Here is a 56,088-nt window from a genome sequence, read left to right as displayed (position 1 = left end):
GCGATATAGGGCGCGAAGTCATCCATGCGTGAGGCCAGGACCGCCTGAAGCTCGTCGCGAATGTCGTCGGTCCCGGCTTCCAGATCCCGAAGCCAGGGAAACAGATCGCGAGGATAGAACGGCAGCGCCGGGAGCCGCGGATAGTGCAGCAGCAGCGGCTGCTGCTGGTAGACCTTGCGGCGGCCCGCATAGACGCCGATAGCCTCGTCCAACCGGTTCATCGCCAGTTCGCCGCCAGCGGCGGTGAGCGGCCCGATCTGGCCGCGCAGGAAGTTCTCCAGTTCCTCATCGACGCCGTCCACGACGGCCCGGGCCCGCGCCAGGGGAGTCGCCAGATGTGGCGGCAACTTGTCATCCGGCGGGGCGATCTCGATGGCGTGACGATAGACACGGGCGGCGGCGCGATCTCCCGACAGCTTCTCCAGCACAGCGCCCTTCGAGAGCAGCGCCAGGAAGTTGTACGGATCGATCGCCAGCGCCTGATCCAGAGCCGCGATCGCCTGCGGCAAGGCGCCGGTGATCCGGTAGACCAGCGCCTGCTGCATTTTCAGATTGGGATCGCCGGGCGCGGCGGCTTCGGCCTTCCGGAGCAAGGCCAGGGCGCCTGAAGCATCGCCGCCCCGCGCGGCGACCATGGCTTCAGCGACAAGGGCGTCGATGGCGGCCGGATCCATCCTTACCTGTCCTGCGGATCGATGGCGTCGCGCAGCCCGTCGCCGATGAAGTTGAAGCTCATCAGGGTGACGATCATCACCAGCGACGGGAAGATCAGCAGCCAGGGCGCCAGCTCCATGTCCTGGGCGCCATTAGCGATCAAGCTGCCCAGCGAGGCCATCGGCGGCTGAACGCCCAGGCCCAGGAAGCTGAGGAAGCTCTCGGCCAGGATCACGGCCGGGATCGTCAAGGTCACATAGACCACCACCGGCCCCAGCAGGTTCGGGATGATGTGCTTGGTGATGATGGAGCCCTGGTTGAGGCCAGCCGCGCGGGCCGCCTCGACGAACTCCTTGTGCTTCAGGCCCAGGGTCTGGCCGCGCACGATCCGGCTCATGGTCAGCCACTCGACCGCCCCGATGGCGACGAAGATAAGGATGATGTTCGACCCGAACGTCACCATCATCAGGATGACGAAGAAGATGAACGGCAGCGAATAGAGCACATCGACGACGCGCATCATGAGCTCATCCAGCGCCCCGCCGACATAGCCGGCGATCGCCCCCCAAAGGACGCCGATCACCAACGAGACCACGGTCGCGACCAGACCGATCGCCAGCGACACCCGCAAGCCCATCAGCAGTCTGGCCAGCAAGTCGCGCCCGAGGGAATCGGCGCCGAGCAGGTGCCCGCCCGTCAACGGCGGCGCCCAGACGTCGTTCTTGTTGATCTGGTCATAGCTGAACGGCACCAGATGCGGACCGATCAACGCCACCACGACGAGGACGACCAGCACCACCATGCCGGTGACCGCGGCCCAGTTGCGGAACAGCCGGCGGCGGGCGTCATCCCACAGGCTGCGGCCCTTGACGGCTTTTTCCATGACCTGGGCCCCGGCGCGCGAGCCGGGAGCGAGAATGGGAGCCTTCAAGACAGCCTCACGCGGGGATCGAGCACCGCATAAAGAAGGTCGGCGATCAGGTTCAAGACAAGGATCAGGGCGGCGTAGAAGATCACCATGCCCATGACCACGGTGTAGTCCCGCTGGAGCGCGGAGATGACGAAGAACTTCCCCAGGCCCGGCAGGTTGAAGATCTTTTCCACGACCAGGGAGCCGGTCAGCAGGCCGGCGCAGGCCGGGCCGAGGTAGCTGACCAGCGGAAGTATGGCCGCGCGCAGGGCGTGCTTTGCGACAATGCGATGCTCGGGCAGGCCCTTGGCGCGGGCGGTGCGGACGTAGTTGGAGCGCAGCACCTCGATCATCCCAGCGCGCGTCAGCCGCGAGATGATGGCGATCTGCGGCAGGGCGAGCACGGTCACCGGCAGGATGAGATTCGCCAGCGCGCCGCCGTTCCACCCCCCCGACGGCAAGATCTGAAGCTGGGATCCGAACAGCAGCACCAGCAGCGGCGCGGTGACGAAGGTGGGAATACACACCCCGAGGATCGCCACGCCCATCACCCCATAGTCGATGAGACCGTTCTGCCGAAGCGCGGCCAGGACGCCCAGCGTCACCCCCACGATACTGGCGATCAGGATCGCCGATAGGCCCAGGACCAGGCTGACCTTGTAGTTCTCTTGCAGGATCTCCAGGACGCTCTTGTCCTGATACTTCAACGACGGGCCGAAGTCGCCCTGAACCACCCCTTTGATATAGTTGAAATATTGCTCACCGATCGGCTTATCCATGCCGTATTTCGCCATCACGTTTCGCTCGATCTCGGGCGCGAGCTTGCGATCGCTGTCGAACGGACTGCCGGGCGCCGCGCGCATCATGAAGAACGCGACTGTAACGACCAGGAAAAGCGTCGGTATGGCCACGAGCAGGCGGCGGCCGATGAAACGCAACATTTGAGGGGGCTCAAGGTGGAGGCCATTTGACGGCCGGACGTTGCGAAACTTTCATCGCCCCCCGATGATGTCAACGAAGGGTCCTCTTCCCAGCCTCCGGTAGCTCACATGACTGATTTTCGACGCGTCACCGACCAGCTCTCCGTCGCCCCCCAGATCGGGCTCGACGATCTCGCCACGGCCGCCGGCCTGGGCTTCAAGCTGGTGATCAACAATCGCCCCGACGGCGAAGAGCCCGGCCAACCGACGAGCGCCGAGGTCGAGGCCGCCGCCAAGGCCGCTGGACTTGGCTATGTGCACATTCCGGTACGCGGCGCGCCGACGCCGGACCAGGTCGAAGCCAACTATCGCGCGGTCGAGGCCGCCGAAGGTCCGGTTCTGGCCTTCTGCCGTTCAGGGACCCGGTCCATTGTCACCTGGTCGCTAGGCCAGTTCCAGGCCGACGAGCGCAGCGCCGAGGAGCTTGTCGAGCTAGGATCGCAGGCCGGCTATGATCTGTCCGGCGCATTTCCCCGTTAGGGCTGGTTGAATTCGAGCGGGACGCGGGTCGCCCCCATGGCGACCTGCTCTGGTTCGCAGCTCGCGACCGCCAGCACCAAGTGGGCCGCCACGAGACACAGCAAGGCCGACACCACCCTCTGAAGCCGTTTTGATACAAAAATCGCCGCGTCCGTCGCCATGACCGACCTCATTCATCAAGTCGAGGTCGGGACGAGCAATTAGGGCGCCGCCCAAGGATATTGCCGATGATCCCCTATGTCCGCGAGATCAAGTTCGACTACGGCGCCTGCGACCAGGTCTCGCCGCTGATCCGGCGGGTGGTGGCCAACAATCCGGGCCCGTTCACCTATCTGGGCACCGTCACCTACATCATCGGCAAGGGCGAGGTCGCGGTCATCGACCCGGGCCCCGACCTGCCCGAACACCTCGACGCGCTGATGGCCGCGCTGCAGGGTGAGACGGTGACCCACATCCTGGTCACCCACCATCACTCCGACCATTCCCCCCTTGCGCGCCCGCTGCAGGAGAAAACTGGAGCGAAGATCTATGGCTGCGCCGTCGGCGGCCAGGCGGTCGATTCGGTGGTTATCACCGAGGCTGGCCACGATCTGGACTTCACACCCGACATCGACATCTGCGGCGGCGGTGCGATCTTCAAGGGACCCGGCTGGACCCTGGAGGCGATCGCCACGCCAGGTCACACCTCCAACCACATCTGCTTCGCCCTGCTAGAAGAGAACGCCCTGTTCTCCGGCGACCACATCATGGGCTGGTCGACCACGGTGGTCTCGCCCCCGGACGGCGACATGACCGCCTATATGGAAAGCCTGGACCTGGTGAAGGCGCGCAATTTCACGACTCTATGGCCGACACACGGCCCGCCCGTCCCGGACGTAGATCCCTTCATCGCAGCCTATATCGCCCACCGCCGCGCTCGCGAGGCCCAAGTCCTCAAGGCCGTCACCGACGGGCACGGCCGGATCAAGGACATGGTCCCGGTGCTCTACGCCGACGTCGACAAGCGCCTCTGGCCGGCCGCGGCGCGCTCGGTGCTCGGCCATATCATCGACCTGGAGCGGCGCGGCATACTGACGACCGACGGCCAGCCGGGGCCCGAGAGCGACTACCGGCTAGCCGGCTGACGGGCAGCTCCGCGCCAGCGGCTCACCGCGTAGCCGCATCTCGAGCCACCGGAGAATTCCATCGCGGCTGCGCTCCAGCGCGGCCGTCCAAGCTTGATCGTCGGTGATATCGGCGATCACGCACGGCTCTTTCGAGCCGACGACGCCGATCAAACCCTACGCAAGTTCATGCAATATCGCCGCGCTGGAGTGAGACAACGCCGGCGCCCAGGGCTGGGCCTGACGCTCCCAGACATAGGCGAACAGCGTCAGGGTGGTGATGACGATCACGAGCAAGGCCCGCACCCAAAAGCGCGAAAAGCCGGCCATCAGGGCGACGATGACGCCAAAGATGCCAGCCGCCACGCTGGCCGAGGCGACATGCGGCGCCCACTGATAGGTCATGACCCCCAGGCCGAACTCAGCGCTCAGCAGGCCGAACCTGGCCCCCGTCCAGCCGACCGCGACCATGAGCGCCGGGGCCAGCGCGATGAGCGTGGCCGCGTGCAGATAGAGGTCGGCGAAGCGCCGCGAGACTGCCTCCGGCCGAGCCGCCGCCGAAGACGTCGGCGATGACCGGAGCCGGAGGTCGCCTGCGACTACTTCGCCGGAAAAGGGCCTTGGGCGTCCGCCGGGGCCTCCGCCTGATCGACGGCGGCGGGTTGCGTGGGATGGCTCCGGTCCACAGCCTGGGCGGCGTCCAAAGTCCAGTTCAGCCAGGCGTCGTCCTCGACCACGGCGACCGGAGGCTCCGGCGCGTAGATCTTGGGTTCAGGCGGCGCGGCGAGCGCTGCAGTTCCGCTGGTCGCCGGGCTGGAGGCGGGAAGCACATAGTCCTTCATCCGCTCACGGATCAGCTTCTTGTCGATCTTGCCCGTGGCGCCCAGCGGGATTTCGTCCACAAACACCACGTCGTCAGGCATCCACCACTTCGCGATCTTGCCGTCCAGGAACTGCAGGAACTCGTCCTTGGCCGCGCTCTCGCCCGCCATCAGCTTGACCAGCAGCAGCGGCCGCTCATCCCACTTCGGGTGCGCGACGCCAATCACCGCGGCCAGCTCGGCTTTCGGGTGGCCTGCGGCGATGTTCTCGATCTCGATCGACGAGATCCACTCGCCGCCCGACTTGATCACGTCCTTGGCGCGGTCGGTGATCTGCATCACGCCATGCTCGTCGATGGTCGCCACGTCCCCGGTGTCGAAATAGCCCTCGGCGTCGAGGATATTGCCGCCCTCGGACTTGAAGTACTCGCCGACCACAAACGGGCCGGACACCTTCAGCCGCCCGAACGTCTCGCCGTCGTGCGGCAGGAGCTTGTCCTCATCGTCCACCAGCTTGAGTTGGATGCCGAGCGGGGCGCGGCCCTGCTTCAATTTGAACTGCAGCTGCTGTTCGTCACCCATCTGGGCGATGGCGTGGTTGGGGGTGGCCTGGGTGCCGAGCGGCGAGGTCTCCGTCATGCCCCAGGCATGGGTGACATCGACGCCGTATTCGTCACGGAAGCCTCGGACGATAGCCTCAGGCACGGCCGAGCCGCCGATCACCACGCGCTTCAGGGTGCTGAGCGTGCCCTTGCTGGTGCGCAGGTGGGTGAGCAGCATCTGCCAGACCGTCGGCACGGCGGCCGAGAAGGTGACGCCCTCGGTCTCCAGCAGTTCGTGCACCGAGGCGCCGTCCAGTTTCGGACCGGGCATGACCAGCTTGGCGCCCACCGCCGGCGCTGAAAACGCCAGACCCCAGGCGTTGGCGTGGAACATCGGCACCACCGGCAGCACCGTGTCGGTGGCTTTGATCCCGAGCACGTCGGACCCCATGGTCACCAGGGTGTGCAGGAAGTTCGAGCGGTGGGAGTAGAGCACGCCCTTAGGATTGCCCGTCGTGCCCGACGTGTAGCAAAGGCCCGCGGCGGTGTTTTCGTCGAAGCCGCCCCAGGCGATGTCGGCCGAGGCGTTCGCCACCAGGGTCTCATAGGCCAAGGCGCCCGGCAGGCTGTCGCCCAGATGGGCCTCGTCGGCCAGAACGATGATGTGCTTCACGCCGGGGATCTGATCGCGGATCGAAGCGAGGATCGGCAGGAATGTGAGATCGGTCAGGATGATCCGATCATCGGCGTGGTTGATGATGTAGACGAGCTGCTCGGCGAACAGTCGCGGGTTCAAGGTGTGGCAGATCGCCCCCATCCCCATGATCCCGTACCAGGCCTCGACGTGGCGAGCGGTGTTCCAGGCCAGGGTGGCGACCCGGTCGCCTGGCAAAATCCCCAAGCCCAGCAGGGCGTTGGACACCCGCTTGGCGCGCTCATAAACCTCGGCATAGGTGGTGCGGACGATCGGTCCCTCGACCGAACGGCTGACGATCTCGCGTCCCCCGTGCCAGGCCTTGGCGTGGTCCAGGATCTTGTCGACCGTCAACGGCCAGTCCTGCATCAAGCCTTGCATATTTTTATTCCTCCCGACGTTGCCCTTTTGGGCTGGCCCGCAAGCTAGATTCACCAAGTCGGCAAAGCAACGCGGGTCGGTGAAGCAAGCGACGTAAACTGAACCGCGCCACGGCTCAGGTTGACTTGGAGACCGGCCTCTTATCGAAGGGCGGCATCTTCACTTGGTCGCGAGGCGGCAATTGGACTCTTTTGACGTCGTCGTGATCGGCGCGGGCGCGGCGGGCATGATGTGCGCGATCGAGGCCGGCAAGCGCGGCCGCAAGGTGCTGGTCGTCGACCACGCCGCGGCCCCTGGCGAGAAGATCCGTATCTCCGGCGGCGGCCGCTGCAACTTCACCAACATCCACGCCGGGCCGGCCAACTTCATCTCGGCCAATCCGCACTTCGCCATCTCGGCGCTGCGCCGCTACACGCAGAAGGACTTCGTCGCCTGGGTCGAGCGCGAGGGCATAGCCTATCACGAGAAGACCCTGGGCCAGCTCTTCTGCGACGACTCCGCCAAGCAGATCATCGAGATGCTGACGCGGGCGATGCGGGCGAACGGCGTCGAACTGCGGCTGCGGACAGCGGTCGAGAAGATCGAGAAGACCGAGAGCGGTTTCCGCCTCGCCCTGCCCCATGGCACCGTCACCTGCGCCTCGGTGGTGATCGCCAGCGGCGGCAAGTCCATCCCGAAGATGGGCGCTACCGGTTTCGGCTATGAGATCGCCCAGCAGTTCGGCCTGAACATCATCGAGACCCGGCCGGCGCTGGTTCCCCTGACCTTCGAGATCAAAACCCTAGAGCGCCTGAAGCCGTTGGCGGGGGTCGCGGTCGACGCGGTGGCCGCCTGCGGCAAGACCAAGTTCGCCGAGGCCATGCTGTTCACCCATCGCGGTCTCAGCGGCCCGGCTATCCTGCAGATCTCGTCCTACTGGCGCGAGGGCCAGGCGATCACGGTGACGATGGCCCCCGGCGTCAAGCTGACCGAGGTCCTGAAGGCCGCGCGCGGATCACGGGGCAAACAGGCGGTGATCACGGTGCTGGCCGATCACCTTCCGCGCCGCGTGGCGCAGATGATCCTCGACGAGATCGGCGCGCCGAACAACGTCGGCGACCTGTCGGACAAGCTGATCGCCCGCATCGACGAGGCGGTGAACGCCTGGACCGTCAAGCCGGTCGGCTCCGAGGGCTACCGGACCGCCGAGGTGACGCTCGGCGGCGTCGACACCAGCCAACTGGATTCCAAGACCATGGCCGCCAAGGACGTACCGGGGCTCTATTTCATCGGCGAGGTGGTCGATGTCACCGGCTGGCTGGGCGGTTATAATTTCCAGTGGGCCTGGTCATCGGGTTGGGTCGCGGGGCAAGCTGTCTAGCGAGCCTCACCGGTTGTTCATTTGGCGCAGGCGCTGGAAGCCGAGATAGTTTCGTCGGCTGGCTCCAACCAAGCGGAAACCTTCGACCTGTGAACTTGGCGGCGACAGCCATAGTCCCCGTACTGACGGCCACCGCGGCGACTACCCCGCACGCCGACAAAACCTCGTTCGCGCCGCCGCCCGTGCTGACGATCGAGCGCCCTGCCCCGGCTGACACCCACAGCGCTGAAATCAGCGTCCTCACCTACAATGTCCGCGGCCTGCCCTGGCCCATCGCGACCGGTCGGGCCAAGGCGCTCAAGAAGATCGGAGCCGAGCTGGCCGCGATGCGCGCAGAAGGCCGCCAGCCGGACGTCGTGCTGATCCAGGAAGACTTCCGCAGCGAAGTCAGCGATCTGGTGAAGACCAGCGGCTACCGCTACTGGGCCCAGGGACCGACGCGCGGCGAGCGGGCGTCCGGCACGGCCCCGGAGGACGGCCGCAAATACCGCCGCGTCCGCTATGTGCGTTTCGGAGAGGGCTGGGGAAAGTTCACTAGCGCCGGCCTGCATGTGCTGAGCGACGTGCCCATGGTGGAGGTGCGCAACACCCCCTACCGCTTCTGCGCCGGGTTCGACTGCCTGGCCAACAAGGGGGCCATGCTGGTCCGCCTCGCGCCGCCGGACCTGCCGCAAGACCTCGACATCATCAACACCCACCTGAATTCGCGGGGCGCCTCGCGGGTGCCGGTGAAGCGGTCCCTGCGCGCCCACAACCTGCAGACCGAGGAACTCAACGCCTTTATCAACAACCACTGGAAGGCCGAGACACCGCTGCTGATCGGCGGCGATTTCAACGTCAGGAATGCGCCCGAACGCTACGACTACCAGGCGGCCGAGCGGCCCTATGTCGTGGTCAGCGAATTCTGCAATCACCCGTCCAACCCGTGCGACGGGCAACCCCCCGTCGATGGCGAGCAACCCTGGCTGCGCTCCCAGGACCTCCAGGCGTTCGCCAGCGACGGCGCGGTGAGCGTTCGCCCCGTCAGGGTGGAAAAGGTGTTTGGACCCCAGCCTGGCCGCCGCCGCCTCTCCGATCACGACGGCTATCTGGTCCGCTATCGGTTCAGTTGGAACGCCGAAGTCGCCGCGGCCGCCGCCCCCGCGCCGGCACCCGCTCAGGGCACGCCGACGGAGACGCCGCAGGTCGCGAGCTCCGACGTGAAAATGTCCGGCAAGCCCTGAAAAATCAAGGCAGCGGCGATCCGCCGTGCTTGACCGACCATGCTTCCGCCGCGTCCTGAGCCGGACCCGAGGCGTCCACCCGCACCCAGTCGATCGGCCCGACATCGCGATCAAGCTGCATGCGCAGGGTGGCGACGGTGGCGTCGGAAGCATCGCCCTTCCGGCCCTCGATGCGCTCGGCCAACACCTCTGGCGCGGCCTCCAGCCAAACGCCATGGAATGGCACGCCAGCCTCTACCGCGAGGTTCTCGACCCGCGCGCGCAGGTCTGGCTGGATGAAGGTCGCGTCCACCACCACTGCGCGGCCGGCGGCCAACAAGGTACGAGCCTCGCTCAACAGAGCCTCGTAGACCTCGGCATAGAAGGCCGGCGAATAGACGGTCGACGGCAGCGATGCATCGGGCGCGACGCCAAGCAGCCGTTTGCGGATCTCGTCGGTGCGCAGCACCACCGCGCCCGGCGACGCGCCGAGCCCCGGTGCGATGAGGCGCGCGAAGGTCGACTTGCCGCTGCCCGAGAGCCCTCCAACCGCCGTCAACTTCGGCGGTGGCGGCGACAGATGGCGCAGGCCGGCGTCCAGATAGTCGCTGGCGGCCTGATAGTCGCCGCTGTGAGCCTGGACGTGGGTGCGCACGCCAGCCCGCACGGCCATCATCAGCGGGAGTGCGGCAAGGCCGGCCAGCAGATCTGGCCCGGAGTGCCGCAGTCCCTCATCCATATAGGCCGACAGCACCCGCACCGCGGCGTCACGGCGGCGGCGGAAGTCCAGATCCATCAACAGGAATGCGAGATCGTACTGAATATCGATGTCCGACAGCACGTCGTTGAACTCGATGCAGTCGAAGAGGATCGGCTTGCCGCCCTCCAGCAGGATGTTCCCCAGGTGCAGGTCGGCGTGGCATTGGCGCGCGAACCCCGCGGTCCGGCGCGCGTCCAACAGCGCCTCGCGGCGGTAGTATTCGGCGTCCGTGGCCGTCACCAACGCCTCGACCCGCTCCTCGCCCAGTTGCGGCGTCAACTCCCGGATCAATTTGGCGTTGGAATCGATGGTGTATTTCAGGGCCTTGCCGCCACCGCCTTGCGGCCGGACCGTGGCCCGCGCATGAAGCCCAGCCACCTCGCGCCCCATGGCCTCGGCCAGTTCGCCGTCCACGGCCCAGGGCCGCGCGGCCAGCACGAAGCTCTCATCGAACCGGCGCATTTCCAGCGCGAACTCGACCACCGTTCCCGGGCCGTCCAGCTCCAGGCCGCCATCGGCGGTTCGAGTCAGCCGGCGGACGGCGCGATATATGTCGGAGGTGGCGGCCAGGTTGAACCGAAGCTCACGCTCCAGCGCCCAGTGGCGCAGGTCCAGGGTCGAATAGTCCAGATAGCCGAGCTCGACCCGCCGCTTGACCTTGAAGGCGGTGTCTCCGGCCAGGAATACGCGAGCACAGGCTGTCTCGATCGTCCGCTCGGCGCGCTCGCCGAACCAGGCTGTGACCTCAGCCTCTTCGGCGTCCGTCAAGGATAGAGGCGCTGAGTGGTCCAGCCCTCCCCGACCTTCACGAACACCAGGCGCTCGTGCAGGCGGAACGGCCGGTCGCGCCAGAACTCAATGGTATCTGGCACAACCCGGAAGCCCGACCAGTGAGGCGGACGCGACACCTTCCCGATCCCGAACTTCAGGCCCATCTCGGCGATACGCTTTTCGAGCGCCAGCCGGTCGGGCAAGGGCCGGGACTGCTCCGAGGCCCACGCCCCGATCTGGGCGGGCCGCGCGCGGGTGGCGAAGTAAGCGTCGGCCTCTTCAGGCGTCACCGGAACCACGGTCCCGCGCACCCGCACCTGGCGACGCAGGGACTTCCAGTGGAACAGCAGCGCCGCCTTCGGATTGGCCGCGAGCTGGCGGCCCTTGGCGCTCCCAAGGTTGCTGTAGAAGACGAAGCCGTCCGGGCCGGCGTCCTTCAGCAGCACCATGCGAGAGTCCGGCATACCGGTCTCATCGACCGTGGACAGCGCCATGCCGTTGGCGTCGTTCGGCTCCTTGGCGACAGCCTCCTTCATCCATTCGGCGAACAGCTCGAACGGGTCCTGGGCGGACAGTAGCGGCGGCGGCTCGGCCGCGGACACCTGACGGACGTACTCGTCTTCGCTGGGAGACGGGGGAATGGCGGTCTTGTCGCTCATGGTCGCCGTATAGCGCGAGTTCGCGCGCTTGGCATGTTTAACGGTGCGTTGACCACGATGGTCGCAAAGTCCGGGCGATGGCCGCGCCCCAACCCGAAACGATGCATAGGAAGCAGGCGCGCGAGATCCTTGGGGTCTCGCCGCTCGCCACCGCGGCCGAGCTTCGGCTGGCCTTCCGCGAGGCGGCCAAGCTGGCCCATCCAGATCGTCCAGGCGGGGACGCCGAACGGTTTCGGCTGGCGGTGGAAGCCTATCGCCTGCTCAATGCGCCCAAGATCACCGACAGCATCATCCAGCCCCCGGCGACCGTCGTGCGCCCGGCCACTGTCGACAGCCGCCTGGACATCACCCCGCTGCTGGCGATGAACGGCGGCGTGCTGATGCACCGGCTGGCCAGTGGCCGTCGCCTGAAGATCACTCTGCCCGAAGGCCTGCGCACCGGCGACACCCTGCGCGTTGGCGACATCGAGTTCGAGATCACGGTGCGCGGCGAGGGCGAAATGCTGGTGCGGGGAGACGACCTCTGGCTCACCGTGCCGTTGGACCCGGGCCTGCTGGCCCAGGGCGGACGAGTGGCGCTCGACACGCCGCTGGGCCGTCGCGTGGTCTGGGTGACCCGAAAGGCCGGCGAGCGAGGCTTGGTCCGGCTGGTCGGCCAAGGCCTGCCGGCCCGCGGTCCGCACCGGCAGGGACATCTCTTCCTGCGGCTCGCGGCTCAGGTCCGCACCACAGATTCCGCCGCCAGAACCCTGCGTCGCCGCTTCGCCGCCGCGTGGGCGGCCTAGCGCAGTCGGCGTCCCGCCTTTAAAAGCGCCAGCATGTCGCACAACACCTTCGGCCACCTCTTCCGTGTCACCACCTGGGGCGAGAGCCATGGGCCGGCTCTCGGCTGCGTGGTTGATGGTTGCCCTCCCGGCCTGCCGCTGACCGCCGAAGAGGTCCAGGTCTGGCTCGACCAGCGCCGTCCGGGCCAAGGCAAGTTCGTTACTCAACGCCAGGAACCGGACGCGGTGAAAATCCTGTCCGGCGTGTTCGAAGACGAACGCACCGGTGGCCAGGTCACCACCGGTACCCCGATCTCGATGATGATCGAGAATGTCGACCAGCGCTCACGCGACTACGGCGAGATCGCCACCCAGTTCCGGCCGGGCCATGCCGACTACACCTATTTCGCCAAGTACGGCGTGCGCGACTATCGCGGCGGCGGACGGGCCTCGGCCCGCGAGACCGCCTCGCGGGTGGCCGCCGGCGCCGTGGCCCGCAAGATCCTTGCGGGCGTGACGATCCGCGCTGCGGTGGTCCAGATCGGCCCGCACGCCGTCGACCGCAGCCGCTTCGATTGGGATCAGCGGACCGAGAACCCTTTCTGGTGCCCTGACGCCCAGATGGTTCCTGTTTGGGAAGAGCACCTGGAAAAGGTCCGCAAGGCCGGCTCCTCGACCGGCGCCATCGTCGAGGTGGAGGCGGTGGGCGTTCCGGCCGGCTGGGGCGCGCCTGTCTACGGCAAGCTCGACGCCGAACTTGCGGCCGCCCTGATGTCGATCAACGCCTCCAAGGGCGTCGAGATCGGCGCGGGCTTCGCTTCGGCCGCGTTCTCCGGCGAGGAAAACGCCGACGAGATGCGCATGGGCAATGACGGCCCGATGTTCCTGTCCAACAGCGCCGGCGGCATCCTGGGCGGCATCTCCTCCGGCCAGCCGGTGGTGGCCCGCGTCGCCTTCAAGCCCACCTCCTCGATCCTCACCCTGCGCCGCAGCCTCAATGAGGCGGGCGAGGAGATCGACCTGCGCACCAAGGGTCGCCACGACCCCTGTGTGGGCCTGCGGGCCGTGCCAGTAGTCGAGGCCATGACCGCCTGCGTACTGGCCGACGCCTATCTGCGCCATCGCGGCCAAACCGGCGGCGGGGCCTTGGTCCCCGGCGGCGATGGCCGCGTTTAGAGCCGCCGCGATCCTGACAACGAAAAGCCAGCGACCGTGCGCCTAGACCTCCTGAAGATCCTGATCGTCGACGACATCCGACACACGCGGGTCTTGTTGACCGAGATCCTGCGCGCCATCGGCATCCAGCAAATCTACGAGGCCAGCGACGGGGCCGAGGGCCTACAGGTCATGCGGGCCCACAATATCGACATCGTGCTGACCGACCTGGCGATGGAGCCGCTCGACGGCATCGACTTCGTGCGGCTGCTTCGCAACTCGCCCGACAGCCCCAATCCGATGGTACCGGTCCTGATGATCACCGGCCATTCCACCCTGCGGCGGATTCACGAAGCCCGGGACGTCGGGGTCAATGAGTTCATGGCCAAGCCGATCACCGCGCGCGGTGTGATCGGAAGGCTGCAGCAGATCATCGACCACCCGCGCCCGTTCATCCGAACGGACGATTATTTCGGGCCCGACCGGCGCCGCAAAAACGATCCGGAACATCCTGGCCCCTGGCGGCGCGCCGCCGACGGCCCGACGGTGCGCCCGCTCAAGACGTGATCGCGGCCACCATTTAGCGACGTTTGTCGATTACGGCGGTGGCTCCTCTGGAGTTCGCCATGAACATTCCCCGCCTCGCCCGTCGGCTGTGCCTGCTCGGACTACTGGCTGCGCCCCTGAGCGGCTGCCTTGCAGCGGCGGCGGTCGGCACGGTGGCGGGCGTCGCTGTCGGCGTCACCGGAGCGGCCGTAGGCGTCACCGCCAAGGGCGTCGGCATGGCCGCCGGCGCGGTCATCCCGGACGGGGATGACGAGAAGGACGAAAGGCGCCGCTAGGCGACGTTGAGGGCGCAGCTTTCGCTGATGGTCGGTCGCGACACGACAATTCGCGAAAGGCCTGGGAAGCGTACCTTCAGCCGTTCGGCGAAGTAGAGGCATAGGTGCTCGAGCGTTGGACGCTCCAGTCCCGGCTTTTCATTCAGCAGGCCATGATCGAGTTGCGCGGCGACCGCCTTCAGTTCGGCGTCGAGATCGGCCAGGTCGGCCACCCAGCCGACAGGCTCCTGCTGGACGCCGCGCACAGTCGCTTCGACCTTGAACGAATGGCCATGCAGATTGGCATAGGGCCGGTGCTCCGGCCCATCGGCGAAGTAGTGCGCCGCATCGAACGTGGCGGCCTTGGTAATTTCAAAAACAGGTTGGGTCATTGCGCAGGTCTTGGGGCGTTCGCAGACCGGAAGCGGTCTACGGAATGCCGAGGTACTTGTGAGTTTGGACGCTTAAACGCCACCGAGGGTGCGCGAGGCAATAGGCGATCGCCGCCTGCGTGTTTTCGACACGCGCCGGGCCATCCATCGGCTGCAGCAGGAAGCGCTCGAATTCGAGGTGCTCGAAACTGGCCGGATCGACCCCGACCTGAGGGAAAACCAGCTTCAACTCCTGGCCGCTGGTCTGCACGACCTGGGCCTGGGCTTTGGGGCTGACGCAGATCCAATCGATGCCGGGCGGCGCCTTCAAGGTGCCATTTGTCTCCATGGCGATCCGGAAGCCGCGCGCATGCAGGGCCTCGATCAGCACTGGATCCAGTTGCAGCAAAGGATCGCCGCCGGTGCAGACGACCAATCGGTTGTCCGGCCCGCCGATCCAGGCCGCTTCCACCGCCTGCGCCAAGAGGTCGGCGGTCGCGAAACGCCCGCCGCCCTCGCCGTCCATGCCGACAAAGTCGGTGTCGCAGAATGTGCAGACCGCGGCGGCGCGATCTTCCTCGCGGCCCGACCAGAGGTTGCATCCCGCAAACCGGCAGAAGACCGCCGGCTGGCCCGCCTGGCCGCCCTCGCCCTGAAGCGTCAGGAATATCTCTTTGACGGCGTAGCTCATGCGCCGATCCCCGGCCGGCCGGCCGCCACCCACTCGCGCCACCCCTTGGCCCGCAGGTCGCAGGCGGGGCAATCCCCGCAGCCATGGCCCCAATCGTGGCGATCACCGCGCGCGCCCCGATAACACGTATGGCTGTCTTCCAGGATCAGCTGGACCAGCTCCTCGCCGCCCAGATCTTGGGCCAGACCCCAGGTCTGGGCCTTGGTGAGCCACATCAACGGCGTCTCGACCACGAAATCCTGCGCCATGCCCATGTTCAGCGCCTTTTCAAGCGCCTCAAGCGTGTCGCGGCGGCAGTCCGGATAGCCCGAGAAGTCGGTCTCGCACATCCCGCCCACTAGAAACTGCAATTTGCGTCGATCGGCCAAGGCGGCGGCGTAGGTCAGGAAGACGAGATTTCGGCCTGGCACGAAGGTGTTGGGAAGGCCCTTTTCGGTGACCTCGAACGCCCGCTCTTCGGTCATCGCGGTCTCGCCGACGGCGCCGAAACCACGCAGGTCGAGAACATGATCCTCGCCCAGCCGGTCGGCCCACTGCGGGAAACGCGCGCGGATCGCGCCCAAAACCACAGAACGCTGTTCCATTTCCACAGAGTGTCGCTGGCCATAGTCAAAGCCAACGGTCTCGACATGACCATGTCGGGCCAGGGCCCAGGCGAGGCAGACGCTGGAATCCTGGCCGCCTGAGAACAACACCAAGGCGCGGGTTTGAGGGATGACTTCGCTCATCGGCCCCATATGCGCGCGCCAGCGCCAAACCGAAAGCCCAGTGCGGCGAGACTTCGCGCCCCTCCCCATACCGCATCATCTAACATTTGCGACGCAGCAAGTGTTCGCAGTCGCAGCATTACAAAAGTCATCAGTTGATGAGCTTTCGAACCTTCGTGACCGAGCGCGCTACCAAAAATTGTCAGTTTTCGAAACATTGGTATTTGAGCAACATCCCCATGGAAGTTTAGACGTTATCGTTGATAACTTATCTGCGTCACGTTGACAGACTCCAGAACTGAGCGCGAGCTTTGGCATTGTCGGGGGAATGGTCGCCAGCCCCTTGATTAAACCTTGCGCGGCGATGCGACGTACCGGGCCGATATGTAGAGAGCCTCGGACGTACTGGGAGGAATCTGGAATGTTGAATACTCTGCACTTGCGGAGCCTACTGATCGTGGGCGCGTCTGCGGCGGCAATGAGTACAGTGGCGTCGCCTGCCTTGGCCCAGAACGTTATCCAGGAATTGGTCGTCACCGCGCAAAAGCGAGAAGAGGCGTTGCAAGACGTCCCGATCGCCGTTTCTGCGTTCGACCAGGAAGCCCTTCAGAAGGGCAAGATCGACGGCGGCCCCAACCTGGTCCTCGCCGTCCCCAACGTGAACTTCTCCAAGGGTAACTTCACCGGCTACAACTTCCAGATCCGGGGCATCGGCTCCAAGCTGGTCGCGGGCTCCGGTGACGCCGGCACCGGCATCCACCTGAACAACGCCCCGCTGATTTCGAACAATCTGTTCGAGACCGAGTTCTACGACATGGAGCGGGTCGAAGTGCTGCGCGGCCCTCAGGGCACGCTGTACGGACGCAACGCCACCGGCGGCGTGGTCAACCTGATCACCGCCAAGCCGACGGACGAGTTCGAAGCCTTGATCCGCGGCGAAATCGGCAACTTCAGCACCCGCAAGCTACGCGGGATGGTGAACCTTCCGCTCAACGACACCTTCGCCCTGCGTCTGGCGGGGACCTATCTTAAGCGTGACGGCTTCGGGACCAATCTTGTCACCGGCCACGATGCGGACGACCGGGACCTATACGGTCTGCGCGCGACCCTGAGCTTCCAGCCGACCGAAGAGTTCCACGCCTACTTCCTGATCGATCACTTCAATGAAGAGGACAATCGCTCCCGGATCGGCAAGCAGTTCTGCACCAAGGACACCGGACCGGCCAACATCGGCGGGCTGGGATATTCCACCGCCGCCGGCGGCCTGATCGGACAGATCCAGCGCGGCCTCTTCAGCCAGGGCTGCCAAGCCACCTCGCTCTACTCGCCAAACGTCCTGGGGACGGTCAACTCGCAGGGCACGCTGGGGGGCCTGTTCGGCGCCTTGGGCGGCTTCCAGACCGGCGACGCCTACGCGGGCAAGATGCAGACGCAAGACGTCCGCGACATCGAGTCGACCTTCGATCCGATCTACCGGTCCAAGACCGACATCTACCAGTTCAACGTCGACTGGGACCTGACCGAGAATCTGCGGTTGAACTGGTTGGTGGCCTACACCGACTTCGACCTGTTCACGCGCCAGGACTACAACCGCTACGTCCCCAGCAACGCGTTCAACAGCTCGCCGAACCCTGTGAACGCCTTCGCCGCCGTACCCGGCTATGGCGCGCTCTACGCCAGCCTGTTCCCCGGCGGCGTGATCAACGACCCGCAGAACTCGCCCTACAACCGCTTCACGACCAGCGACATCTCCTCGGCTGAAACGACGCAGTGGAATCATGAACTGCGGTTGCAGTCGGCCTATGACGGGCCGTTCAACTTCAACCTCGGCGCCAACATGCTGCGGTACCAAGCGACCGGCGACTACTACGTGATGTTCAACACGGGGACCGGCTACTACCAGATCAACAACCTGCTCGCGACGGGCAACCCCAACTGCGTCGGCGCTGCGCCTTGCATCACCGTCGACCCGAACAGCGATCCCGATCGCAGCGGCCGCAACTACTATGACTCCTACGGCCCCTACGATCTCGCCTCACACGCCTTCTTCGGCGAGCTTTACTGGCAGATGAACGACACCTTCAAGTGGACCCTCGGGCTCCGCTACACCGACGACAAGAAGGAAGTCGAAAACCACCAGGTTGCGCTCGGCGTGCCCGGCATCGGCCCCGGCGGCCCGCTGCCCGGCACTCCGGACATCCTGAAGGTCCAGTTCAAGGAAACCACTGGCCGCTTCGGCTTCGACTGGAAGCCTGACTTGGGCTTCACCGACGACACCTTGCTCTACGCCTTCTATTCGCGCGGCTATAAGGCCGGGGGTCTGAACTCGCCCTGCAGCGGCGGCGGCGGCGTCATCTGCGGCCCGGCGACCTTCGATCCGGAGTTCGTGAACGCCATCGAGATCGGCGCGAAGAACACCATACTCAACGGCACCATGACCTTGAACGCCACGGCCTTCCACTATGACTACAAGGGCTACCAGGTCTCCAAGATCATCAACCGCGCCTCCACCAACGAAAACATCGACGCCAAGATCAAGGGCGTGGAGTTGGAGTCGGTCTGGCAACCACTGCAAGGCCTGCGCCTGAACGCCGCTATCGGCTGGCTCGACACCGAGATCAGCAGCGGCCAATCCATCGACACCTTCAATCGCACCCAGAGCAATCCGAACCTGGTGGTGATCAAGTCGAGCGCGGCGTCCAACTGCGTGATCGACATGGTCGCGGCCCAGACCGCCCTGAGCATCTCGAACGCGATTGGCAATCCGTTCGCCCTGCTCAGCGCCTGCACCCCGGCCTCGACAGCCGGCGCGGGCACGAATATCGGCGGCGGCGCGCTTGCGGTCGGGACCAACGCCTTCGGCGGCCTCGTCAGCGACGGCGTGCCGGTCAGCCTGGATGGCCGGGAACTGCCGAACGCCCCGCATTGGACGATCTCGCTGGGCGCCCAGTACACGATCGAGTTCGGCAACAACTGGTCGGCCACGCTGCGCGGCGACTACTACAAGCAGACCGACACCTATGCTCGGATCTACAACGCCGAGACCGACAAGATCGATGGCTGGCAGAACGTCAATCTGACGCTCACCATCGCCAATCCGGACTCCGGTTGGGAAATTGGCGCTTTCGTCAAAAATGCAACCGACGAGGAAGCCATCACCGACTTTTACCTGACCGACGACTCTTCCGGACTGTTCCGGAACGCCTTCTACACCGAACCACGGACCTACGGCGTCTCGCTCCAAAAGCGGTTCTGATCACCTCACCATCTCAGCCAAACAACCTTTGCCGCCGCCCCTCGGGGCGGCGGTTTTTCTTTGCGCCGATGACGGCCCCCAAGCCGATTTGTAGGATGGGTACGGGGCGCTTCGCTTAGAGCCCGCACGCAATTCCTGTTTCCGTTTGATTCACCGTTACGTCAAAGAACGACGGTCAGTTTTGTACATGCGATTTGAAAGCGCGGTATTTCCGCCACAGAACGCTGGAAGCTCAACTGAATCATGATCAGTTATCAGCCTTAATATTGACGCCGCCGAGAGTGGGCCCGAGGGTCCGCTCCAGCCGGCGCCTCCCCGCGCCGGACCATCACACTGCATACGCATCACGCGGGCGGATTCAGAGGGTGCTCCAGCCCCGCCGCCCTGGGAGGATACTGATGTCCAATAAAGCTCCGCGCCTGCGGACCCTGCTTGCCTTGAGCGCGTCGGCCCTGACGCTCTCGGCGATCTCGGCCCCGGCCTACGCCCAAGAGACCGAAAGCTTCCAGATCGAAGAACTGGTGGTCACCGCCGAGAAGCGCGAACAGGCGCTGCAGGACGTACCGGTCGCCGTCTCGGCCTACACCTCGCAACAGCGCGACATCCGCGGGATGACCAACATCCAGGATTTCGTGAACTTCACGCCGGGCATGAACTATTCCGGCACCGACCGCGTCTCGCTGCGCGGCGCCGGCCGCAACACCTTCTACATCGGCAACGATCCGGGCGTCGCGACCTACACCGACGGCTTCTACTCGGCCTCCTCGTCGGAACTGTTCAAGAGCTCGCTGTTCGTGGAGCGCACCGAAATTCTGCGCGGCCCGCAAGGCACGCTGTACGGCCGCAACGCCATGGGCGGGGCCGTCAACACCATCTCCAAGCGCCCGTCGCACGACTTCGGCGGTGAGATCCGCGCCGGCTACGGCAACTACGACCGCACTAAGATCGAAGGCACGGTTTCGATCCCAGTCGCCGACAACCTCCGTTTCAAGATCGGCGGTTCTCAAGACTGGCAACGCGAAGGCTTCATCAAAAACCTGGGCGACGGCAACGACGCCGGCACGATCAAGCGCACCTATTTCGAAATCCAGGGCGAAGCCGAGCTTGGCGACAACCTCAACATCTGGGCGCGCTACAGCCGCTCGAACTGGGACGACAGCACCGGCGTCGGCGACCGTCTCGCCAACCTGATCACGCCCTACGACACCACCCGCCCGTTCCAGCCGATCGGCGGCCTGGTTCCCAACGGTCAGTTCGGCGCGGCTATCCCGAACCCCGGCGTCAACGATCCCTACAAGCAGTGGACCAACCGCGACGGCTACGGCCAACTGCGCGGCAACCACCTGTTCACCACCACGATCAGCTACGATCTGGGCTGGGCCGAGCTGAAGTACATCGGCGGCTTCCAGCAGTACAACTACCAGACCGGCGGCGACTATGACGCCACCAACACCACGACATCGTACCTGTCAGGTCCCTTGAACACGCCGGTCTTCAGCGACCAGACGACCGACTTCAACGAGCACAAGAAGTACTACTCGAACGAGATCAACCTGACCTCGAACAGCGACGGCCCGCTGAACTGGATCGTCGGCCTCTACCAATACAAAGAGCAATACCGTCAGCGCATCCAACTGGGCAGCCCGCTCCAAGCCCAACTCGCGACGCCGAGCTTCTACTACGGCTCGATCAACGGTCAGGCTCCTGGCGTTGCTGGGCTCGCAGCAGCCGGTCTCTCCGCCACCAACCCGTCGCGTAACTTCGCCGACAACCAGGCAGAGCTGGAATCCAAGGCTTGGGCCGTGTTCGGTCAAAGCACCTACAAGTTCAACGACCAGTGGGCGATCACTGCCGGCCTGCGCTACACGAAGGATGAGAAGGACGGCTTCGAATCCCAACGCTTGGTGCTGTTCAACCCGACGGGGGCCTTTGGCGCCGCCGCGGTCGACGTCTCCAGCGACATGGACCCGACCAAGCCCGGCGTTCAGAACTATCGCAACCTTTCGGACAGCTGGAGCGCCGTCACCGGAACCTTGAACCTCGACTGGACCCCGGACGACGACACCCTGGTCTATGCGAAGTACAGCCGCGGCTATAAGTCGGGCGGCTTCCTGCTCGGCACCCTGGCCGCTAAGCCGACCGCCGACGAAGAAGCGGTCAACGCCTACGAACTCGGCATGAAGAAGACCATCGGCGGTCGCCTGATCCTGAACGCCGCTGCCTTCTACAACGACTTCGAGGGCCTGCAGCTCAACCTGTCGCAGCTGAACGCGGCCGGCACCGCCGCCTCGAACAACTTCGTGAACGTCGACGCCGAAGCCTACGGCCTGGAATTGGAGGCCACCTGGCAGCCGATCCAACCGCTGCAGATCTCCGCCTCGTACGGCTACCTGCACACCGAAATCACCAAGGGTTGCTGCTTCTACGACCCGGCGGATCCGAGCGCCCTGAAGTCGACGGCTCGTCCCAGCGGCGGCACGGCGGTCAACAATGGCGTTCTGTTCCGCTTCCAGGATCTGGCCGGCTCGAAGATCTATCAGTCACCGGAAAACAAGTTCGCCCTGAACGCCAACTACACCTTCGACTTCACGCCGGGCTCGTTGATCCTCTCGGGGACCTACACCTGGACCGACGAGACGACCTATCAGCCCTTCGATAATCCCGACTTCGCCGTGCCGGCCTATGGCACCGCCGATCTGCGGGTTCTGTGGAAGGACGCCCAAGACCGTTACTCACTGATCGGTTACGTGAAAAACGTCACCGACGAGGAAGGCTTCACCTCGACCTCCTCGACCAACCCGACCGCGGTGTTCGCCGATCCGAACCCGGGCCTCGCGGTTGGCGGCACGACGTACCTGCGTCAGACCAGCACCTCGATCACTCGCGGCCTGATCCAGCCGCGGACCTACGGCGTCGAGCTGCAATACCGCTTCTAAGATCCGGAAAATCCGAGACAAAGAGAGGGCGGTGGGAGCGATCCCGCCGCCCTTTCCCTTTGTCGGGAACCCCACATTTATTTTCGCGCCCGCGTCAAATGACCGCTAACCCCCAGGTGGAATTTAACGTCTCCGCAAGCGCTTAGGCCCATGGTGAGCATAAGTTCCCCCAGGACCCTCGGCGTTCATGTCCCTGCCCGAATTTTTCTTCGAGCGCGTAACCAGCGAGATCCATCAGCAGATGGAAGGCGTTCTCGCGCTGGCCGAACGCTTGGCCCGTCAGCCGGTCGGCGCCGACGCCCAGGCCTGCATCGCGGGGGTCGCCGAGGCCGCACGCGCCGTGCGCCAGATTCTCTCGTCTTCCACCGACCTCAAGACCGCCTCGTCCGAGGGGCTGCACTTCGATCTCCAGCCAAAGCGCGCGGCCGAACTGGCTGACGAAGTCCAAGCCAGGTGGCAGGATCGCGCCACCGATGGCGGCGTCACCCTGCTGGTCTCCTATGATGGCGATCCCGACGCCCTGATCATGGCCGACACGATCCGGATGCATCAGGTCTTCGACGCCTTCATCGCCCAGGCCTTGGCAAGCGTCCGACGCGGCGCGGTCGAAGTCAGCCTGAAGACCACCGCCGACGGCGACATCGCCCATCTGGAAGGCCGCGTGCGGGGCGGCGGCGACCGGGTGATGGGCGACCGCGCCCTCGACATCCGCGAAATCGAGGCCCTGTTCGGCCTGGAGACGGCCCTGGGCGTGGCGCTCGGCCGCAACATCGTCGAGGCCATGAACGGCACAGTCCGTTCGGAAGTGAATGTCGGCGCCGGCGAGACCCTGGTGTTCGAAGTCGCGGTGCCCAGCGCCAAACCCGTCGTCGAGGCCGAAGAGACCCTGCACCAGTCGGAACGCGCCGCCCACATCCTGGTGGTCGACGACAACGCCACCAACCGCAAGGTAGCCGAGACCCTCTGCTAGATGTTCGATTTCACCTCGGAGTCGGCTACGGACGGCGTTGAAGCCCTTGAAGCGGCGCGGACCGGTCGGTTCGACCTGATCCTGATGGATATCAAGATGCCCCGCATGGATGGGGTGACCGCCACACGCGAGATTCGGGCCCTCCCCGGCGCGGCCGGCCGCGTGCCGATCATCGCCCTGACCGCCAACGCCGATCCGGAAGACGCCGCCGGATACCTGAAAGCGGGTATGAACGGCGTCGTCGAAAAGCCGATGAAGCCCGAGAACTTGCTGCGCGCCCTGCAAGAAAACCTCGCCGAAGGCGACGCTGCCGCCGCGTAAGGGCCTAGGCAGCACGCTGGGGCCGGGCCATCGTTCCCAATGGCCTCATTTTACGAACGTCGCATCCTACCCGCGCTGCTGACCCGCGCCTGCTCTTCCCCGCCAATGATGAAGCAGCGCGCCAAGATCGTGCCGCTGGCCACCGGGCGGGTGCTGGAGCTCGGGATCGGCATGGGGCTCAACCTGGGTTTCTACAATCCAGGCGCGGTCGAGAGCGTCACCGGGGTTGATCCGGCCCCAGAACTGCGCGCCCTGGCCGAGGCCGCGCCCCGGGATCCCAGGCTCAAGGTGTCCGTCGCCAACGGAACGGCCGAGGCGCTGCCGTTCGACAACGCCGCCTTCGACACCGTGGTCTGCACCTTCACGCTTTGCTCGGTCCACAACCCCGCTAAGGCGCTGGCCGAAGCACGGCGGGTGCTGAAGCCTGGGGGACGGTTCCTCTTCTGCGAGCACGGTCTCGCGCCGGACGCAGGCGTGGCGAAGTGGCAACGGCGCGTAGAGCCGATCTGGAAGCGGTTGGCTGGCGGATGCTGCCTTACCCGGCCGATCTCGGCGGCCATTCGGGACTCCGGTTTCCACGTCGAACGGGTCCAGACGATGTACGTGCCGGGAACGCCGCGCATCGCCGGCTGGAGCGAGTGGGGCGAAGCGCGCGCGTAAATCGTTTCGCAACGCCAAATCCATACGAGTGGACGTCAACGCCGTTGGGTGTAGGACGTGGATCAGCTGTCGAACACGCCGCCCTAGGTCTCCCTCGGAACGTGCCTATGTTTGAGTCCAACGCTACCGACCGCCAGAACTTCCTGAACGCCGACCAGCGCGGACCGCTTGTCGCCGGCAAGGACAGCTTCACCATCGCAGAGGCGGCCGACCAGCTCATCCGCAGCGCGCCCGGTTGGTCGGCGCTCGGCGCGCCGGCAAGCGTCACTTACGGGTTCCGCTCGAACGCGCCCTCCGCCATGCCCGACGACACGACGGGCTTCTCACGCTTCAACTCCACCCAGATCGCCCAGGCCGAACTGGCGCTAGCGGGGTGGAGCGACGCCGCCAACATCACCTTTACGCGGATCGGCTTCGGCGCGGCCGGGGAAAACGCCTACACCGACCAGGCCACCATCTTGCTGGCCAACTATTCCTCCGGCTCCGACACCGCGACCGCCTTCGCCTACTATCCAGGCTCGACAATGTCGGCTTCGGCCGCCGGCGACGTATGGGTCAACATCACCTCTGGATCGAACGCCACCCCGACCACCGGCAACTACGGCGCCATGGTCCTGGTCCATGAACTTGGCCACGCGATCGGCATCGCCCATCCCGCCGAATACCAGTCTGAGGACTCCCCCACCTACGCGGGCAATGCGGCCTATTACGAGGACTCTCGGCAGTTCACCGTGATGAGCTACTTCAGCGAGAGCAACACCGGCGCGTCCTTCGGCGGCCGCTACTCCGCCGCGCCGCTCCTCGATGACATCGCCGCCGTCCAGCTCGAATACGGCGCCAATATGAGCACCCGGACCGGCGACACGGTCTACGGCTTCAATTCCAATGCGGGCCGACCGTGGTTCGAAGCCTCGGGCACGACGGCCAAGTTGATCTTCGCCGCGTGGGACGCGGGCGGAAACGACACCTTCGATTTTTCCGGCTTTTCCAACAGCCAGACCATCGACCTGCGCGCCGGCCACTTCTCCAACGTCGGCGGGTTGACCGGCAACGTCGCTGTCGCGGCGGGAGCGACGATCGAGAACGCCGTCGGCGGTTCGGGGGCCGATGCAATCACCGGCAATGCCGCGGCCAATGCCCTGAACGGCGCGGCCGGCGATGACGTGATCTATGGCGGCGCCGGAGGCGACACCATTACCGGCGGAGATGGCCGAGATTTCCTGCGCGGCGAGGAAGGCGACGACTATCTGGTCGGCGGCGCGGCGTTCGACGACATGCACGGCAATATGGGCGCCGACACCCTCTATGGCGGCCAGGGTGACGACTGGGTGGTCGGAGGCAAGGACAACGACCTGCTCCATGGCGAGCTGGGCTTGGACCTTGTCTACGGCAACATGGGCAATGACACCCTCTATGCCGGCGAGGGCGCCGATGTACTGCGTGGCGGTCAGGACAACGACATCATGTATGGCGAAGCTGGCGACGACTGGCTGTCAGGGGATCGCGGCGATGACACCATCTGGGGCGGGAGCGGGGCCGACAGCTTCCATAGCTGGGGAGCCGCCGACCTCGACCGGGTCATGGACTTCAATCGCGCGGAGGGCGACCGGGTCCTTGTCAGTGAAGGGGCGACCTACAGCTTCGCCCAGGTCGGCGCCGACGTGGTGATCAACATCGGCGGCGGCGCCCAGATGGTGCTCGTCGGCGTCAATGCGACCTCGCTGACCGACGGCTGGATCGTCTCGATTTAGAAAGCCTAGAGCTGGTTGTATTCGCCGCAGCGGCATTTCACGACGACGTCGCGAATATCGGCCCGCTCATGGCTGGTCAGAACAACCTCTTCGCAAGCGCCGCAGACAAACACCGAACCGGCTTCATCGGCTTGGAAGACGTGCGGCGTCTCGACAGCCTGGATCACTTCGCGGCGGCCGACGAACAGGCTGGGGAAAACGCGCATCGAAGTCATGATCATAGGAACTGCCTCATTCTGACCCGTACCGGGCTTGCGTACTGAGCACTTGCAAAAGTGGGGTAGCGTTATTCTGCTGCAGCGCAATGACGGATTGATGTCTGCGGCGACGAAAGCCGCAAAACGCCCATCATTCGCGCCAGTCCCGCTCGCGGAGGGCGCCAAAGCGTCTTTCGACAACCATTGATCGTTTCAGGTCCAGCCTATGGAACTGCCCTGCCCCGCCTTCGTTTCAAGGGGTCAGCATTCCAGACGGCGCGCCGCCATGCGCCCCATTTTAACGAGGCTTCTCGACATGACGAACGTCTACGGCTCCACCAATGACGACACGATCCGCGCTGCCGCCGATCAGATCGACGACGCCGCGAGCGACCTGAAGACCCAGGCCAAGCGCAGCGCCAAGGACGCTAAGAAAGCGGCGGTCGCAGCGTCCGGGGCCATTGCTGAAGCCGCGACCACTCTGGCGCGAGACACCCGGGTTCTGGTCGAGGACAAGGTCGGCAAGGCGCGGGCGACGGCTGAGGTTCAGTACGATCGGCTGAAGAAGGAGGCCCGCATCCGCGCCAAGGAAGCTGACGTCCTGGTTCATGAGCGTCCCTACGCGGCCCTGACCGCGGCCGCGCTCGCCGGGTTCCTGATCGGACACCTCATCAGCAGCAACAAGGCCAACGTCGTTTATCTTCGCGACGACCGCTGACCCCACCTGGCGCCGATCCTGCGCCTAGCCACTCGAACGCGTCGGGGAAGGATCAATCATGGACAGTCAGAGCAGGGCCACCGAGCAGGCTCCGTACGAAATCGACGTCGCCCCCGACGGAGACCGCTGGCGCTATCGAAAGCGCTGGCGGCAAGGGCTCCGGCGCTTCCTGCCGTCCCTGTGGCACGCCACCGACGAAAATGGCCTGGCCTTGCTCAAGCGTGAAGGCACGTTGCGCGAGGGATCGCCTCGCGCCTAACGGCGGCGTGCAGGACGCCGGCCGGATCAGAAGCGGTAGGCGGCGCGTAGGCCGACGCTATCGGAGCCGTCGTGTGTATCGTTGCCGAGTTGGCCATTGCTCCAATGCTGGCCTTCAATCTCCAGCGCCCAATGTTCATCCAGCCGCAGGCCCACAGCAAAGGTGGCGTGGAAAACCCAGCGCTTGTCGAACTCGATGTAATTGTTCCGCACCTCGCGGCGGCGCTGGTTTTCTTCGTCGGGCAAACCCGGAGTCGGGCGGGGTAGCGTCAGCGCGCCATCGTGAACCGAGATTCCGGCCCCGAGGTCGACATAGGTTCGCTTCTGCTCAAAACGCCAGATCAGTCCTGCTTGGGCATAGTTGGTGTATCCCTCCAAGCTGAGCTGCGTTCCGACATAAGGCCTCGGAGCCCCGATGAAGTCCAAGGCTTGCGATCGTTTGAACAGGTAGTCCACCACGACCGACGAGCCCTTTTCAGGCCCGTGCGGCGCATAGCCGGCGCCCACCCGAAACTCTTGGGCGTGGCTGGAGGTGGCGAAAAGGCTGGCCGCCCCGAGCGCGGCGGCGATGGAAAGATGGCGGGCCAGCGCGACCTTCGGGACCACGCCCACCTTTGGGCCGCTGGCTGAAGCAAAAATGTCGGGCACACGTCCCCCTGTATGTTTGAATCACGCAACCCTGAGTACGTTAGACCTGGCTTTGCCGCTTGGCCTCATAGAATTTGAAGGTCGCGCCGCGTGCTCGAAGGCGTGCGTAATCTGGGGGAAGTTATCGTGAGGCTTATCGCAATCCTCGGCCTCACGGCCGGCGCATTGGCCCCCGCCGTCGCAACCGCCGTCGAATACGCCTATGTCGTGCCGTCAGCCGTCACCTGCCGCGAGGAAGGCTATCAATCGTCTGCGGTCGTCGAACACCTGAAGCGGGGCATGATGGTGACGGTCGTCGAAAAGGTGGATGAGTGGGCCAATATCGAAAGGGGCGAACAGACATGCTGGGTCGAGCGCCGCGATCTCTCGCCGCGATGCCCATTCGCATCGTCGAGCCCGCCGGCCAGATCGAGCTCCGTAGCAGCCACGACGCCCGTGCGTTAGAGCGCCAGGCGAGCGCTGCGGCCTAGTCGGCGGCAGGCGCCCCGCCTTCGACGACGGCTTGATAGACCTGGGAGCGATCAGGGCCTTCGGCGACATGCAGCAGGACCCAGGTGTCGCCCCGCCGCGACACGAGAACGCGAACCTTGTCGTTGAACAGGCCATCGGCGAGGCCGGTCGGCGCGACCTTGCCGGAGTTGAGGATCAAGCTGCCCATGTCGCGGCCGCAAGCCGGCCCCAGGCAGGAATAGACCGGCGCAAAGCCAGCATCGCGCAAGACGCCTTCATAGTAGCGCTCGATCTGTAATGGGGCGGTCGCCGGCTTCACGCGATAGTCGATGTGGGTGACCTGCCCTTCGATCACCTGACGGTTGGCCGCGCCGCTCTCATTCGCGATCGGACCGGTCGGCACGACGATCTCTTCCAGCGATGAGGCCCGATAGCCGACGATGGCGGCGTCCGCATAGCGCGGCAGCAGGGCATGATCCCGGCCATCTGTGTCCTGCGCAGAGGCCGGCGCGGCCAGCGCAACAAGTACCGAAGCGAAGTAAAATGCCCGCATGACGCCTCCAGGATGAGAGGCAGGGCCGATAGCACGCCGTCGCTCAGTCACGCATCACGTTTTAGGTCGAAAGACCAGTCGGAGTTCCTGAACGCTCATCGTCATCAACCGGAGCTCCGGAACAGAATTGGGAAGCGGAAACACGCCACTCAGGTTCCGATAACGACGCATAGCCAAGCGCTAGACCGTCACCTCGAACAGGCGCCGTATCCTTACCTCCTCAATCTTCCGAACTGACTTCCACCAGAGCAGGCCGCGATAGCGACGGCCAGCTATCGGATGCCCACGCATAGTCAGAAGATGCCATCCGCTGAACATGGGGCGGGTGCGGGATGTGAAGGACTTGGGCATGTCCTACGAACGCGTGGCGTCACGCCTCGGTTCTTGGGATGGTAAACCCGTCCGAACGTCAGGCCTTCAGTTTGATCTTCCGCTCGATCTGAACAGACGCCTTCTCAGCCTTCTTTCGCTCTTCAAACACGTTGCGCATGTGGAGCAGGTCGCGTTCGCTTAGCCTGGCTTCCGCCGCCACGAACTGTTCCTGCTCTTCTTCGCGGATGTGATGCAGGTACTCCTCCTTGAGCCCAGCAAACCTTCGCAGCCAGCCTGACGAGGACATGTCACGCGCGGCAAGGTCGGCGAGCATGTCGTCGATCTCTTTGTGCTCAGCAATGGCGTGCCGGGCGAAGTCCGTGGTCGCGGGGTCGCGTAGGACACTCGACCAAAGGGCCTGCTCTTCGGCAGCGGCATGAGCCTTGAGTTCGTGAACGAGCTCATCAAAGAGCTTGCGGCGGTCGGCCGACGCGCCCTGCGTCTCTTCGATCATCGCGAGCAGCGCGCGATGGCGGTCATGATCCTCAACCAGACGGCCAAACACGTCAGGGTCGCCACGGAACTTGGTCTTCGGCGTACTGCCGATGCGCGCCGTCAGGTCGGGGGCGATCGCCTTGGCCTTGGCGATCGCCGCCGCTTTGGCTTGGGCTTCCGAACCGCGTGCGTTCGACTGGGGCATGCTCGCATCCTTTGCGACTTCACCCTGAAAGCTGGGCCCTACGGCTACGTCGGTGGAGGCCAAAAGTTCCTGAGATCTGCATGGCTGGATGGGCCTGGTGAACGGCGCCTAGTCCTGGAAGCTGCGGCGCTCGCGGATCGCCGGCCAATCCAGAGTGTCCACCAACTCGAGAGCATCGCGGACGTCCAGGCCGACTTGGGGCACATGCATGATGATCAGGGGGCGGCTCGTGAGGACATCGAGCACGGTCCAGCCGTGATCGTCCTGTCGGATATCGTAGCGTTCGATCATTCGCCCCAGGTCCATCCCCATTGGGGCTCTAGTTAGGCGGAGCGCCGATTCTGTCCATCGGGCGGAACCCCGACGTTACGGTCTGTGATCGCCTAGTTCGCGAGACTGCGATCAAGCACCCCGCAAGGGAGAGCACCGCCGCTCGGCGCGCATCGCTGGCTTGTCCCACCGCTCAGCGTGGTCGTTTGTAGAAGAAGTCCCAGGCGAACCTCACCACATTCACGCCTACCAAAATCAAGAACAGCGGCCCAAGCCAGCCGTCTGGAATGGGGCGAGGGATGTCAAAGTAAATAGCCGCCCAGAACACACCAAAGAAAGCTAGCGTTCCAATCCACAACAGGATCGAGTTCTTCGCGTCGCGGCTCATCGCACATCCTACTTCAAGCGTAACTTACCGGCAGTTGGAACGTGCGCAATAGCTAGAAAATGGAACTGTCGTTGGCGTACGAAGTGACCATGAGTAATCCGCGTTCAGACTTGATTGGGCGGCGTCAGTTGCCAAAGCCAAGCTCTTCCGACGGGCAGCGGCGATGATCGCTCTTCTGCTGCTCGCACCGGTTCTCACGCCGCTAGGCTTGATTGTAGCGCTCTGGGGCTTCCGCTGGCCCCCATCCGATTGGCGCCCGTACGCCACAATAGTAGCTGCACTGAGCTTGCCACTGCTGGTGCTTCTATCACTACAAGCGCTCTTCGCCCTGCCTGCGGGCAGCTGCGTCGAGCGTCCTATCAACAACGTCCCGCTGCTGATAGCAGCGCTTGCCATCGGTCTAGCGCCCGCCATCGTGTTTCTTGGAAGGGAACGGCGACGGTTTGCGGTTGGCGCTGCTCTGGCCGTCACGCCGCTCACGCTCTTCTCCGCGCCTGTGACGATGATGTCTCTCGCAGGCTGCTGGATTTGACGACCTAGACGGCCGCAACAAGTCGCGAGCACACTTTGCCTTAAATGCGGAAAGCGGACATCGACCGCCTTTTCCGAAGTGGTAGCTGGGGGCGGGATCGAACCGCCGACCTGTGGGTTATGAATCCACCGCTCTAACCATCTGAGCTACCCAGCCGCCGGACCTTTCGGCGAGGCGCGGTTTATAGGGGGGCTTTTTCTGATCTTCAAGCGGCTTGGGTGCGGCGCAAAGCCCGGCTAGGTTCTGACCGGCATGAGCGTCCTCCATCTCCTCGGAACAGCCGGCGAAGGCGGCGCGGAAACCTACTTCCTGGATCTGGTCGCGGCCCTCGCCGACGACGGGGTCGGGCAGGTCGCCGCGATCCGCGCCAACGCCAATCGCGAGGCCGCCCTGGCCCGCATCGACGTGCCGTCGGGGGTCTTCCGATTCGGCGGCCCCATCGACATTCTCACCAAGCCCAAGCTGAAGAACTTCGCGCAGAAGCATGACGTGAAGCTGGCCCTGGCCTGGATGAACCGGGCCGCGCGCCACGCGCCCAGCGGCCCATGGGCGCGCATCGGACGGCTCGGCGGCTACTACAATCTCAAATACTACAAGGGGTTCGACCATCTGGTCGCCAACACCGAGGATATCGCCGACTGGGTGGTGAGCCAGGGTTGGCCGGCCGGCAAGGTACGCCACATTCCCAATTTCGCCGACGCTCCGCCCGACGTCGCGCCAGCCGACCGAGCGTTGCTGAACACCCCCGAGGACGTGCCTTTGCTGCTGGCCATGGGCCGGCTGCATGAGTCGAAAGCCCACGACGTATCTCTGGCGGCCCTGGCCAAAATCCCTGAGGCGCACCTGTGGATCGCGGGCGTCGGCGGTCAGGAAACCAAGCTTCGGGCCATGGCCGAGGCCCTGGGCGTGAGTGAGCGCGTGCGATTCCTGGGCTGGCGAACAGACCCCTCGGCGCTCTATCGCGCCGCCGACATTTGCGTTTTCCCATCGCGATACGAGCCATTGGGCAATGTCGTCATCCAATCCTGGGCCCATGGACTGCCGGTTATCGCCGCCGCCAGCCAAGGTCCGTCGGCGCTGATTCGCGATGGTCAGGACGGATTGCTGGTTCCTATCGACGACGCCGAGGCCCTCGCAGAGGCCGTCAATCGCCTGATCGGCGACCCAATGCTGTGCATCCGCATGGTTCAGAACGCCGCCGAACGCGTCGAGGCCGAGTTCTCGGCCGCCGCCGTGGTCGCCCAATGGCGTGAGCTGTTCGCCGATTTCGGAGCCGAGTAATGTGCGGCATCGCTGGCGTCATCGGACCGGGCGGCTCAGCCCGGCCCATGATCGAGGCCCTCACCCACCGTGGCCCCAACGGCGTCTTCGTCGAGGAGGCGCCGGGTCGTTCACTCGCCCATGCCCGGCTGTCGATCATCGACCTGGAGGGCGGTTGGCAACCGCTGCACGCCGCAGGGTGCACCGTCATCGGCAACGGCGAGATCTACAACTATGTCGAACTGGCGCAGGAATTCGGTCTCGCCGACCAACTCGCGACCGGCTCCGATTTCGAACCGCTGCTGCACATCTACGCCCAAGAGGGACCTGCCGCCTTCAAGCGCCTGCGCGGCATGTACGCATTCTGTCTGATTGGCGCCGATGGGCGAACCTGGCTGGTTCGCGATCCCTTCGGGATCAAGCCGCTCTATGTGTTGGAGTATGAAGGGGCCGTGGCCTTCGCCTCGGAGCCGCGCGCCTTCCTGGCCGCCGGCCTGATCGCACCGGAGTTTTCGGAGGACCGCGCCCGCGAATTGCTGGCGTTCAACTACACTCTGACCGACGAGACGATCTTCAAGGGCCTGCGACGGCTGGAACCGGGCGAGATCGTCGAGGTGGCAGGCGGCAAGCTGGTCCCTAAGGACGTTCGCCCTGCTGTTCCGGCAAGGACCGCGCGTGGCGGCGATGAAGCCGCCCTGCTGTCGCAGCTGGACAAGGTGCTGGAGAACAGCGTCGCGGTCCATCAGCGCTCTGACGTTCCTTATGGCCTGTTTCTCTCGGGCGGCATCGACTCCGCCACCATCGCAACCCTGATGTCGCGGTTGAACGAACGGCCGGTCACCGCCTTCACCTGCGGGTTCGACGCTCCCGGCGCGCGCGACGAGCGCGCCCAGGCCGAGCGGGTCGCCAAGGCGTTGAACCTCGACTGGCGCGAGGCGACCTTCGGCGAGGAGGACTTCTGGCGGGTCCTGCCTCAGATCGCTTGGGCCATGGACGACCCGACCGCCGACTATGCGAGCCTGCCGACCTACAAATTGGCGGAGGCCGCGAAGGGGACCCTGACCGTGGTGCTGACCGGCGAAGGCGGCGACGAACTGTTCGGCGGCTATGGCCGCTACCGCCGCGCCCTGCGTCCTGCCTGGCTCGGCGGCCGGGCCGCCGAACCGCGTGCCGACGCCGCGATCATCGACCGTTGGCGCCGGCAGGCCGCGCCCCCGCAAGGCCTGACCCGCCTGCAACAGGCCCAGTGGTCCGACATCGCCACCTGGCTGCCCAACGATCTGCTGACCAAGCTTGATCGTTGCCTGATGGCGCATGGACTGGAGGGGCGCACCCCGTTCCTGGACGCTCAGGTCGCCGACTTCGCCTTCCCCCTGCCCGACCGTTTCAAGGTGCGCGGGCGCTATGGGAAATGGCTGCTGCGCAAGTGGCTGGAGCAGGCCTGCCCAGCGGCCAAGCCCTGGGCGCGCAAGCAAGGCTTCACCGTGCCGGTAGACGCCTGGATTGAGCCGCGCGCGGGCGAGATCGGCCGACGCATCGGTCAGGTTGCCGCCGTCCGGCAGGTGCTTGGCTCAGACTCTCCGGCGGCGGTTTTCGCGACGCCGGGCGCGGCGCGCTGGCCGCTGTTGTTCTTCGCGGTGTGGTCGCTGATCCACCTGGAAGGCGCGTCTCCCAACGAGGCGCTCGCCGCCGTCGCCGGCTAACCAGCGCAACCCTCGCCGTTCGGGCTGGTTATCGAGACCTGTCCACCCTACCTGCCATTGAAGCTTCACCACTGGAGACACCGATGCGCCGCCTTTTGCTCACCACCGCCCTGGCGACCCTGGTCGCAGCCTGCAGCGGCGGCGACGGCCAAGCCGCGGCCCAAGGCGGCGCGCCGCTGGAAACCAAGCCGGCCAACGCCCCGGATCAAAAACCGGCCTTCGCGGGCCAAACGCGGGCGCCGGCCGTGAACTCCAACGTCGCGTATGAGGTTCAGACCGTCGCTGAGGGTTTGAACAAGCCATGGGGCCTCGCATTCCTGCCGGACGGCCGTCTGCTGATCACCGAGAAGTCGAGCGGCCAGCTCCGCATCCTTGGGACGGATGGCAAACTGTCCGCGCCGGTCGCCGGCCTGCCGCCTGTCGATGGCCGCAACCAGGGCGGCCTGCTCGGCCTCGCCGTCGATCCGAAATTCGCCCAAAACGGCCTGATCTATTGGAGCTATTCCGAGCCGCAGGCCGAAGGCGCCAACAACACAGCCGTTGCGCGCGGCAAGCTGGTGGATGGCAAGGTCGAGAACGTCCAGGTCATCTTCCACCAGACGCCGTCGCTCGCCTCCACCCTGCACTTTGGCGGCCGACTGGTTTTCGCCAAGGACGGAACCCTGTTCGTCACCACCGGTGAGCGCTCGATCTTGCCCGGCCGGGTCCAGGCCCAGCAGCTGGACGGCACACTGGGCAAGGTCGTTCGCATCAACGCCGACGGCTCGATTCCCAAGGACAACCCCTTCGTCGGCAAGCCCGGCGTGAAGCCCGAGATCTGGTCCTACGGTCACCGCAACATTCAGTCTGCCGCCATCGATCCGAAGACCGGCAAGCTCTGGGAAGTCGAGCACGGCGCGCGCGGCGGCGACGAACTGAACCAGCCCGAAAAGGGCAAGAACTACGGCTGGCCGACCATCACTTATGGCGTCGAGTATTCCGGCAAGACGATCGGCGAGGGCCTGACCGCCAAGGACGGGCTGGAGCAGCCGGTCTACTATTGGGATCCGGTGATCGGGCCATCCGGCATGGCCTTCTATGACGCGGGCCTGTTCCCGGCCTGGAAGGACAGCGTGTTCGTAGGCTCGCTGGCCCAGAAGCACTTGGCCCGCCTGGTGATGAAGAACAGCAAGGTGGTCGGCGAGGAGCGCCTGCTGGTCGATCAGAACGAACGTATCCGCGACGTCATCGTCGGCCCTGACGGCGCGCTCTATGTGGCGACCGACAACGAAAAGGGCCGAGTGCTGAAGATCGCTCCGAAGGGGTAGCCGGCCCTTCGTCATCCTCCGGTCGCCTGAAAGGCGATCCGGGGGACCCAAGCTGAGTTGCCGAACTAGCTAGGCTGCTTGGGTCCCCCGGATCAGCCTGCGGCTGCCCGGCGGATGACGATTTTTGAGTCTACAGCCCCAAACGCCCAGCAACCTCTTCGCCAATCGCCAGCGAGGATGTCAGGCCGGGGCTCTCTATGCCGAACAAGGTGACAAGGCCGGCCATCCCGTGCGCTTGCGGTCCGTCGATGCGGAAATCGGGCTGCGGCTCGCCGGGGCCATGCAGCTTGGGCCGGATGCCGGCGTAGTCAGGCGCCAATGCGCCATCGGGCAAACCCGGCCAGAACTTGCGGATGTAACTGTAGAACTCGCCCGCACGGGCCGGATCGACGCTGTAGTCGATCTCATCGACGAACTGCAGATCCGGACCGAACACCGCCTGGCCGCCAAGATCGCGCCGATAGTGGGTGCCCAATGCGCCTGGGATCGGCGGCGGATAGATCAGCCGTGCGAACGGCGCCTTGCCGCTCAGTCGGAAGTAGACGCCCTTGCCGTAGTGGAGCGACGGAATGGTTTCCTTGGGGAACCCTTCGATCTCCGCGGCGACCGCCTGAGCGGAAAGTCCCGGCGCAGTCACTAGAATTCGAGCGGTCAATGTCGTTGGCTCGGCGCCGCCGGCGCGAATTGAGAAACCGCCGCCGTCCAGCGGCGTCGCGCCCTCGAACGGCGTGGAGGTCACCACCGCCCCGCCGGCCGCTTCAATCTCGCCCTGCAGCGCCAGCATGTAGCCGTGACTGTCGAACACCCCGCTCTGCGGCGAGATCAGCGCGCCTTCGCAGGCTAGCTCCGGCTCCATCGCTAAGGCCTGGGCCTTGGTCAGGTGGGCCATGCCCTCGACGTCATTGGTCTGCGCCTGCTCGAGAATGCCGTCGAGGCGGCCGACCTCCTCCAAATTGGTCGCCACCACGAGCTTGCCGCAGCGATCGTAGGCAACCTTGTGACTGTCGAGGAAGGCGTAGAGCGCGCGGCGCCCTGTCACGCACAGCCGGGCCTTCAACGAGCCGGTGGGATAGTAGAGCCCGCCATGGATAACCTCGGAGTTGCGCGCCGAAACGCCCTCTCCGATGATCGGCCCGGCCTCCAGCACCGCCACGACCAGGCCGCGCGTCGATAGCGCATACCCGCAGGCTAGGCCGACAGCCCCCGCCCCCACTACAACCGCGTCGAAATCGAAATCCGCCATGGCTCCTGGCGTAGCTGAACGACGGCGGTATGCAAACCATCGACGCCGGCCTAGCTTGACCGCAATCATAAGAACGACGCGGGGAGACGACCGGATGCTGAGGATGAAACTGGCCATGGCCGCCATGGCGGCGACGCTGCTGCCGGCCACGGCGTTGGCGCAGCAGCCCCCGCCTTCGATGGGCGCCTCGATCCTGATGTGGTCCCCGGACCAGCAGAAGGAAGGCTACAAAACCATGGAAAAGCTGGCCGCGCACAAGGTCGTGCCGCGCGGCCCAAGTGTTTTCCCCCTACCCGCCGGCGCGCCCATCGAGCCTAAGGTGACCATCGACGGCAAGCAGATGAGCGTCGATGACTTCATGGCCGCCTATCGGGTCTCGGGCCTGCTGGTGATCAAAGACGGCAAGGTCATCATGGAACGCTATGGCTTGGAGCGCGGGCCAAGCGACCGCTGGACCTCGTTCTCGGTGGCCAAGTCGCTGACCTCGACCCTGGTCGGCGCCGCGATTCAGGACGGCTACATCAAGAGCCTCAATGATCCGGTGACCACCTATATTCCGGAGCTGAAGGGCGGCGGATATGACGGCGTGACGGTCGGCCAGCTCATCACCATGACCTCCGGCGTGAAGTGGAACGAGGACTATACCGACCTTAATTCCGACGTCGCCAAGGTCGGGCTCTCGATCATCGAACCGGGGGTCAATCCGGTCGTCAGCTACATGCGGCGCCTGCCGCGCGCCGTGACGCCTGGGACCAAGTTCAACTACTCGACGGGCGAGACCGACTTGGTCGGCGTGTTGGTCTCCAACGCTGTCGGAAAACCTCTGTCGCAATACCTGTCCGAGAAGATCTGGGCGCCGTTCGGGATGGAGCAGGACGCGATCTGGGTTGAGGATGTGGCCGGGCACGAACGCGGCGGCTGCTGTATGTCCATGACCCTGCGCGACTATGGCCGGGTCGGCATGTTCATGCTGGGCGGCGGCAAGGCCGGCGGCAAACAGGTCGTGCCGGAGACCTGGACCAAGGAAGCCACATCCTCGCACATCCTTGTAGATCCGGCCCATCCCGAGGCTGGCGGCTACGGATACTTCTGGTGGATCAACCCGAAGGCCAAGGCCTATGAGGCGCTCGGCATTTTCGGCCAGTCGATTACGACCTTTCCGGACGACAAACTGGTGATCGCCATAAACTCCGCCTGGCCGGCGGCCGACACTCAGGAACTCAACGCAGCCCGGGACAGCTTGACCGCCGCAATCAGGACGGCGGCGCGTTAGCGACTTCCCTGCGGCTCAGCTCCAGACCCTGGAGACGACGCATGCGGGTTTCGACTGATAGGAGGAGGTTAGGGACAAGCTCACGATGAGCGAAACCGGCAAGAGGTTTGCCAAGGAGTTTCGCCATGTCCCATCGCCTGATCGCGATCTGCGCCGCCCTTTGTGTCATCGGAACCGCCGCGCCGCCGGCGTTCTCCGCTCCCGCCGCCGCGCCGGCGAGCTGGGATGGCCTGACCAAGGTCCCGTCCAAACGCATGGACGCCGTCTACCTGCTGCCGGGCGCGGATTTTCGCACCTACACCAAGGTGATGCTTGATCCGACCGAGGTCGCATTCCGGAAGAACTGGGTCCGCGACTACAACGCTGACTCCATGGGGCTGGAAAACAGGATCAGCAGCTCCGACGCCCAGAAGATGCTCGACAAGGCGCGGACCGGGTTCGAAGAGATATTCACAAAGGCCTATACCGATGCGGGGTATCAGGTCGTCACGACTCCCGGCCCCGACGTGCTGCGCCTGCGCACCGGCGTCGCCAATCTTTACGTTTCCGCGCCCGATCTGAGAACGGCGCAACGCTCCAGGACCTACAGCCGCGACGCCGGTTCGGCGACCCTCATCCTTGAAGCTCGCGACTCCGAGACCGGCGCCCTGCTTGGTCGCGCCGTCGACAGCCGGATAGCCGGCGATGCCGGCCCCTACATCCGCAACAGCGTGACCAACCGCTCGGACTTCGAGGAAATGTTCCGCAACTGGGCGAAAATCAGCATCAACGGCCTGGCCGAACTGAAGGCGATGTCGCCAATTCCCGGCGGCTCCTAAACCAGCGGTGAGAGGCGCCCCTAACCGGGCGCCTTCTCCCACTTCGCCCACAGCTTGGCTTCATCGGCCTTGGCGACCTTGACCGAGGCCTCCTTAATGTGGCCGAAGCCGCGCACGCCCTGCGGAACTGACGCGAGCTCGACGGCCAGCGGCAGATTTTCCGCAGTCAGCCCCCCAAGCAGCCTATCGAGGCCAGCCTCGTAGTCGGCGATCAGATCGCGCTCCATTTTCCGCTCCTCGCTCGCACCGAAGATGTCGAGCGGGGTGCCACGAAGGCCCTTCATCTTGGCGAGCAGTGGGAAGGCTGCGTCCAGCATCCAGCCGCCGAACTCGATCTTCCTCGGCTTGCCGTCGGCATCCTTGGGCGCAAGCAGCGGAGGAGCCAGCCAGACCTTGGTCTTGCCGCCCTTGAAGGTCCCGTTGCGCTCGGCGGCGAAACGGCCGTCCGTATAGAGTCGAGCGACCTCGTATTCGTCCTTGTAGGCCATCAGCTTGTAGAGATTGGTCGCCACCGCGCGGGTGAGCGTTTCGGTCCCATAGATCGCCTCGGCCGAGGCCACCTTGGCGACCTTGTCAAGATATCGCTTGGCGTAGGCGCCGTTCTGATAGGCGGTGAGTTCGCGGCCGCGATGAGCGATCAGTTCAGCCAGGGGCATGGTTTCCGGCGTCGGCACATCGGCCTCGGCCGGACCACGCAGCGACGGATCGTGCGCCACGCGGCGTCCCAATTCAAAGGCTTGCAGGTTCGCATCGGCCTGCACGCCGTTCAGCCGGATCGCCCGATAGACGGCGCGGCTGGAAAGCGGGACCAACCCCTTCTGCCAGGCGAAGCCGACCATGATCATGTTGGCGTAGATGGCGTCGCCGAAGTTGGTCTCCGCCAAATGATGGGCCGGGCATTCGTCATAGGACTTGCTGGCCGCCTTGATCCGTCGCGCCATCGAGCCGGAGTCGAAACGCACGTCGCGGTCGGTGACGAAGTCGGCTGTCGGGGCGAAGTCTTCGTTGCCCACCGCCACCGTCCGGTCCTTGGCGTAGAGCGCCAGGGCGTCCGCGCCGGCCGCCGACAGAATATCGCAGGCGATCAGCACATGGGCCGAGGCCGCTGGCACGCGTCCGCCGACCACCGTCTCCTCGGTCTCGCCGATGCGGACGTGGGAGAAGACCGCTCCGCCCTTCTGGGCCAGGCCGGTCATGTCGACCACCGAGGAGGCGCGGCCATCGACGTGAGCGGCCATGGCGAGGATCGATGCAACCGTGGTTACGCCCGTCCCGCCAATGCCCGTAAAGACGATGTTGCGTACACCTTCCAGCGGCTCGAAGGTCGGCAGCGGGGTGGAATCGGCGGTCAGGGCCGGCAGCGACTTCGCCTGAGCGTTCTCGCCGCCCTCGATGGTGACGAAGGAAGGGCAGAAGCCTTCGAGGCACGAATAGTCGGTGTTGCAGCTCGACTGGTTGATCTTCCGCTTACGACCAAATTCGGTGTTCAGCGGCTCGATCGACACGCAGTTCGACTTCTTGGAGCAGTCGCCGCAGCCCTCGCAGACCAAGGGGTTGATGAAGACCCGCTTGGTCGCGGTCTCCATCTTGCCGCGCTTGCGGCGGCGGCGCTTCTCTGTAGCGCACACTTGGTCATAGAGCATGACGGTCGTGCCAGGCGTGTCGCGCAGTTCTTTCTGGACGGTGATGAGGTCCGCGCGCGGCCGAACCTCCACGCCGGGCGCCAAGTCGTTGACGCCGTCGTAGCGACTCGGGTCGTCGGCGACGATCACCGTCTTGGCCACGCCTTCGGAGGCGAGCTGGCGGGTGATCTGAGCCGGGGTGAAGCCGCTCTCGGCCGCCTGGCCGCCCGTCATGGCGACCGCGTCGTTGAACAGCAGCTTATAGGTGACGTGGGAATTGGCCGCGACCGACGCGCGGATCGCCAGCGAACCTGAGAGATAATAGGTGCCGTCGCCCAGGTTCACGAACACATGCGGCTCGGTCGTGAAGGGCGCGGCCCCGACCCAACTCAGGCCCTCGCCCCCCATATGGCTGTTCAGGTCGGTCTGCGGATCGGAGAAGCTGGCCATGTAGTGGCAACCGATCCCGGCCAGCGCGCGCGAGCCCTCGGGCAAGCGGGTCGAGGAATTGTGCGGGCAGCCTGAGCAGAAGAACGGCTTGCGCTGCTGTTCGGCCGCCAGGGTGACAGCCGCCATCGAAGCGGCCGAAACCCGGCTGAGATAGTCATGGACCCGCTCCATGTGCGGGCCGGGCGGCAACCGATCGGCTATCGCCAGCGCCACCTCCGCCACCGACAAAGAACCCAGTTCCGACAGCAGCGAATGGCCCTGTTCGTCTGTCTTGCCGATGATGCGGGGCCGCGCATGGGCCGGCAGGTCATAGAGCGCAGCGCGAGCCTGCACCTCGATCAGCGGCCGCTTGTGCTCGATCACCATCATGGTCTCGAGACCCGCCGCGAATGACCGAAGGCCGGTCGGCTCCAGCGGCCAGGGCATGCCGACCTTGTAGATCGCCACGCCAAGGTCGGAGGCCTCCTTCGCCGAGATGCCCATGGCCGCGAAGGCCTCGATCACGTCCTTGTAGGCTTGGCCCTGGCAGACGATGCCCAGGCGCGGGCGCGCCGAACCCAACATCACCCGGTCGATCTTGTTGGCGCGGGCGAACGCCAGGGCGGCGGGGATCTTGAAATTGCGAAGCCGCCGCTCCTTGTCGAGCGGCTGATCCTTCAGGCGAATGCCGAGGCCGCCGGCCGGAATGTTGAAATTGGTCGGGACAACGATCTGGTGGCGGTCGATGGAGACATCGATGGTCACGCCGCTGTCCATGGTATCGGCCAAGGCGATCAGCCCGACCCACAGGCCTGAGAACCGCGACATGGCGATGCCCATCAGGCCGTAGTCGAGCACCTCCTGAACGTCGGCCGGCGACAGCACCGGCATCTCGAAATCCTGGAAGGCGTATTCCGACTGTGACGGAAGGGTCGAGGATTTGCAGTTGTGGTCATCGCCGGCCACCGCCAGGACGCCGCCCTTGGCCCAGGTCCCGGCGAAATTGGCGTGCTTGAAAGCATCGCCCGTGCGGTCGACGCCAGGGGCCTTGCCGTACCACATGCCGGTGACGCCATCGAACTTGGCGCCGGGGAAGAGATTGGCCTGCTGACTGCCCCAGACGGCGGTCGCGGCGAGGTCCTCGTTAAGGCCTTCCTTGAACACCACGCCGGCGTCCTGGAGAAATTTCTCGAATCGATGGGCCTGCTGATCCAAGCCGCCCAGCGGAGAGCCGCGATAACCCGAGACGAAGCCAGCCGTGTTGAGGCCTGCCGCCTTGTCGAGGCGGTGCTGGTCTAGCATCACGCGGAGGAGCGCTTGCACCCCGGTGATGAAGACTCGACCTTCCGTGAGCAGGAATTTGTCGTCGAGCGTCACATCAACGTGCCGCATAGCAATATCTTTCCTTTTTGGCTCCCTAATGGCTATAGAAGATCATATAAGCACGATGGAATTGCTTGCCAAAGACATGCCCCCCACATTGCATTTCGGGGCAAGAATAACGCCGATAACCGCCGTTTGATGGAGGAAAAATTGCCCGAGGCCCTCGACGCGGTCGATGCCAAGATTCTGGACCTTATCCAGCATGACGCTGGATTGTCGGTCGCCGAGATCGCTGAACGGGTCGGTTTGTCCTCCAGCCCCTGCTGGCGGCGTATCAAGAGACTTGAGGATTCCGGCATCATCCAACGCCGGGTGACCATCCTGGACCGCGACCTGCTGGGTCTCGGCTTCGAAGTCTATTGCACCGTCAAGCTCAGCCTGCCGACCAAGGACAATCTCGACGCCTTCGAAACGGCGATCACCAAGCTGCCGGAAGTCGTGCAATGCGCGACCGTCACCGGCTCGGCCGACTACGAGCTGCGGGTCGTTACGCGCGACATGCACGCCTTCGACGATTTCCTGCGCGAAAAGATCCTCTCGCTGGGACTGGTGTCGAATATCGAAAGCCGCATCGTCATCCGTTCGGTGAAGCATACCACCGCCGCACCTCTCGGCCTTGTCAGCCCCTATGTGAGCGCGCAAGGCTAGCCTCCAGATTTGCTCCCTACCGAGCAAACGCGCGGAGGTGAAAAATGATCGAACTTGTCATCGACCAACGGCGCAAAGACCTCGGCGGGTTCGAGGTCGGGCGCGTGCTGCCCTATGCCAAGCGGCGGATGATCGGGCCGTTCATTTTCTTCGACCACATGGGCCCGGCTGACTTTCAGGCCGGGTTCGGGCGCGAGGTCGATGTCCGCCCCCACCCCCACATCGGCCTTTCGACGCTGTCCTACCTTTTCGAAGGTGAGATGACCCACCGCGACTCCGTCGGGGTCACCCAGCCTATTCGTCCCGGCGAGGTGAACTGGATGACCGCAGGGCGCGGAATCACCCACTCGGAGCGCTTCGAAACCCTGCGTGAGCACGGCGGGCGGATGAACGGCATCCAGACCTGGATCGCCCTGCCGGTGGAAGACGAGGAGATGGCGCCCTCGTTCGACCACTACGCTCCGGAAGTCCTCCCGACCCACGAGGAAAACGGCATGTGGGCGCGGCTGATCGCCGGCGAGGCCTTCGGCGCCAAGTCGCCGGTGAAGACCCACTCGCCCATGTTCTATGTTCACTGGCATCTGAATGCCGGCGCCCAGGCGCAGCTCCCGGCCGAGTATCCTGAGCGCGCGGCCTACGTCGCCCAAGGCCTCGTCGAGGTCGACGGGCGCCAGCACCACGAGGGCCAGATGATGGTCTTCCTCCCGGGCGAGCCGGTGCTGTTCACCGCGGTCAGTGACGCCGTCGTCATGCTGCTTGGCGGCGAACCGATTGGTCCTCGCTTCATCGACTGGAACTTCGTGTCCTCGTCCAAGGACCGTCTGGAACAGGCCAAGGCCGATTGGCGGGCCGGACGAATGAAACTGCCCGACGCCGACGACCAGGAATTCATCCCGCTGCCCGAGCCGTCACCGCCCGCCAATCCGATGTCGTAAGCGCGAAACGGACTTGATGGCCGCAGGGTAAAGCAGGCGATATGCCGTCCAAACAGAAGTCCTGGGAGGACGGCATGAGACTCTATTCTTCGATGGGCCCCAATCCGGCGGTCGTGGCCATGTTCCTAGCTGAAAAGGGCGTGGAGATTCCGGTCGAGAAGGTCGACCTGATGGGCGGCGAAAACCGCCAGGCGCCCTACGTGGCCAAAAACCCGGCCGGCCAGCTTCCCTGCCTTGAACTGGATGATGGGTCGCATCTGGCCGAGATCACCGCCATCTGCGAATATCTCGACGAGAAGTATCCAAGCCCGCCGCTGATCGGCACGACGCCGGAAGAGCGCGCCGAGACCCGCATGTGGGTCCGCCGCGTCGATCTCAACATCTGCGAGCCGCTGACCAGCGGATTCCGCTACGCAGAGGGCCTGCCGCTGTTCCAGAGCCGCATGCGGACCATCCCACACGCCGCTGGGGATCTGAAGGAACTGGCGCAGGAAAAGCTGACCTGGCTGGACGGCCTGATGAGCGGCCGCACCTGGCTCGCCGGCGATCGCTTCACCCTGGCGGACATCATGCTGTTCTGCTTCCTGCAGTTCGGCACGCAGGTGGGCCAACCGCTGAACCCCGACAACAAGAATATCGCCGCCTGGTTCGACCGCGTCACGGCCCGCGCGGCCGAGAAAACCCCAGCCTAGGCTTCAGCGACGTGGGGAGGCGATGCGTAGCTACGCGCCGCCCCCTCACCTAACCTCTCCGAGGGAGAGGAATTTTAGACGCCCTGCGCCTGCAGCGCCTTGCGGGTCTGTTCCCAATACTGGGCGCCGGTGATCAGTGTCACCACCGTGGCCAGCCACATCAGGGTGTGGGCGATATAGGTCGCGGGCACCTGGACGGCGGGATCTGTCGGCAGGTTGAACGCTCCCCACGAGGCTACCAGCAATTCGGCCGACAGCGCCGTGAGTTGCAGCGTCGTCTTCCACTTGGCCAGCATGGTGACGGGTAGCTTCACGCCCCGGCCGGCCCCAACTTCGCGCAGGGCGCTGACCGTGAACTCGCGGAACAGCATCAGCCCGGCCGGCAGCACCACCATCGGCTGGCCCCCGATCGACATCAGGCCGAGGATGGCGCCGCACACCAGAACCTTGTCGCCGATAGGGTCGAGGATCGCGCCCCAGACAGTCACTGCGTCCAGCTTGCGCGCCAGCCAACCGTCGACGAAGTCGGTCACGGCCGCGATCACGAACGACCAGAAAGCCCAGCGTTGCAGGGCGAACTGCGCCTCGACGGTCAGCCGCTCGCTGACATAGGGCACCGCGCCCGACGCGGCGGCGAGCGCCACGAACACAAAGAGCGTCAGGACCAGCCGCAGCGAGGTCACGATATTCGGTAGAGCTTTCATGGCGGTCCTAACGCGCGGAACGGATTCAGGTGGCCGGCGTCAGCTCCACCTTTTTCGATTGCTTGCCATAGACGCAGATTCGCTTGTCGGCGCCTTCACGAAGCACTGCGATTCCGTAGGCTTCGGTTCCAACGGGATGGACGATTACCTCCGGCGACTTCATGCCCTGGGCCTGGGCCGCGGTGAGGCACTTGGCGCGGACATCGGTCGTGAACTCAACCCAGGCGGCCGGCGAACTGGCGTGGCCGACAGCGGGCGTCAGGGCGGCGAGCGCCGATAGAGTGAGAACGAGGCGGTGCATCGGTGTCTCCTGGCGAAGCGTCAGGCTGAACTCTAGCTCGACCTCAGCTTTTGCGGAAGAAATCGAAAATCCGCTGAGCCAGCGCCTCGCTGACACCGTCGACCTTGGCCAGATCATCGACCGAGGCCCGGGAGACGCCTCGCGCCGAGCCATAGGCGTGCAGCAAGGCGCGCTTGCGCCCCGGGCCGACGCCCTCGATCTCGTCCAGCGGGTTCTTCTTGATGTCCATCGAACGCCGGGTCCGGTGGCTGCCATTGGCGAAGCGGTGGGCCTCGTCGCGCAGGCGCTGCAAGTAATAGAGAACCGGCGATTTCGGCTCGAGCATGAAGGGCGGCTTGCCCTCGATAAAGAACCGTTCGAGGCCGGCGTCGCGATCAGGCCCCTTGGCGACGCCCACCACGGCGATGTCATCGACACCCAGGTCGGCCAATATCTCCAGCGTCGCCGCCAGTTGCCCGACGCCGCCGTCCACCAGCACCAGGTCGGGACGCACGGCCACCTCCCCGGCTTCCTCTTCCTTCACCAAGCGACCGAAGCGGCGGCGCATGACCTCCTTCATCATCCCGTAGTCGTCACCGGGGGTGAGGTCTGTCCCCTTGATGTTGAACTTGCGGTACTGGCTCTTCTGGAAGCCTTCTGGCCCGGCGACGATCATGCCGCCAACCGCATTGGTCCCCATGATGTGCGCGTTGTCATAGACCTCGATCCGCTCGGGCGGGGCGTCCAGGCCGAAGGCCTCGCAAACCCCGGCCAGAAGTTTGGTCTGGGCTGAGCTTTCCGACATCTTCCGACCGAGCGCCTCGCGGGCGTTGGTCAGGGCGTGATCGACCAGCTGCGCCTTCTCGCCACGCTTGGGCTGGTTGATCTCGACCTTGCGGCCGGCCTTCAGAGCGAAGGCCTCCGACAACAATTCGCACTCGGAGGGCTCGATATTGGCGAGGATCAGCTTCGGGATCGGCTTGTCGTCATAGAACTGGCCCAGGAACGCGCTCATCACCTCGGCGTCCTCATCGCTCTTGTCGACACGCGGGAAGTAGGCGCGGTTGCCCCAGTTCTGGCCTGCGCGGAAGAAGAACACCTGCACGCACGCCTGGCCGCCCTCGGCGTGCAGGGCGAAGACGTCGGCTTCTTCCAGAGTTTCTGGATTGATCTGCTGTTCCTGCGCGACCGAGGCCAGCGCCCGGATCCGGTCGCGGATGCGCGCGGCCTGCTCGAACTCCATGTCGTCGGAGGCCGCCTGCATCTCCGTGGACATCTTCGCCATCACCGCCCGGCTCTTGCCGCGCAGGAAGTCCTCGGCCTGCTCGACCAGCCCCGCATAGTCTTCGATGCTGATCAGTCCGGTGCAGGGCGCGGCGCAGCGCTTGATCTGGTGCAGCATGCAGGGCCGGGTGCGGCTTTCGTAGACACTGTCCGAGCACGACCGCAACAGGAACGCCTTCTGAAGCGTATTCAGCGTCTTATTGACCGAATGAGCCGAGGCGAACGGGCCGAAATAGTCGCCCTTGATCGTATGCGCCCCGCGATGTTTACGAAGCTGCGCAGCCGGATGTTCGCGCCGAATGACGATCTCGGGGAAACTCTTGTCGTCGCGCAGCAGCACGTTGAAGCGCGGCTTGAGCTGCTTGATCAGGTTGATCTCAAGCAGCAAAGCATCGGTCTCGGTGCGGACCGTGACGAACTCCATGGACCGCGTCAGGTCCACCATCAGGGCGATGCGCTGGGTGTGGAACCGGCCCTGCGCATATTGCAGCACGCGCTTCTTGAGGCTGCGCGCCTTGCCGACATAGAGGACCTCGCCGTCCTCGCCCATCATCCGATAGACGCCGGGCGCATCGGGCAGGCGTCGGACTTCGTCCTTGATCAGGGCCGCGCCCTGCAAGGGCGCCTCAAGTGTCGCGTCGGTCGGCATGGGGCGAATATAGGTGAGTCCGGAGCCCCGCGCAGGCCTCCTGAACAAGCGGAACCGCAATACGACCGCGACGTTTGGTCCGCTTGAGCTGAAGGGGGGGACGACCGCAGTTATGTGGATCGTTGAAGTTCGATTTGCCGGCGCGCCCGTAACGACGCCAGGCCGGGGACCGCGCCTGTGCGAAATGTAGATTTTCACGCCCTCTTTGGGGCGCTTCCTAGCCCCTACATGATCCTCGACCGCGAACTGAGGTTCGTCGAAGTGAACGCCGCCTATGAAGCGGCGGTCGAGCGCCCGCGCGAGGAGCTGCTCGGTCATGCACTATTCGAGATATTTCCTGATGCGGGCGATGGCGGACGCCTTTTGCGGGCGTCCTTTGAACGGGTGATCTCGACAGGCAAATCCGATTCAATCGCCCTAATCCCCTACGCGATCGCACGGCCCGAGAATCGAGGAGGCGAGCTGGAGCTTCGCTACTGGTCGGCGGTTCACACCCCCTTGCTGGATGGGGACGGCGAGGTGGCCTTCATCGTCCAGAATACCGTGGACGTCACCGAGCTGCATCGTCTGAAGCAGATGGCCTATGGCGGCGGCCTGCCCGAGCCGGCCGAGGCGACGCTCATTCAGCGCGCCGAGGAATTGCAGCGCGCCAACAACTTCCTGCTGCAGGATAGCTCGCAGCTGCGAGATCTGTTCATGCAGGCGCCCGGCTTCATGGCCGTGTTGATGGGCGACGAGCTGACCTTCACCTTGGCCAATCACGCCTATCAGCAACTGATCGGTCACCGGCCGGTCATCGGTCTTCCGGTCCGCGATGCGCTGCCGGAGGTGGGCAACCAAGGCTTTGTCTCGCTCTTGAAGACCGTCATGTCCGAGCGCGAGCCCTTCATCGGCCGCTCAATCGGGGTCCGATTGCAGCGCACGCCCGATGCTGCGCTCGAGCAACGGTATCTCGACTTCATCTATCAGCCCATCTTGGGGGCCGACGGGACATGCATCGGCGTATTCGTCGAAGGCGCGGACGTCACCGACCGGATCCTAGCCGAGCGCCAGCAGAAGCTGTTGCTGGATGAGCTGAACCATCGGGTGAAGAACACCCTCGCCAATGTGCAATCGATCGCCGCCCAGACTTTGCGAAGCAATCCCGACCCCGAAGCATTCCGCCAGACGTTCGAGGCGCGGATCCTCGCGCTCTCGGCGACGCACGACATCCTGACAGCGTCCAATTGGCGGGGCGCGCAGCTTCGAGACGTGCTGGCCATCGAGTTTGGCCCCTACGGCCCAGAGCGCTATGAGTTCGAAGGTCCCGACGTAGCGCTATCGGCCAACGAAGCCCTCACCCTTGGACTGCTATTCCACGAACTCACCACCAATGCGGCCAAATATGGCGCGCTATCCTGTTCGGAAGGTTGCGTCAGCGTTCGCTGGACCACCGAGCAGGGACGGCTCGACTTGACCTGGAGCGAACGCGGCGGGCCTGTCGTCCAGACGCCGGCGCGTCGTGGTTTCGGCTCGCGGTTGATCGAGCGCAGCCTCAGAGGGGAAATTGGCGGCGTCGCGGCCCTTGAGTTCCATCCCAAGGGCCTAGTCTGCCGCATCAGCCTTCCACTCCGTGGTCAGAGCGGCGAACCCCTCGCCTTGCCGGGTTAGAGCTTCACTCCGCCCGCCATGATCTTGGCGAAGCCCGGCTTGGTGAGCTTCACATAGCCCTTGGCGCCTTCCTTGTAATACACCGCGCCCTTGATGGCCGCCGGGTCGAAGCCGTCGGCGACCAGGTCGATCTTGCGGTACTTGAAGGTGCCGGTCGTCTCGATGGCCGGCAGGATGCGGACGAACACCGGCTGGGCGTAGGCCGGCAGATCGCGGCCCACCGCCTCGCCAAACGCCTTGATGTCGAACGCGTCATCCACCACGACGCCAGCCATGCCGGCCCGGCCGTCAGTCCCCTCGACCTCGACGCCGTAGACATTGGCCTCGACCACGCCGGGAATAGCCTGCAGTCGTTCGGCCACCTCGCCGGTGGAGACGTTCTCACCCTTCCAGCGGAAGGTGTCGCCGATCCGATCGACGAAATAGAAATACCCGTCGGAGTCGGTACGCATGAGATCGCCGGAGCGGAACCAGGCGTCGCCCTTTTCGAAAACGTCGCGCAGGATCTTCTTGTCCGACGCGGCCTTGTCCACATAGCCGGTATATTCGCTGCGCGCGTCGTTGCCGATCTTGCCGATGCACTCGCCGATCTGGCCGGGACCGCATTCGATGCACAGCCCGTTCAGGCCGCGGATCGGCTCTTCCTTTTCGACGTCGAACTGCACCAGGCGGTAGTTCACCTTTTCCCGCAGCCACTTGGGCGAACGTCCGATGGCGCCTGTCCGGCCATCGAAGTTGAACATCGAAATGTTGCCCTCGGTCGAGCCGTAGAACTCCAGGATTTCGGGGATCCGGAAACGGGTCTTCATCTCGGCCCAGACATCGGCCCGCAGGCCGTTGCCGAAGGCCAGGCGAATCTTGTGGCGGCCTTCGTCCTCGCTCGGCTCGTGATTGACGAGGTAGCGGCAGAGCTCGCCGATATAAACGAACATCGTGCAGTTCTCGGCGACCACGTCTTCCCAGAAGTGGCTGGCGGAGAACTTCTTCTTCACCACCACCGAGCCGCCGTTCAGCAAGGCCGCGCCCAGGGCGCAAAGCCCACCGGTCGCGTGATAGAGCGGCAGGGCGACATAGATGCGATCGTTCTCGCTCGCGCCGGTCGCCCCGGCGAAGCCGCGCATATAGAGCTGGGCGCGCACATGGGTGACCCGCGCGGCCTTGGGCAGGCCGGTCGTCCCGCTGGTGAAGATCAACAGCGCCGTGTCCTTGGCCACCATGCCGTCGCGCACGCTCTTGTCGGGCGGCAACTGGCTGCAGCTTTTCAGCGCCTGGGTCAGGTCGCGCTGGTCGCCATGCGCCTGGCCCAGCACCCACTGCTTCATCGGTTGCTCAAGCTGCCCCTTGGCCTGCTCGAACACCGGCGAAGTCTCAGCATCGACGATGACATGAGCCGCGCCCGAGATGTTCAGGCAGTGGGCGAGTGGCGAGCCAGCGAGCTGATTGTTGATCAGGGCGGTGACCACCCCGATCTTGGAAAGGCCATACCAGACCGGGAAATATTCCAGGCGGTTGGGCATAAACAAGGCCACTGTCTGGCCGCGGCGCAGGCCGATCCCCTTGGCCCAATGGGCGAAGCGGTTGGCCAGGGCGTCCATCTCGCCATAGGTCAGCGTCTTGTATTCGAAGGTCAGGGCCGGCCGGTCGCGCCATTCCTCGACCGCGTCCTGGATGTCGTCGCACACCAGATGATCCGAAGCGGGCGCGATCGACTTCACGCGCTTCAAAGTGCGATTCAGGCCGCGTATGAAACGCCAATCACGCTCTAGTTGGGCCCTGATACGCATACATTCCCTCCGACGCAGGGCCACCTTGGCGGCGGCCGCCCGGACGGGTCAAGCTGGGCCATGAACACAGCCGGTCACAGCCGCGTCAGGCACGACAACCGTGGCGCCAAGGACTCAGTGCGACCCGCCAAACCCGGGACTAGGATAACGTCATGCTGCCAACCGCGATTCTGTTCGACCTCGACGAGACCATCATCTCGTTCGGTTCCCGCCGCCTGATTCTGCAGACAGTGGCCGAGGAATTCCCCGATCGCTTTGGCCCGGTTACCTCCGAGAAGGCCGGTGAGGCGCTGGAAGCGACTTTCCGCGCCTTCTGGGCCGACGAGGTCCGCGCCGCCCACTGGCGCCAGAACCTAGTGGAGGGGCGCAAGCTGGCCGTCGCCGCAGCGTTCGAGACTCTAGCGGGGCATGCGCCGGGGCTGACGCCGGACTTCGCCGCAATCTTTGGCGCGCGTTTCCACGCCTATCGCGAGGAGCAGGCCAAGTTCTTCCCCGGCGCGTTGGAAACGGTCGAGGAACTCAAGCGCCTGGGCGTCAAGCTGGCCCTGGTCACCAATGGCGCGGCCGAACCGCAGCGCGCCAAGGTCGAGCGCTTCGATCTGGCGCGTCTTTTCGATCATGTGCAGATCGAGGGGGAGGCAGGCTTCGGCAAGCCCGAAGAGAAGGCCTATCTGCACGCCATGCAGGCGCTGGGAGTGACGCCGGACGAAACCTGGATGGTCGGCGACAATCTGGAATGGGAAGTCGTCGCGCCCCAGCGGTTGGGCATCTACGCCATCTGGCACGATCATCTTGGCGAAGGCCTGCCGCCCGGCAGCGACGCCAAGCCCGACAGGATTGTCCGCTCCATCGCGGAACTCCTCGACTGACCGTCGCCGATTGCGGCCAGCATATGGCGGAATTTAGAGCATTAAGTCCACCATCCGGAAAATTTGTTCAGAATAGGTCAGCCAGTTTCGCGTTTTCGAGGGACTCGTCGACACACCATTCACTTATCTACAAACGAAAAATCGGCCCTTACACAATGGCCGTTTGAAAAGTCTGGAACATGTAGGCGATCACCTCGTTCATCCTCCGACCAATAATTTGGGAGGTGTAAGATGAGTACCGAATACCGACCCCTTTCTAGATCTTCATTTACGGCGGAAGACTTCGCGCGGAATGAGGAGGAATTCGATACCACCCGCGAGCAATCGCTGCGCGCCGACACGGCGCAGGCGACCGCTGAGGAACAGCCGATGTTTGTCGGCACCCCGATCTATGCCCGAACTGCGAAGAAGAAGACCGCTGGCCGCTCTCTCACCCCGATGCTGATGGTCGGCGTGCCCGCCGTCGCCCTGCTGGCTGGCGTCGCCTACTTCGCCATGCAGCCTCGTCAATCGATCATGACCGACCCGGTTCCCGCCACCGCCGCGATCGAAGCGCCGGCGACGAATACGGCCGCACCGGTTGAAGTCGCCGCGGCTCAAACCCCGCCGCCCGTCATGGCCCCTGAGCCCGTCGCGGTCGCGGCCAAATCGGCTGCGCGCACCGCCACACCGACTCGCGTCGCAGCCGCACGACCGGCTCCCCAGGCGGAGGCTGCCCCTAGCTTCGCCAGTGACGCCAGCGCGACGTCGCCGGCTGCGCCAATCCCTTACTCGGCGCTGAGCCAGACTCCAGCGCTCGCTCCGTCGGCGATCGTTGTGCCGCCGATGGTGGCGACGCCTTCCGAGGCCACGGCGACGACGACCGAACCGGCCCCCGTGATTGAGGAGCCGGCGACGACGACGCCCACGGAACCCCCTGCGACGGCTACGCCGTAGGTCAAATGAACAGCATGAAGGCGGTCGCGGCGACGCGGCCGCCTTTTTGTTGGGCGAAGCTCGACCACACTGTCCCTTAACCACCTTGGATCAGGGTCCGCTTAGGAACGTAGCGGTCGGGACCGAAGGCATGCAGCGGGAGTCTGAGTTTAGATTGCTCGCGCCGCTCATCGGGCTCGCGCTGGGCGCCATGGCCGTGTTTGTGGCGAGCCTGCTGATCTGGGCCAGCCACGTCGATCGCGACGTCCGCAAGCAGGAAGAAGACCTCGTCCGGCGGGGCCTAGCCGCCAGCATCCAGGAGATCGAACGCTCGATCTTGCCCGAGACTAATTGGGACGAGGCCGTCGCCAATCTCGACAACCGTTTCGATCCGGCCTGGGCCGACGCCAATCTCAACGACTACTTCGCCCAGAACATGGACTTCGAGCAGCTCTTCGTGCTCGACGGCGACAACCGCCCCATCTACGGCCGCTTCCACAAGGACGCCGCACCGGCCGCGAACTATCGCCACTTCACCGGCGCCGCCCCCCTGATCGCCGCCGTACGCCATGCCGAGGCCGAGCGCGGCCAGATCGGCCAGCGGCCGGCCGGCGCACCCCGACAATTGGTCTCCAGCGCGATCCAAGCCAGCGACTTCATCATGCATGACGGCAAGGTCTATCTGGTCTCGGCGACCCTGGTGCAGCCGGACTTCGGCCTCGTCACGCCTAAGGGCGACTTCGCGCCGATCATCGTCATGGCCCTGCGGATGGACGCCGCTGCGCTCTCAAAACTGCAAGAGCGCTTCCAGCTCAACGGCCTGAAAGCAGTGATCGCCGCCCCGCCGACTGGTGGAAACGGCGCCCACATTTCCTTGCCGGTCAGCGGCGGCGCCCAGCCGCTGGTGCTGAGTTGGTCGCCCAAGACGCCCGGCGCCGATCTCGCCCGGGCCGCGGCCCTACCTGTCGCACTGGTGTTGTTGGCGTTTGGCCTGGTCGGGTTCGTGATGATCGTCAGGATTCGCCGGGCCGCCAACCAGTTCGTGGCCAGCCACCGCACCCAGAGCCAGTTCCTGGCCAATATGAGCCACGAGATTCGCACGCCGTTGAACGGCGTCAACGCCATCGCCGCGGCCCTTGGGCGCACATCGCTCTCCCCGGCCCAAGCCGAAATGGTCGGCATCATCCAGGGTTCAGGCGAGACCCTGGAGCGCGTGCTCTCCGACGTGTTGGACGTCTCCCACATGGAGACGGGCGTCGTGAAGGTCGATCGCCAACCGTTCCACCTGGGCGACACAATCCGTTCAGTCGGCGCCCTGGCCGCGGCCCGGGCGCACGACAAGGGCCTGGACCTCATCATCGATATCGATCCGGCCGCCGAGGCCGCAGTCGCCGGCGACGCCGTGCGAGTGAAGCAGATCCTGACCAACCTCGCCTCCAACGCGCTGAAGTTCACCAGCGAAGGCTATGTCGCCATCGCCGTACGCGCGGAAGGCCAGGGCCGCTGGCGGATCGACGTCCAGGACACCGGCGTCGGCTTCGATCCTGCGGAAAAGCACCGGCTGTTCGGCCGTTTCCAACAAGGTGACGGCTCGGCGACGCGTTCGTATGGCGGGGCAGGCCTGGGCCTGACCATCTGCAAGCAACTGGTCGATCTGATGGACGGAGAGATCGACGCCAATGGCGCCCTGGGCGAAGGGGCGACCTTCAGCGTCCGGCTGCCCCTGGCTCTCACCGCCGCTACGCCCCTGGCCCGGTCGGAGGTTAATTCCGACACTGTTCCCGACCGACCGCTGCGGGTGCTTCTCGCTGACGACCACCCCACCAACCGTAAGGTGGTGCAGGTGCTGTTCTCCCAGTTCGACGTGGATCTGGTTTGCACCGAGAACGGCCAGGAAGCTTGCGACGCCTTCGCGACCCGGCGGTTCGACCTGGTGCTCATGGACATGCAGATGCCGGTCATGGACGGCTTGGACGCCGTGCGCGCCATCCGCGCGCGGGAGCGTCAGCGCGGCCTGGCCCGTACGCCGATCGTCATGCTGACGGCCAACGCCCTCCCCGAGCACCGCGACGCCAGCTTGGCCGCCGGCGCCGACCTGCATATGGCCAAGCCGATCGAGGCGCCGAAGCTCTTCGGCGTGCTGCAAAGCGTCGCCGAACGCCAGGCGGTCGCCGCGGCCGCCTGACGGCGACCGCATGCCACATTTCAGCGTGATGTGATTGCCGCTACTTCCCCGCCAGCACGCCGCAATCCGTTGGAAGTAGTCATGCTTAAGCTGTTGTTTTCGAGCTGGGGCGCCGAATGGGGCACCGCCGGCTTGGTGTTCTTCGTCAGCGCAGCCGTGGGCCGTTTCGCCGCCGAGGGTATGAACACCCTTCAGTGGTGCGGCGCGATCACCGCCATCCTGGCCTCGATCACCGCGGCCGTCGCCGTGCGGGTCTAGAAGGACGAGCCGAGCCAGGCCAAGGTCCGCATCGATCGCGACTAGGGCTCACTCGGCGTAGACGTCGAGACCCATGGCGGTCAGCAGCCGGTATTGCTGGTCGACCGATATTTTCATGCCATCCAACGTGGCCAGTTCGGCCAGGTTCAGGCCGCTGACCTCGGCGCCGCGCAGGTCGGCGCGGGCCAGTTTGACGCCCACGGTCAGGGCGTGAAAGAACTCGCACTCCCGCAGGTCCGCGCCTTCCAGGTCAGCGTCTACCAGAACCGCCTCGCGGAAGTTCGACCGATTGAGATCGCAATCGGGAAGCCGCACCTGGGTCAGGTCGGCAAGCTCGAGATTGCATCCCTTCAGCGCCGCGGAACACTTCACCACCTTGCGCCCGAAGGCCCGGCCAAAATCGGCCCGCACAAAGGCCGCGCCGCGCAGATTGCATGCCTCCATCTCGATCCCGTAGAGGGTCGAGCGCTCAAAGCGCGCGAATGACATGTCGCACCGACGGAAACGCCCCTCGTCCATCCGGCAAAAGGCGAACTGGGCGCCGACGTGCCCCTGGTCGTCGGTGAAGATGCAGTCCTCGAACTCCGCCTCCCGCAGATCGGCGTGAGCAAAGCGGCAACGCACGAAGCGGCACGCCTTGAACCTGGCGCCCTGGAGCATCGCGCCGGAGAACTGGGCGTCGGTGATCGTGCAGTCGGTGAGTTCGAGATCGAGCAGGTCCCGATCGGTCCAGTCGACCTCCGAGAGGTCAAGGCCGGTGAAACGCCCGCCGGCCTTCAGTTCGATCGTCGCCATAACTACCCTCCGCTCACCCCGCCGAAACCGGATCCCAAGCTCAACATCCACTGCGCCTGCGTCGCAATCGGTCGCAACCCGCAAAGACAGCTTGGGTCCCAGCTCTCACCGAGGTGAGCGGTGAGGCGGCTATTCCTTCGCGGCGGTGGGGACGTAAATTTCCCCGCCTTCGGCCCGGAACTTCTCGCTCATCTCCGCCATGCCCGCGCTCGCCACGTCGTTCTGTTTGGCGGCGCTTTCGCGGATTTCCTGGCTGATCTTCATCGAGCAGAACTTCGGTCCGCACATCGAGCAGAAGTGGGCGGTCTTGAACGCCTCCTTCGGCAGGCTTTCATCGTGGTACTCGCGGGCCGTTTCCGGATCGAGCCCGAGGTTGAACTGATCCTCCCAACGGAACTCGAACCGAGCGCGACTGAGCGCGTCGTCCCACATTCGCGCGCCAGGGTGGCCCTTGGCCAAGTCGGCGGCGTGGGCGGCGATCTTGTAGGTGATCACCCCTTCCTTCACGTCCTCGCGGTCGGGGAGGCCCAGGTGTTCCTTGGGCGTCACGTAGCAAAGCATCGCGGTGCCGTACCAGCCGATCATGTCGGCGCCGATGCCGCTTGTGATGTGGTCGTAGCCGGGCGCGATTTCGGTGGTCAGCGGGCCCAGTGTGT

General features: G+C 64.9%; 55 protein-coding genes and 1 tRNA gene (1 of these 56 only partly in view). 30 read left to right on the top strand and 26 right to left on the bottom strand.

Annotated elements, in window-relative coordinates; all coding sequences use genetic code 11:
• The 3 genes in view from Q8M13_RS08765 to oppB are tightly spaced (at most 44 nt apart) and all read right to left on the bottom strand, a layout consistent with a single transcriptional unit that may run on beyond the window.
• Positions 1-674, bottom strand: partial view of an aspartyl/asparaginyl beta-hydroxylase domain-containing protein gene (locus Q8M13_RS08765; protein ID WP_305299435.1) — the 5' portion only. It extends 490 nt beyond the left edge of the window; only the first 674 of its 1,164 coding nucleotides appear in the window; the start codon lies at positions 672-674; its stop codon lies off the left edge, out of view.
• A gap of 2 nt (positions 675-676) precedes the next feature.
• Complete coding sequence (locus Q8M13_RS08760; protein WP_305299433.1) at positions 677-1,537, bottom strand: ABC transporter permease; 861 nt, start codon at positions 1,535-1,537, stop codon at positions 677-679.
• A gap of 44 nt (positions 1,538-1,581) precedes the next feature.
• Positions 1,582-2,505 (bottom strand): oligopeptide ABC transporter permease OppB, encoded by a 924-nt coding sequence (gene oppB / locus Q8M13_RS08755; protein ID WP_305299431.1) that lies wholly within the window; start codon positions 2,503-2,505, stop codon positions 1,582-1,584.
• A 108-nt stretch (positions 2,506-2,613) separates the two neighbouring features.
• On the opposite strand from oppB, the gene Q8M13_RS08750 reads away from it, so the two are divergent.
• A complete protein-coding gene (locus tag Q8M13_RS08750; protein ID WP_305299429.1) occupies positions 2,614-3,024 on the top strand; it encodes a TIGR01244 family sulfur transferase in 411 nt (136 codons plus the stop codon).
• On the opposite strand, the gene Q8M13_RS08745 is transcribed toward Q8M13_RS08750, so the two are convergent.
• Complete coding sequence (locus Q8M13_RS08745) at positions 3,021-3,185, bottom strand: hypothetical protein (protein WP_305299427.1); 165 nt, start codon at positions 3,183-3,185, stop codon at positions 3,021-3,023. The two genes, Q8M13_RS08750 and Q8M13_RS08745, sit on opposite strands and share 4 nt — an antisense overlap.
• Before the next feature lie 66 nt (positions 3,186-3,251).
• Here Q8M13_RS08745 and Q8M13_RS08740 point away from each other — a divergent pair, with 66 nt between their 5' ends.
• Positions 3,252-4,148, top strand: coding sequence for an MBL fold metallo-hydrolase (locus tag Q8M13_RS08740; RefSeq protein WP_305299426.1), 897 nt, complete (start codon positions 3,252-3,254; stop codon positions 4,146-4,148).
• A gap of 156 nt (positions 4,149-4,304) precedes the next feature.
• Here the strand turns inward: Q8M13_RS08740 and Q8M13_RS08735 are convergent, their stop codons facing one another.
• Positions 4,305-4,598 carry a hypothetical protein gene (locus Q8M13_RS08735; protein ID WP_305299425.1) on the bottom strand — a complete coding sequence of 98 codons (294 nt, stop codon included), beginning with the start codon at positions 4,596-4,598 and terminating at the stop codon, positions 4,305-4,307.
• 128 nt (positions 4,599-4,726) lie between these two features.
• Positions 4,727-6,565: a long-chain-fatty-acid--CoA ligase gene (locus Q8M13_RS08730; protein ID WP_305299423.1), complete on the bottom strand. Its 1,839-nt coding sequence runs from the start codon at positions 6,563-6,565 to the stop codon at positions 4,727-4,729.
• A 181-nt stretch (positions 6,566-6,746) separates the two neighbouring features.
• Between Q8M13_RS08730 and Q8M13_RS08725 the strand changes: the two genes are divergently transcribed.
• Together Q8M13_RS08725 and Q8M13_RS08720 are read left to right on the top strand one after the other, a co-directional pair.
• Positions 6,747-7,925, top strand: coding sequence for an NAD(P)/FAD-dependent oxidoreductase (locus Q8M13_RS08725; protein ID WP_305299422.1), 1,179 nt, complete (start codon positions 6,747-6,749; stop codon positions 7,923-7,925).
• Between the two features lie 95 nt (positions 7,926-8,020).
• Complete coding sequence (locus Q8M13_RS08720) at positions 8,021-9,148, top strand: endonuclease/exonuclease/phosphatase family protein (protein WP_305299421.1); 1,128 nt, start codon at positions 8,021-8,023, stop codon at positions 9,146-9,148.
• Between the two features lie 4 nt (positions 9,149-9,152).
• Here Q8M13_RS08720 and Q8M13_RS08715 read toward each other — a convergent pair whose 3' ends face one another.
• Both Q8M13_RS08715 and pdxH read right to left on the bottom strand, forming a co-directional pair.
• Positions 9,153-10,655 (bottom strand): bifunctional aminoglycoside phosphotransferase/ATP-binding protein, encoded by a 1,503-nt coding sequence (locus Q8M13_RS08715; protein WP_305299420.1) that lies wholly within the window; start codon positions 10,653-10,655, stop codon positions 9,153-9,155.
• Entirely contained in the window at positions 10,652-11,317 is a 666-nt protein-coding gene (gene pdxH, locus Q8M13_RS08710; protein ID WP_305299418.1) for a pyridoxamine 5'-phosphate oxidase, read from the bottom strand. Before pdxH ends, Q8M13_RS08715 begins: the two co-directional genes overlap by 4 nt.
• Positions 11,318-11,418: 101 nt before the next feature.
• Here pdxH and Q8M13_RS08705 point away from each other — a divergent pair, with 101 nt between their 5' ends.
• The 4 genes from Q8M13_RS08705 to Q8M13_RS08690 are packed head-to-tail and all read left to right on the top strand — an operon-like array spanning position 11,419 to position 14,078.
• Complete coding sequence (locus tag Q8M13_RS08705; protein ID WP_305299416.1) at positions 11,419-12,102, top strand: DnaJ domain-containing protein; 684 nt, start codon at positions 11,419-11,421, stop codon at positions 12,100-12,102.
• A gap of 33 nt (positions 12,103-12,135) precedes the next feature.
• Positions 12,136-13,257 (top strand): chorismate synthase, encoded by a 1,122-nt coding sequence (gene aroC / locus Q8M13_RS08700; protein WP_305299414.1) that lies wholly within the window; start codon positions 12,136-12,138, stop codon positions 13,255-13,257.
• 36 nt (positions 13,258-13,293) lie between these two features.
• Positions 13,294-13,803 (top strand): response regulator, encoded by a 510-nt coding sequence (locus Q8M13_RS08695; protein WP_305299413.1) that lies wholly within the window; start codon positions 13,294-13,296, stop codon positions 13,801-13,803.
• 59 nt (positions 13,804-13,862) lie between these two features.
• Positions 13,863-14,078, top strand: a complete 216-nt coding sequence (locus tag Q8M13_RS08690) for a hypothetical protein (RefSeq protein WP_305299411.1) — start codon at positions 13,863-13,865, stop codon at positions 14,076-14,078.
• On the opposite strand, the gene Q8M13_RS08685 is transcribed toward Q8M13_RS08690, so the two are convergent.
• From Q8M13_RS08685 to queC, 3 genes are read right to left on the bottom strand one after another with little or no spacing between them, the layout of a single operon-like run.
• A complete protein-coding gene (locus Q8M13_RS08685) occupies positions 14,075-14,449 on the bottom strand; it encodes a 6-carboxytetrahydropterin synthase (RefSeq protein ID WP_305299410.1) in 375 nt (124 codons plus the stop codon). The genes Q8M13_RS08690 and Q8M13_RS08685 overlap by 4 nt on opposite strands.
• A 37-nt stretch (positions 14,450-14,486) precedes the next feature.
• On the bottom strand, positions 14,487-15,119 hold the full coding sequence (queE, locus tag Q8M13_RS08680) for a 7-carboxy-7-deazaguanine synthase (protein WP_305299408.1): 633 nt from the start codon (positions 15,117-15,119) through the stop codon (positions 14,487-14,489).
• A complete protein-coding gene (gene queC, locus Q8M13_RS08675; protein WP_305299407.1) occupies positions 15,116-15,847 on the bottom strand; it encodes a 7-cyano-7-deazaguanine synthase QueC in 732 nt (243 codons plus the stop codon). Before queC ends, queE begins: the two co-directional genes overlap by 4 nt.
• A 481-nt stretch (positions 15,848-16,328) precedes the next feature.
• Between queC and Q8M13_RS08670 the strand changes: the two genes are divergently transcribed.
• From Q8M13_RS08670 to Q8M13_RS08645, 6 genes are all read left to right on the top strand, one after another.
• Complete coding sequence (locus tag Q8M13_RS08670; protein ID WP_370869995.1) at positions 16,329-19,082, top strand: TonB-dependent receptor; 2,754 nt, start codon at positions 16,329-16,331, stop codon at positions 19,080-19,082.
• 398 nt (positions 19,083-19,480) lie between these two features.
• Entirely contained in the window at positions 19,481-22,018 is a 2,538-nt protein-coding gene (locus Q8M13_RS08665; RefSeq protein WP_305299404.1) for a TonB-dependent receptor, read from the top strand.
• Positions 22,019-22,205: 187 nt separating this feature from the next.
• Positions 22,206-22,988, top strand: a complete 783-nt coding sequence (locus Q8M13_RS08660) for a hypothetical protein (RefSeq protein WP_305299402.1) — start codon at positions 22,206-22,208, stop codon at positions 22,986-22,988.
• Positions 22,989-23,309 carry a response regulator gene (locus Q8M13_RS08655; RefSeq protein WP_305299400.1) on the top strand — a complete coding sequence of 107 codons (321 nt, stop codon included), beginning with the start codon at positions 22,989-22,991 and terminating at the stop codon, positions 23,307-23,309. It begins immediately after the preceding gene.
• Positions 23,310-23,348: 39 nt separating this feature from the next.
• A complete protein-coding gene (locus tag Q8M13_RS08650) occupies positions 23,349-23,969 on the top strand; it encodes a class I SAM-dependent methyltransferase (RefSeq protein ID WP_305299399.1) in 621 nt (206 codons plus the stop codon).
• Positions 23,970-24,076: 107 nt separating this feature from the next.
• Positions 24,077-25,720, top strand: coding sequence for a M10 family metallopeptidase C-terminal domain-containing protein (locus Q8M13_RS08645; protein WP_305299397.1), 1,644 nt, complete (start codon positions 24,077-24,079; stop codon positions 25,718-25,720).
• 5 nt (positions 25,721-25,725) lie between these two features.
• Here the strand turns inward: Q8M13_RS08645 and Q8M13_RS08640 are convergent, their stop codons facing one another.
• Entirely contained in the window at positions 25,726-25,941 is a 216-nt protein-coding gene (locus Q8M13_RS08640; RefSeq protein WP_305299396.1) for a hypothetical protein, read from the bottom strand.
• 292 nt (positions 25,942-26,233) lie between these two features.
• Here Q8M13_RS08640 and Q8M13_RS08635 point away from each other — a divergent pair, with 292 nt between their 5' ends.
• Together Q8M13_RS08635 and Q8M13_RS08630 are read left to right on the top strand one after the other, a co-directional pair.
• Entirely contained in the window at positions 26,234-26,635 is a 402-nt protein-coding gene (locus Q8M13_RS08635; protein WP_305299395.1) for a hypothetical protein, read from the top strand.
• Between the two features lie 58 nt (positions 26,636-26,693).
• Positions 26,694-26,894, top strand: coding sequence for a hypothetical protein (locus Q8M13_RS08630; protein WP_305299394.1), 201 nt, complete (start codon positions 26,694-26,696; stop codon positions 26,892-26,894).
• A gap of 26 nt (positions 26,895-26,920) precedes the next feature.
• Here Q8M13_RS08630 and Q8M13_RS08625 read toward each other — a convergent pair whose 3' ends face one another.
• A complete protein-coding gene (locus Q8M13_RS08625) occupies positions 26,921-27,541 on the bottom strand; it encodes an acyloxyacyl hydrolase (protein ID WP_305299393.1) in 621 nt (206 codons plus the stop codon).
• 126 nt (positions 27,542-27,667) lie between these two features.
• Between Q8M13_RS08625 and Q8M13_RS08620 the strand changes: the two genes are divergently transcribed.
• Entirely contained in the window at positions 27,668-27,985 is a 318-nt protein-coding gene (locus Q8M13_RS08620) for an SH3 domain-containing protein (protein WP_305299392.1), read from the top strand.
• Positions 27,986-28,007: 22 nt separating this feature from the next.
• Here Q8M13_RS08620 and Q8M13_RS08615 read toward each other — a convergent pair whose 3' ends face one another.
• From Q8M13_RS08615 to Q8M13_RS08595, 5 genes are all read right to left on the bottom strand, one after another.
• Positions 28,008-28,544 carry a DUF4892 domain-containing protein gene (locus Q8M13_RS08615; RefSeq protein ID WP_305299390.1) on the bottom strand — a complete coding sequence of 179 codons (537 nt, stop codon included), beginning with the start codon at positions 28,542-28,544 and terminating at the stop codon, positions 28,008-28,010.
• 409 nt (positions 28,545-28,953) lie between these two features.
• On the bottom strand, positions 28,954-29,556 hold the full coding sequence (locus Q8M13_RS08610; RefSeq protein WP_305299387.1) for a hemerythrin domain-containing protein: 603 nt from the start codon (positions 29,554-29,556) through the stop codon (positions 28,954-28,956).
• A 108-nt stretch (positions 29,557-29,664) separates the two neighbouring features.
• Positions 29,665-29,847 (bottom strand): hypothetical protein, encoded by a 183-nt coding sequence (locus Q8M13_RS08605; RefSeq protein ID WP_305299385.1) that lies wholly within the window; start codon positions 29,845-29,847, stop codon positions 29,665-29,667.
• Between the two features lie 172 nt (positions 29,848-30,019).
• A complete protein-coding gene (locus Q8M13_RS08600) occupies positions 30,020-30,214 on the bottom strand; it encodes a hypothetical protein (protein ID WP_305299384.1) in 195 nt (64 codons plus the stop codon).
• A gap of 611 nt (positions 30,215-30,825) precedes the next feature.
• A tRNA-Met gene (locus tag Q8M13_RS08595) sits at positions 30,826-30,902 on the bottom strand.
• Positions 30,903-30,998: 96 nt separating this feature from the next.
• Here Q8M13_RS08595 and Q8M13_RS08590 point away from each other — a divergent pair.
• The 3 genes from Q8M13_RS08590 to Q8M13_RS08580 all read left to right on the top strand — a co-directional run bounded on the left by Q8M13_RS08590 (position 30,999) and on the right by Q8M13_RS08580 (position 35,016).
• Positions 30,999-32,027, top strand: a complete 1,029-nt coding sequence (locus tag Q8M13_RS08590) for a glycosyltransferase (protein ID WP_305299382.1) — start codon at positions 30,999-31,001, stop codon at positions 32,025-32,027.
• Positions 32,027-33,709, top strand: a complete 1,683-nt coding sequence (asnB, locus tag Q8M13_RS08585; RefSeq protein ID WP_305299380.1) for an asparagine synthase (glutamine-hydrolyzing) — start codon at positions 32,027-32,029, stop codon at positions 33,707-33,709. Before Q8M13_RS08590 ends, asnB begins: the two co-directional genes overlap by 1 nt.
• An 83-nt stretch (positions 33,710-33,792) precedes the next feature.
• Positions 33,793-35,016 carry a PQQ-dependent sugar dehydrogenase gene (locus Q8M13_RS08580; RefSeq protein ID WP_305299378.1) on the top strand — a complete coding sequence of 408 codons (1,224 nt, stop codon included), beginning with the start codon at positions 33,793-33,795 and terminating at the stop codon, positions 35,014-35,016.
• 130 nt (positions 35,017-35,146) lie between these two features.
• Here the strand turns inward: Q8M13_RS08580 and Q8M13_RS08575 are convergent, their stop codons facing one another.
• Positions 35,147-36,259: an NAD(P)/FAD-dependent oxidoreductase gene (locus Q8M13_RS08575; RefSeq protein WP_305299376.1), complete on the bottom strand. Its 1,113-nt coding sequence runs from the start codon at positions 36,257-36,259 to the stop codon at positions 35,147-35,149.
• 94 nt (positions 36,260-36,353) lie between these two features.
• Here Q8M13_RS08575 and Q8M13_RS08570 point away from each other — a divergent pair, with 94 nt between their 5' ends.
• Positions 36,354-37,532 (top strand): serine hydrolase, encoded by a 1,179-nt coding sequence (locus Q8M13_RS08570; RefSeq protein ID WP_305299375.1) that lies wholly within the window; start codon positions 36,354-36,356, stop codon positions 37,530-37,532.
• 125 nt (positions 37,533-37,657) lie between these two features.
• Positions 37,658-38,350 (top strand): DUF3313 family protein, encoded by a 693-nt coding sequence (locus tag Q8M13_RS08565; RefSeq protein WP_305299374.1) that lies wholly within the window; start codon positions 37,658-37,660, stop codon positions 38,348-38,350.
• 20 nt (positions 38,351-38,370) lie between these two features.
• Here the strand turns inward: Q8M13_RS08565 and Q8M13_RS08560 are convergent, their stop codons facing one another.
• Positions 38,371-41,793 carry an indolepyruvate ferredoxin oxidoreductase family protein gene (locus Q8M13_RS08560; RefSeq protein WP_305299372.1) on the bottom strand — a complete coding sequence of 1,141 codons (3,423 nt, stop codon included), beginning with the start codon at positions 41,791-41,793 and terminating at the stop codon, positions 38,371-38,373.
• Between the two features lie 141 nt (positions 41,794-41,934).
• Here Q8M13_RS08560 and Q8M13_RS08555 point away from each other — a divergent pair, with 141 nt between their 5' ends.
• The 3 genes from Q8M13_RS08555 to Q8M13_RS08545 all read left to right on the top strand — a co-directional run bounded on the left by Q8M13_RS08555 (position 41,935) and on the right by Q8M13_RS08545 (position 44,059).
• The gene (locus Q8M13_RS08555) at positions 41,935-42,432 is read left to right on the top strand and encodes an Lrp/AsnC family transcriptional regulator (RefSeq protein WP_304808690.1); all 498 of its coding nucleotides are present in this window, start codon (positions 41,935-41,937) and stop codon (positions 42,430-42,432) included.
• Between the two features lie 44 nt (positions 42,433-42,476).
• A complete protein-coding gene (locus Q8M13_RS08550; RefSeq protein WP_305299370.1) occupies positions 42,477-43,367 on the top strand; it encodes a pirin family protein in 891 nt (296 codons plus the stop codon).
• A gap of 74 nt (positions 43,368-43,441) precedes the next feature.
• Positions 43,442-44,059, top strand: a complete 618-nt coding sequence (locus Q8M13_RS08545; protein ID WP_305299369.1) for a glutathione S-transferase family protein — start codon at positions 43,442-43,444, stop codon at positions 44,057-44,059.
• 74 nt (positions 44,060-44,133) lie between these two features.
• Here the strand turns inward: Q8M13_RS08545 and pgsA are convergent, their stop codons facing one another.
• The 3 genes from pgsA to uvrC are packed head-to-tail and all read right to left on the bottom strand — an operon-like array spanning position 44,134 to position 46,976.
• A complete protein-coding gene (pgsA, locus tag Q8M13_RS08540) occupies positions 44,134-44,763 on the bottom strand; it encodes a CDP-diacylglycerol--glycerol-3-phosphate 3-phosphatidyltransferase (RefSeq protein ID WP_305299368.1) in 630 nt (209 codons plus the stop codon).
• Between the two features lie 25 nt (positions 44,764-44,788).
• A complete protein-coding gene (locus tag Q8M13_RS08535) occupies positions 44,789-45,064 on the bottom strand; it encodes a hypothetical protein (protein WP_305299367.1) in 276 nt (91 codons plus the stop codon).
• Positions 45,065-45,107: 43 nt separating this feature from the next.
• Positions 45,108-46,976 (bottom strand): excinuclease ABC subunit UvrC, encoded by a 1,869-nt coding sequence (gene uvrC / locus Q8M13_RS08530; RefSeq protein WP_305299366.1) that lies wholly within the window; start codon positions 46,974-46,976, stop codon positions 45,108-45,110.
• Positions 46,977-47,153: 177 nt separating this feature from the next.
• Between uvrC and Q8M13_RS08525 the strand changes: the two genes are divergently transcribed.
• Complete coding sequence (locus Q8M13_RS08525; protein ID WP_305299365.1) at positions 47,154-48,626, top strand: sensor histidine kinase; 1,473 nt, start codon at positions 47,154-47,156, stop codon at positions 48,624-48,626.
• Here the strand turns inward: Q8M13_RS08525 and Q8M13_RS08520 are convergent.
• Positions 48,623-50,410: a long-chain-acyl-CoA synthetase gene (locus Q8M13_RS08520; protein WP_305299364.1), complete on the bottom strand. Its 1,788-nt coding sequence runs from the start codon at positions 50,408-50,410 to the stop codon at positions 48,623-48,625. The two genes, Q8M13_RS08525 and Q8M13_RS08520, sit on opposite strands and share 4 nt — an antisense overlap.
• Positions 50,411-50,562: 152 nt before the next feature.
• On the opposite strand from Q8M13_RS08520, the gene Q8M13_RS08515 reads away from it, so the two are divergent.
• The 4 genes from Q8M13_RS08515 (at position 50,563) to Q8M13_RS08500 (ending at position 54,637) form a co-directional block, all read left to right on the top strand.
• Positions 50,563-51,279 (top strand): HAD family hydrolase, encoded by a 717-nt coding sequence (locus Q8M13_RS08515; protein ID WP_305299363.1) that lies wholly within the window; start codon positions 50,563-50,565, stop codon positions 51,277-51,279.
• 231 nt (positions 51,280-51,510) lie between these two features.
• Positions 51,511-52,215 carry a hypothetical protein gene (locus Q8M13_RS08510; protein ID WP_305299362.1) on the top strand — a complete coding sequence of 235 codons (705 nt, stop codon included), beginning with the start codon at positions 51,511-51,513 and terminating at the stop codon, positions 52,213-52,215.
• 130 nt (positions 52,216-52,345) lie between these two features.
• Positions 52,346-54,379 carry an ATP-binding protein gene (locus tag Q8M13_RS08505; RefSeq protein WP_305299361.1) on the top strand — a complete coding sequence of 678 codons (2,034 nt, stop codon included), beginning with the start codon at positions 52,346-52,348 and terminating at the stop codon, positions 54,377-54,379.
• A gap of 81 nt (positions 54,380-54,460) precedes the next feature.
• Entirely contained in the window at positions 54,461-54,637 is a 177-nt protein-coding gene (locus tag Q8M13_RS08500; RefSeq protein WP_305299360.1) for a hypothetical protein, read from the top strand.
• A gap of 48 nt (positions 54,638-54,685) precedes the next feature.
• Here the strand turns inward: Q8M13_RS08500 and Q8M13_RS08495 are convergent, their stop codons facing one another.
• Together Q8M13_RS08495 and Q8M13_RS08490 are read right to left on the bottom strand one after the other, a co-directional pair.
• Positions 54,686-55,432, bottom strand: a complete 747-nt coding sequence (locus tag Q8M13_RS08495; protein WP_305299359.1) for a pentapeptide repeat-containing protein — start codon at positions 55,430-55,432, stop codon at positions 54,686-54,688.
• Positions 55,433-55,561: 129 nt separating this feature from the next.
• Positions 55,562-56,088 (bottom strand): phosphomethylpyrimidine synthase ThiC (locus Q8M13_RS08490; protein ID WP_305299358.1); only part of this gene is annotated, 527 nt, incomplete at its 5' end.

It is taken from the genome of Phenylobacterium sp., from assembly GCF_030681155.1.
Lineage (GTDB): Bacteria > Pseudomonadota > Alphaproteobacteria > Caulobacterales > Caulobacteraceae > Phenylobacterium.
Note: the sequence above shows the minus strand (reverse complement) of the source record. Positions and strands in the feature narration are given on the sequence as shown.

Coding starts and splice junctions, on each gene's coding strand:
- Q8M13_RS08760 (WP_305299433.1), bottom strand. CDS start 1,537: ATGGAAAAAGCCGTCAAGGGCCGCAGCCTGTGGGATGACGCCCGCCGC.
- oppB (WP_305299431.1), bottom strand. CDS start 2,505: ATGTTGCGTTTCATCGGCCGCCGCCTGCTCGTGGCCATACCGACGCTT.
- Q8M13_RS08750 (WP_305299429.1), top strand. CDS start 2,614: ATGACTGATTTTCGACGCGTCACCGACCAGCTCTCCGTCGCCCCCCAG.
- Q8M13_RS08745 (WP_305299427.1), bottom strand. CDS start 3,185: ATGGCGACGGACGCGGCGATTTTTGTATCAAAACGGCTTCAGAGGGTG.
- Q8M13_RS08740 (WP_305299426.1), top strand. CDS start 3,252: ATGATCCCCTATGTCCGCGAGATCAAGTTCGACTACGGCGCCTGCGAC.
- Q8M13_RS08735 (WP_305299425.1), bottom strand. CDS start 4,598: ATGGTCGCGGTCGGCTGGACGGGGGCCAGGTTCGGCCTGCTGAGCGCT.
- Q8M13_RS08730 (WP_305299423.1), bottom strand. CDS start 6,565: ATGCAAGGCTTGATGCAGGACTGGCCGTTGACGGTCGACAAGATCCTG.
- pdxH (WP_305299418.1), bottom strand. CDS start 11,317: ATGAGCGACAAGACCGCCATTCCCCCGTCTCCCAGCGAAGACGAGTAC.
- Q8M13_RS08705 (WP_305299416.1), top strand. CDS start 11,419: ATGCATAGGAAGCAGGCGCGCGAGATCCTTGGGGTCTCGCCGCTCGCC.
- aroC (WP_305299414.1), top strand. CDS start 12,136: ATGTCGCACAACACCTTCGGCCACCTCTTCCGTGTCACCACCTGGGGC.
- Q8M13_RS08690 (WP_305299411.1), top strand. CDS start 13,863: ATGAACATTCCCCGCCTCGCCCGTCGGCTGTGCCTGCTCGGACTACTG.
- Q8M13_RS08685 (WP_305299410.1), bottom strand. CDS start 14,449: ATGACCCAACCTGTTTTTGAAATTACCAAGGCCGCCACGTTCGATGCG.
- queE (WP_305299408.1), bottom strand. CDS start 15,119: ATGAGCTACGCCGTCAAAGAGATATTCCTGACGCTTCAGGGCGAGGGC.
- queC (WP_305299407.1), bottom strand. CDS start 15,847: ATGAGCGAAGTCATCCCTCAAACCCGCGCCTTGGTGTTGTTCTCAGGC.
- Q8M13_RS08665 (WP_305299404.1), top strand. CDS start 19,481: ATGTCCAATAAAGCTCCGCGCCTGCGGACCCTGCTTGCCTTGAGCGCG.
- Q8M13_RS08660 (WP_305299402.1), top strand. CDS start 22,206: ATGTCCCTGCCCGAATTTTTCTTCGAGCGCGTAACCAGCGAGATCCAT.
- Q8M13_RS08655 (WP_305299400.1), top strand. CDS start 22,989: ATGTTCGATTTCACCTCGGAGTCGGCTACGGACGGCGTTGAAGCCCTT.
- Q8M13_RS08650 (WP_305299399.1), top strand. CDS start 23,349: ATGGCCTCATTTTACGAACGTCGCATCCTACCCGCGCTGCTGACCCGC.
- Q8M13_RS08645 (WP_305299397.1), top strand. CDS start 24,077: ATGTTTGAGTCCAACGCTACCGACCGCCAGAACTTCCTGAACGCCGAC.
- Q8M13_RS08640 (WP_305299396.1), bottom strand. CDS start 25,941: ATGATCATGACTTCGATGCGCGTTTTCCCCAGCCTGTTCGTCGGCCGC.
- Q8M13_RS08635 (WP_305299395.1), top strand. CDS start 26,234: ATGACGAACGTCTACGGCTCCACCAATGACGACACGATCCGCGCTGCC.
- Q8M13_RS08630 (WP_305299394.1), top strand. CDS start 26,694: ATGGACAGTCAGAGCAGGGCCACCGAGCAGGCTCCGTACGAAATCGAC.
- Q8M13_RS08615 (WP_305299390.1), bottom strand. CDS start 28,544: ATGCGGGCATTTTACTTCGCTTCGGTACTTGTTGCGCTGGCCGCGCCG.
- Q8M13_RS08610 (WP_305299387.1), bottom strand. CDS start 29,556: ATGCCCCAGTCGAACGCACGCGGTTCGGAAGCCCAAGCCAAAGCGGCG.
- Q8M13_RS08605 (WP_305299385.1), bottom strand. CDS start 29,847: ATGATCGAACGCTACGATATCCGACAGGACGATCACGGCTGGACCGTG.
- Q8M13_RS08600 (WP_305299384.1), bottom strand. CDS start 30,214: ATGAGCCGCGACGCGAAGAACTCGATCCTGTTGTGGATTGGAACGCTA.
- Q8M13_RS08590 (WP_305299382.1), top strand. CDS start 30,999: ATGAGCGTCCTCCATCTCCTCGGAACAGCCGGCGAAGGCGGCGCGGAA.
- asnB (WP_305299380.1), top strand. CDS start 32,027: ATGTGCGGCATCGCTGGCGTCATCGGACCGGGCGGCTCAGCCCGGCCC.
- Q8M13_RS08580 (WP_305299378.1), top strand. CDS start 33,793: ATGCGCCGCCTTTTGCTCACCACCGCCCTGGCGACCCTGGTCGCAGCC.
- Q8M13_RS08575 (WP_305299376.1), bottom strand. CDS start 36,259: ATGGCGGATTTCGATTTCGACGCGGTTGTAGTGGGGGCGGGGGCTGTC.
- Q8M13_RS08570 (WP_305299375.1), top strand. CDS start 36,354: ATGCTGAGGATGAAACTGGCCATGGCCGCCATGGCGGCGACGCTGCTG.
- Q8M13_RS08565 (WP_305299374.1), top strand. CDS start 37,658: ATGTCCCATCGCCTGATCGCGATCTGCGCCGCCCTTTGTGTCATCGGA.
- Q8M13_RS08560 (WP_305299372.1), bottom strand. CDS start 41,793: ATGCGGCACGTTGATGTGACGCTCGACGACAAATTCCTGCTCACGGAA.
- Q8M13_RS08550 (WP_305299370.1), top strand. CDS start 42,477: ATGATCGAACTTGTCATCGACCAACGGCGCAAAGACCTCGGCGGGTTC.
- Q8M13_RS08545 (WP_305299369.1), top strand. CDS start 43,442: ATGAGACTCTATTCTTCGATGGGCCCCAATCCGGCGGTCGTGGCCATG.
- pgsA (WP_305299368.1), bottom strand. CDS start 44,763: ATGAAAGCTCTACCGAATATCGTGACCTCGCTGCGGCTGGTCCTGACG.
- Q8M13_RS08535 (WP_305299367.1), bottom strand. CDS start 45,064: ATGCACCGCCTCGTTCTCACTCTATCGGCGCTCGCCGCCCTGACGCCC.
- uvrC (WP_305299366.1), bottom strand. CDS start 46,976: ATGCCGACCGACGCGACACTTGAGGCGCCCTTGCAGGGCGCGGCCCTG.
- Q8M13_RS08520 (WP_305299364.1), bottom strand. CDS start 50,410: ATGCGTATCAGGGCCCAACTAGAGCGTGATTGGCGTTTCATACGCGGC.
- Q8M13_RS08515 (WP_305299363.1), top strand. CDS start 50,563: ATGCTGCCAACCGCGATTCTGTTCGACCTCGACGAGACCATCATCTCG.
- Q8M13_RS08510 (WP_305299362.1), top strand. CDS start 51,511: ATGAGTACCGAATACCGACCCCTTTCTAGATCTTCATTTACGGCGGAA.
- Q8M13_RS08505 (WP_305299361.1), top strand. CDS start 52,346: ATGCAGCGGGAGTCTGAGTTTAGATTGCTCGCGCCGCTCATCGGGCTC.
- Q8M13_RS08500 (WP_305299360.1), top strand. CDS start 54,461: ATGCTTAAGCTGTTGTTTTCGAGCTGGGGCGCCGAATGGGGCACCGCC.
- Q8M13_RS08495 (WP_305299359.1), bottom strand. CDS start 55,432: ATGGCGACGATCGAACTGAAGGCCGGCGGGCGTTTCACCGGCCTTGAC.